Consider the following 57,671-nt stretch of genomic DNA (forward strand, 5'->3'; position numbering starts at 1 on the left):
CAGGGCTTGATCAAGTTCCGTGAGTGCCGGGGTTGTTGGTAATACCCAGGATGGCGAGTGCTCGTTCGGGTTCGTGCCGGATGGCGCGGGTGGTCTTGGCGATGTTGTCGGCTCCGAGGAGCTTCAGGGTGCCGATGGCGAGGTTGCGGAAGGTGGCCATGGCGCGGGGCGCGTTGCCGGCGTGGACGGTCGAGGCGTCCTCGGCGAAGGTGACATCTCGGATGTAGTGGGAGGAATTTTCGATTCCCCAGTGCCCGCGAATGGCGGCGGCGAGGTCGGCGGGGCTGGTCTGGTGGATATCCAGGCTGGAGACGGCGTAGACGCTCTCGCGGCTCTCGGGCTTGCCGGTGGGCTTGCGGCGGCGGTGGACGCGGATGGCAAGGCGGGCGTGCGGGAAGGCGATCCCGCCGAGGCTGTCGGCGATGGAACAGGTCTTGATCGACCGGGACTCGCGCCGTCCGTGGGCGGCGCGGGAGGCGGTGTGCTGGACGGTGATCGATGCCCAGGGCAGGGCGGCGAGCTGGGCGTACGCGGTGGGCTGGTTGGTCTTGATGACCGCGATGTAGTGGGCCTTCTTCGTCTCGACCAGCCAGGTGATGTTGGCCTTCACCGAGTGCAGGGCATCGAAGGTGACCACGGCGTCAGCGAGGTGGAGCGGTGCCAGCAGGGGCTTGAAATGCCGCGTCTCGTTGGTCTTCGCGCCGACCTCGACCTGTGCGAGTGTGGCGACGGGGTGGTGCGTGACCGCCGCGAGCAGGTGCCGCCGCGGCGCATCGAGGCGGGCCGAGCCCCTCAGCGCCTTGCCGTCCACGGCGATGACCCGCCGCCGTCGGACAGTCGGCGTATCCACGCACGCGGACTTGCGGTGCTGGTCAGCGAGGTAGGCGCCCACGGCCTGGTCCAAGGCGTCGCCGTCGACCGCCATGAGGACGCGTCCGATGGTGACCGGTTTCGGGCCGCGCCGCCAGCCGAGCAGGTGACGGCGGATCCCCAGGGTTGCCAGCAGGGTGTTCGTGGCCCGCTCGGCAAACTCGGCGATCTCCTCCAGGCTCTTCGCACCGGACACGGCCGCGCAGGCACACACCAGCAGGACCGACACCAGGGAGTACCAGCGGCCCCGGCGTGAACGCGGATCGGGCACCGACGCGAGGTAGGGGCACAGGTCAGCGATCCGGTCCGCATCCAGCGGACCCAGCTTCTCCAGCACGGCAGGGATAGGGGAAGATGCAACGGCAGGCACGGGACATCCTCATGATCATCTGGCTTAGTCACCACAATGATCACGAACCCCCGTGCCTGCACTGCTACCCGCCTCTACCAGCCCTGATCGTCAACCACCCGCGCATCCGGGGAACTTGACGGAGCCCTGNGAAGATGCAACGGCAGGCACGGGACATCCTCATGATCATCTGGCTTAGTCACCACAATGATCACGAACCCCCGTGCCTGCACTGCTACCCGCCTCTACCAGCCCTGATCGTCAACCACCCGCGCATCCGGGGAACTTGACGGAGCCCTGGCGGTGTGCGACGCTGGTAGCGCATGGTCAGCCCCGCTATCTGTTCGGCGAAGGTCACCTTCGGGCACGTCGCGTTTTCGCAGTACAGACGGCGCACGGACAAGTCGATACGCACAGGCTGGCCAGCGAGAGTGACGTCGGCGAGGCGCCGTACGTACCGGCTGTGGACCCACGCACTCAGCGCGCCGCACCCCGTACATCCTGCAGGAACACCGGATCTCGTATGGGCGTGAACCGTCACACCAGTATCAGAGACATCGATCGACTCCACCAGCACATCCGCCAACTGCGGTAACGATCGCCCATTTCAACAGCACACAACCAAAGGCTGCCCGCTACGTGGACCGGCCGACCGCGTCACCGAGATGATCTACGCCTACGAAAATCTCGCCAGAGCCACGTTGGTCTGTACGCCGACACGAGGGAGTTGAGGATCTCGTCGGCGGTCTTGGTCCAGGTGAATGGCCTGGGGTTCTCGTTCCATCCGTCGATCCAGGCCCTGATGTCTTGCTCCAGGGCCTTCACTGAGGTGTGCACCCCGCGGCGGATGAGTTTGTCCGTCAGCAGGCCGAACCACCGCTCGACCTGGTTCATCCACGAGGAGCCGGTGGGGGTGTGCTTCGGCCTTGACGTCAACTCCAGTGCTCCGGGTCCCATCGACAGGCGTCACTGGTTTCTCACCGCGTGAATTCATCACGTCTTGAAGAAAGCCCAGATCCCATCCTTTCTGCCTTTGTCAGGACGCAGGTCGGCTCCGGTCACCCTCTGGGAGGCCGGAGCCGGCGAAGCTGCGTCAACCGACTTGGAACACGGTCAGTACGGCAGCGTGGTCGGAGGTCCAGAGGTTGCTGCTGGGGTTGGTCTGCGAGGGACTGCCGGTCCAGAGCGTCTGGGACGACAGGACGGTCAGCGGGCCCTTGTAGTGGATGAAGTCGATCCGGTCCTGGGGCTCCGGCTCACCGATGTGGCTGTCGTAGCCGTAGCCGCCGGTGAACGTCTTGTAGAGCGGGGACCAGGTCATGCCGGGGTCGGTGGCGGGGTTCGGGTTGGCCTGGCGGTAGGAGTCGATGAGGCCCGCGTTTTCCACGGAGACCGAGGTCGGCCACGGGACGGCTCCGTAGCCGCAACGGCTTTTGGCGGATGTCCAGTCGAGGTGAGACGCGGAGTTGAAGTCGCCGACCAGCAACACCGGAGTGGATGCCGAGGCCGACAGGTCGCTGTTCATCGCGGAGATGATCGAGTTGATCTGACCGGTCCGGCCCGACTGCGCCTCGCGGTCCATCAGCTGCTGCACATTCATGCGGCCGAAGCAGGCGTCATAGGGGCCGTACGGGTGGTAGCCGAGGTGGGCGCTCCACAGCCGCAGAGACCGGGAACCCAGGTCGATGGTGGCGGCAACGGCCGAACCGGCAACCGTGGGCGTGGTCGCGGTGATCGGGTAGCGGCTGATGACCGCCTGGTCGGTGTTCTGGTAGAAGCTCCAGCCGAGCGCGGAAGCGATCTGCTGGGCGGCCGTTCCGCCGTTCTCCTGGATGCCGACGACGTCGATGTCCTGGTCGAGCAGGAACCTCAGTTCCTTGTCGAGTCCACCGACGACCTGAGTGCCGCCGTGCCAAAGGTTCCAGGTCAGCGCCCTGAGCTGGGGGACGAGAACACCGGACTGGACGCGGATCGTGACGGTCGCGTCGGCGCTGTTCCCAGCGGAGTTGGTGGCCCGCACGCCGACGGTCACGGTACCGGCGGCGGTGGGTGTGCCGGACAAGACACCCGACGGAGACACTGACGCCCATGCCGGGCCGGAGGTCTTGCTGAAGGTGAGCCCGGTCGTGCTGCCCCGAACAAGGCCGGCGACTGTCGCGCTGTATAGGGCCGAGACCTTGCCGTTGCGTAGGGGGAACGCGGTGGACAACCATGACGGCCCGGCGGCCGGGTCCACGATCCTGAACGGGACGGGCTGCGCCAGCCAGGTGTACCCGTCGTTGTAGAGGTAGTACAGGATGTAGTTGCCGGCGGCCAGGCCTGTCGTCGGGAGTGAGGCGGTACCGCTCGTACCGGGGGTGTAGATCCACTTGGCCGAGGACGCGACGTAGGTCTGGTTGACCGGCCCGTTTCCGGGATCGGAGTAGAGCCCGACCCAGTTCTTGGCGTTGCTCGATGTGGTCGTGTAGCTGAATGAGACGGGCGAGTCAGCTGCGACAGTGGCCGAGGCGATGCTGAGCGTGCCCGTCGGCGCGGCGGCCTGGGCGGGTCTGACGAACAACAGGGCGGCCGCGAGTGCCATCGCGAGTGCCAGAAGTCTGCGCATGGGCGGTCCTTCGTGAAGGTGAGGGGATTGGACCCACGGTGGCTACCATGGGCGGAATCGCAATGACGTCCCGCCGGCCTTCCGCCCCATCCACGCCAACTCATCTGGACAAGTTGGTGCGGGGCTGCAGCGCGGCGGACGGTGCCACCGGCAGCTAGTGGGGTTGCAGAACGTGGCGGCTCCACGGTTGCCATCGGCTGTGGTCCGGCGTCTCGCGGGGCCGAGGAGACACGGGTCCAGCGAACGTCTGTGGAGGACGAGGAGGCGGCACGACGACGGTAGGCCGGCGTAGGGCACAGTGGATGGCGTGGAGGTTGCGCGATGACGTCGTCTCGTGTCACTACGCGCATCGCGCGCCCTGGACAAGAGCGTCCTGGTCCGTCCGGGCGCTTCCGCTAAGCAGGTTCCTTGTGGTGGTCACCATGAGAAGGCGTGAACGCGAGATTGGGAGGGCAGCATGCGCGCTGAAACGGGCGCACGTACGGCCCTGTGGGCGGATCAGCCGAGGACTTGGACTTCGGCGAGGGAGAGAGGGCGGTCGGAGCCGACGAGCTGGACGCGGATGTATCGGGCGGTGCGACTGATGGGGAGGGGCAGGCTGTTGCAGACGGTGTTCGGGTGGTGGGTCAACCGGCGAGTACGGTCAGCAGCCGTTCCACTTCGGAGGCAACTGCCTCTCTGGCTGGCCCGAGGTACTTACGGGGGTCGGCGACGGTCGGGGCCTCTGCCAGCCGTTCCCGGATCGAGCGGGTGAAGAGCTGGTTCAGGTGGGTGGAGATGTTCACCTTCGTCATGCCGGCGGCGACGGCCTTCGAGAGGTCCTCGTCGCCGACGCCCGAGGAGCCGTGCAGGACGAGGGGTATGCCGAGGGAGTCCCGGAGGCGGGTGATGAGGGCCAGGTCGAGGACGGCGTCGCGGGTGAGCATGGCGTGCGAGCTGCCCACGGCGACGGCCAGCGCGTCGACGGCCGTCGCGGCGGCGAAGGCGCGGGCCTCGTCCGGGTCGGTGCGGAGGCCGGGGGCGTGGGCGCCGTCCTTGCCGCCGACCTCGCCGAGTTCGGCCTCGACCCAGACGTCGGCCCGGTGGCAGTGGTCGGTGATCATGCGGGTGGCGGCCACGTTGGCCCCGTACGGGAGCCGGGAGGCGTCGAACATCACCGAGGTGAAGCCGAGCGCGACGGCCTCGTGGACGAGTTCAGCCGTCTCGGCGTGGTCCAGGTGGACGGCGACCGGCACGGAGGCGGAGCCGGCGAGGGACAGCGACGCGGCCGCGATCGGGGCGAGCGCGCCGTGGTAGCGGGCGGTGTTCTCGCTGATCTGCAGGATGACGGGGAGCCCGGCCCGTTCGGCTCCGGCAACGATGGCCTCGGCGAGCTCGATCTGCACGACGTTGAAGGCGCCGACGCCTCGGTTGCCAGCGGACGCGGGACCGATGATGTCATCGGTGGGGGTGAGGGGCATGAAGATTCTCCACAAGCGGTGGGGGCGCCGTCCGCGGACAGCCAGGGCCCCAGCAGTGGCCTGAGCGGCGCGCTCGGCCGCCTGCCGGGTCGGGGGATGATGTGCGGCGCTTACGCAGAGGCGTCCTGGAGGATGACGGAGCGCGTCAGGTTCCGGGGGGTGTCCGGGCTCTGACCGCTCGCCAGGGCGAGGTGGACGGCCAGTCGCTGGGCGATCACCAGATCGGCGAGGGGGTCGAGCCCGTCGGCCATGCCTCCTGAGGCGGAGACGAAGTGACCACCGACCCGGGCGATGTCGTCAGTGAGTCCCTCCGGTGCGGCGCCGAAGAGCCAGGCGACGCGTCCGGGTCGGGTGATGCTGATGGGCCCGTGCCGGTACTCCATGGCCGGGTACGCCTCGGTCCACGCGCCGGCCGCCTCACGCATCTTCAGGGCGGCCTCCTGGGCGAGTCCGTAGGTCCAGCCGCTGCCGAGGAACGTGAATTGCTCGGCACCGGTCACCTCGGGGCCGAGGGGCACCTCGAGGGCCCGCCGGGCGTCTCGAACCGCCTGGGCGACCAGCCGGACGCCCAGTGGCAGGGCGTCCTCCGCCTCGAGGTGTGCGCGGAGCAGGACCAGCACCGTGGTGGCGAACCGCGTCTGGACCACCGACTCCTCGTCGGCGTAGTCGAGCACCACCACCGCGTCGGCGGCGGTCATCACGGGGGTGCTCGGGTCCGCCGTGATCGCGCTGGTGGGCACCGCGCCCCGCACCCGTCCGAGCAGGTCCAGGACCTCGGTGGTAGTGCCGGAGCGGCTGATGCCGAGGACCCGGTCGTACTGGCGGCCGTGCGGGAACTCGGAGGCGGCGAAGGCGTCGGTCTCGCCGTGACCTGCGGCCTCGCGCAGCTGGGCGTAGGCGTGCGCCATGAACCAGGACGTGCCGCAGCCCACCACGGCCACGCGCTCACCACGCCGGGGCAGTGCCGAGGCGAAGCGGCCGACCGACTCGACGGTGCGCTGCCAGACGGCCGGCTGGGAGGCGATCTCGATGGAGGTGCGGGAGGTTTCGCAGGTGGTCACGCGGGTTCCTTCTTCCGGGGCCGTCGAGGCGGGGAGAACGATGCTCGTTCATGGTGCGCTACATGCAGATAGATAGTCAAGAAATGATTGAACGATGCCATATTCGAGCAACAGTGAGCATGACGCTTGGGTGGTCGCGCGGGAAGGGAAGCACCTCGACGGGTGCTATCCGTCGGAACCGCTCGTACACCCCCGCGTCTACGTCCCCTGCCACCGGGCACGGCACCGCCGCTGCCGACAGGGCCACAGCCTCCCGCAAGGTGTCGGCCCAGGGGGCGCCGGCCGCCAGACCCGCTGCCAGCGCGGCCACACAGGCGTCACCCGCCCCCGTGGGGTTGCCGGAGAGCCGCTCGGGAGGCTTCGCGAGCCAGCCTCCATCTGGCGTGAGCGCGTACAGCCCTTCGGGACCCGCGGACGCGACGACCGTACAGGCTCCCCAGGCGCGTAGCGCCGCGGCCGCGACCTGGAGATCGTGTCGGCCCGTGGCCGCCGTGATCTCGTCCGCGTTGGGTTTGACGACGTCAGGACCCGCCTTCAGGGTGGCTGTCAGCGCCGGACCACTGGTGTCGACCACGGTGGCCGCCCCGGCCTTCGCCGCGTCGCGGATCAGCTGGGCGTAGGCGTTTCCGGGCAACCCCGGAGGCACGCTGCCACTCAACACGACCACGCGCGCCTCGGGGAGGAGGCTCGCGTAGTGCTGGCGGAAGGCTTCCCACTCTGCTTCGGTGACCTGCGGCCCCCGGCCGTTGAAGACCGTGGCGTCGCCGTCGTCGTGAGAGACGACCGCAAGGGTGCGCCGCGAGTCCCCGGCCACGTCCACGAACTCGTCCCGGATGCCTGTGGCATGGAGTCCTTCACGGATCAGGCGTCCGGTGGGCCCGCCGGCGAGGCCGGTGGCGACCGGCGTGTGCCCGAGGAAGGCGAGCACGCGGGCCACGTTGATCCCCTTGCCGCCCGCTCGTTCGTGCGCGGTCTCGACGCGGTGGGAAGAGCGGGGAGTGAGGCGGTCGACATGCCACGTGACGTCGAGGGCCGCATTGAGCGTGACGGTGAGGATCATGAGGTGAGGGCTCCCGTCGGCGTGCTGACGTGGGCGCGCCCGGCTTCCTGCCAGGCGATGAGTCCGGCGCCGAGGCATCCGGCCCTGTCCCCGAGCTCGGCCCGCAGGACCACGGGGCGCCTCTGGAAGGTCAGCCGCGCGGCGAGCGCGGCTTCCACCGGGTCGAACAGGAGCCGGCCCGCCTCGGCGAGGCCGCCTCCGATCACCAGCGACTGGGGTGCGAAGAGTGTGACGGCGGTCGCCAGCGCGCACGCCAGAGCGTCGACCGCCCGGTTCCAGATCGCCCTGGCCGCCGGGTCGCCCTGCTCAGTCAGGGCCGCGACGTCTGCCGCGCCCGAAACCGCCCGCCCGGTGCGAGCCGTATAGGCGGCTGCGACGGCGGAGGCAGAGGCCACCGTCTCGAGGCAGCCGGTGCCGCCGCACGCGCACGGATCCCCGTCGGCTTCGACGACGACGTGCCCGAGCTCACCGGCGTACCCTCCGCTGCGGACGGATCGACCGTCGCTGATGACGGAGGCCGAGATGCCGGTTCCGATGGCTACGAAGAGGGATTCGCGCGCTCCTCGGGCGGCGCCGAGTGCCCCTTCGGCCAGACCGCCCGCGCGTACGTCGTGGCCCAGGGTGACGGGCAGTCCGGTTCTGCCCTGCAGGAGTGCCGCCAGGGGCAGGTCCCGCCACCCGATGTTGGCCGACCACACGGCCTTCTGCAGGTCTTCGTCGACGATCCCGGGCACCACCACCCCGGCGTGGAGTATGTGCTTCCGGTATTCGGTCGCCGTTCGCCCTAGCTCCGCAAGGGCGTCCGCGACGGCGTCGACCACGGTGCCTGGTCCCTGCGCCCGCGGAGTCGGGCGGTGCACCGAGGCGAGAGGCTTCATTCCGGAGTCGAAGACGGCCCCCTTCATGCCAGTGCCGCCTACGTCGAGGCCGAGGACGCACCCCCGGTCGTCGGGCTTGTGGGAGTGTGCCGCCGGCGGCGGAGCAGGATGAGGGCTTCGAGTCATGCGATCAAACCGCCTCTATGTGTGATTGTGCTTATTTAGGGCATGTATCAAGCGTCTAAGCGCATGTGGGCTGAGCGCAGTATCCGACGGAAGAGTCTAAGAGTCCAGGAGTCGACGCGTGTAGACGCTGCTGGCGTGTGCAGATCGCACCACGCGCGGTCTGCGTGAAGGCTGCGAAGCTACGATCGTTTTCGCGCATCCCGTGAGGGAGCGAACGAGTCCGGGACCCAGAAGGATGTGGCACGTGTCCAAGCAGGAGCGATGGAGCAGGCTGCTGGAGCTGCTCGCGGCTGACGGCAAGCTCGACGTGGAGGAGGCCGCCGTCGCGGTCGCCGTGTCGCCCGCCACCATCCGGCGCGACCTCGACGAGCTGGCCGAGCAGAAGCTCCTGGTCCGGACGCGGGGCGGGGCGATGGCGCACGGCGTCTCGTACGAACTTCCGCTGCGCTACAAGTCCTCGCGGCGTACGTCCGAGAAGCAGCGGATCGCGACGGCGGTGGTCGAGCTCCTGACGGAGGGCGACGTCGTCGGGCTCAACGGCGGCACCACCACGACGGAGGTGGCCCGCGCGCTGGCGCTCCGTGCCGGCAGCGGCGTGGGCGAGCGGAACGAGGCCGCCCCCCAGTTCACCGTGGTGACGAACGCACTCAACATCGCCGGCGAGCTGACCGTGCGCCCTCAGTTCAAGATCGTCGTCACCGGCGGTGTGGCCCGGCCGCAGACGTACGAGCTGGTGGGTCCGCTCACCGAGGGGGTGCTGAACCAGGTGGTGCTCGACATCGCGGTCCTCGGTGTCGACGGCGTGGATCCGCAGCTCGGGGTGATGACCCGGCATGAGGACGAGGCCGGCATCAGCCGGCTCTTCGCCGAACGGGCCCGGAAGGTCGTCCTCGCGACGGACTCGACCAAGGTGGGCCAGCGGGCGTTCGCCCGCATCTGCGGTCTCGACCGCGTCGACGTGCTGGTCACCGACGCGGGCCTGGTCCCCGACATGGCCGCGCGCTTCGCCGAGGCGGGGATCGAGGTCATCACCGTCTGACACCACCCCCCTGCGACCCTTCCCGCAGGACCTCCACGCCGCGCCCCGCCTCCGTCACCTACGGAGGCGGGGCGCGGCGCGTTTCGTGGGCTTCCGGTCCCACCCCCATCGAAACCGTGTGGGATTAGGTAGTCTTGCGGATTGTTCTCGCCGCGTCCTTTTTGTTCCCTGGTTGGGCGGAGTTCCGCAGTGGCGCCGGATGGGCCCGCACGGCCAATCGCCGGCTCCGGGGGGGTTCGCATCTTTCAGGTAACGGCCCTTGGTGTCGGACTCCATGTGCTGTTTACTTTGCCCGCAACGGATGCTCGCAATTGATCGAAAGTCGTGCTGACTCTTCAACTCCTTGCGTGTCCATAGTTTGCTGCAGTTCGGAACCCCTGGCCTGTCGTTGCGACCGGCCGAGAGACACAAAGGCGGTACTGACGATGAAGAAGCGCGTGTTCGTGGCGGCCTGCACCCTCGGTGTACTCACCCTCACGGCCTGCGGAGGCGGCGACGGCGGCGCGTCGGACGGCGGGGACGTGACCCTGAAGCTCGTCGCCGCCGACTACGGCGACAAGGCGTCCAATAGCTCGACCGCGTACTGGAAGGACGTGGCGGAACGCTTCACCGCGGCCAACCCGACCATCAAGGTCGACGTCCAGGTCGTCAACTGGAACGACATCGACGCCCAGGCCAAGACGATGATCCAGAGCGGCAACGTGCCGGACGTCCTCCAGACCGGCGGCTACGCCGACAAGGTCGCCGACGACCTCCTCTACAAGGCCGACGAGGTCCTCTCGGAGAAGACCCGCGCCAACCTCATCGACAGCTTCGCCAAGGCCGGAGAGGTCGACGGCACCCAGTACGGCATCCCGTTCGTCTCCTCCGCGCGCGCCCTGTTCTACAACAAGGCGGTCTTCGCGAAGGCCGGCGTCACCGAGGCGCCCAAGACCTGGGCCGAACTGAGGGCCGCCGCGGAGAAGGTCAAGGCCAAGGTGCCCGGCGTCACCCCGTACGCTCTCCCGCTCGGCCCCGAGGAGGCCCAGGGCGAGTCCCTCATCTGGGAGCTCGGCAGCGGCGGCGGCTTCACCGACGCCCAGGGCGCGTACACCCTGAACAGCCCGGCCAACATAGAGGCGTTCAGCTGGCTCAAGACGAACCTGGTCGAGCCCGGTCTCACCTACGCCAACCCCGCGACCACCGACCGCAAGACCGCCTTCGCCGACTTCGCGGCCGGCAAGACCGCCATGCTCAACGGCCACCCCTCGCTCATCCAGATGTCGAAGGACGGCAAGGTCGACTACGGCGTCGCCCCCATCCCCGGCAAGGACGGGGCGCTCGCCTCCACGCTCGGCGTGGCCGACTGGATGATGGCCTTCAAGGACAACGGGCACAAGGAAGAGATCAGGAAGTTCCTCGACTTCGCGTACTCCAAGGAGAACACGCTGAAGTTCGACGAGATGTACAACCTCATGCCGGTGACCGAGGACACCCTCCAGGAGATGACCTCCAACGGCAAGCACAAGGACCTGGAGCCCTTCTTCGCCCTGCTGCCGAAGGCCGTCTTCTACCCGCTGGGCGACACCACCTGGGACGCCGTCTCCGCCGAGATCAAGAAGAGCGGCGGCACCGCGGTGAACGACCCCGCGAAGGTGCTGGGCGAGCTGCAGAAGAAGGCCGAGGCGGCGGTCGCCGACCAGTAGGCCCCGGCCCTCGCAGGCTCCGCACCTCACGGAAGGCACTCCTCGTGTCCCCCACAACGTCTCCCGCCCGCCCTGGCCGCAAGCGCGGCCGGGGCGGCCTGGCCCGCCTCGGACCACTGCCCTGGATCGGGCCCGCCGTCCTGCTCATCGCGCTCGTCGTCCTCTGGCCCGTCTACGAGATGGTCCGCACGTCGTTCCTGAAGATCAGCAGCAGCGGATTCGTCCGCGGCTCGGCTGGCTTCGACAAGTACCGGCAGCTCCTCGAGGAACCGGCGCTGCCCTCGGTCGTGGTGTCCACCGTGGTGTGGACGCTCGTCGTCGTCACCGCCACCATGGTGCTCTCGCTGGCGCTGGCACAGCTCTTCAACCAGCGGTTCCCCGGCCGCCGCCTCACCCGCTGGGCCCTGATCGCGCCCTGGGCCGCCTCGGTCGTGATGACAGCGATCGGCTTCAAGTGGATGCTCGACCGGACGGCCGGCGTCCTCAACACGCTCATGACCGACCTCGGGATCGTCGACGACCCGAAGGACTGGCTCGGCGGCCCCGCGACCGCCTGGCCGTGGATGATGTTCGTCGCCGTGTTCGTGTCGCTGCCCTTCACCACGTACACCCTGCTCGCCGGGCTCCAGACCGTCCCCGCCGAGGTCTACGAAGCCGCCAGGGTCGACGGAACCACCCCCTGGCAGATCTACGTGCGGATCACCCTCCCGCTGCTGCGCCCGGCGCTGCTCGTCGGCATGGTGATCAACCTGATCAACGTCTTCAACTCGTTCCCGATCATCTGGTCCATGACCCGCGGCGGCCCGGACAGCGACACCGCCACCACCACGGTCTTCATGTACCAGCTCAAGAACGCCGACATCGGCCAGTCCGCGGCGATGTCCGTCGTCAACTTCGCCCTCGTCCTGCTGATGGTCGCCCTCTTCCTCAAGGCCACCCGCTGGAACCAGGAGGAGAGCTGATGTCCCAGCAGACCCTCGACCACGCCGACCGCGCGGCACCCACCACCCCCGAGGCCGGCGAGGTGGGTCGGCGATCCCCCCGGGCCCCGCGCCGACCGCGCCCGCGCGTGCTGCTCGTCGCGGCCGTCGCCTGGATGCTCGCCGCCGTGTTCCTGCTGCCCTACGTGGAGATGGTCATCACCGCGCTCCGGCCGGCGGACGAACTCCGCGACGCCACCTACCTGCCGAGCGCCTTCGAGTGGGGGAACTTCGTCGACGTCTGGCGCGAGTCGCACCTCGGGGACAACCTGCGCGTCACGCTGCTCATCTCCGCCGGATCCACCCTGCTCGTCCTGCTGGTCGCGATTCCCGCCGCGTACTACACCGCGCGCATGAAGTTCCGCGGCCGGGGGCTCTTCCTGCTGCTGGTGCTCGTCACTCAGATGTTCCAGCCGACGTCCCTGCTGGTCGGTCTCTACCGCGAGTTTTACCAGCTCGACATGCTCAACTCCGTCTGGACCCTGATCCTCTGCAACGCGGCCTTCAACCTGGCCTTCGCGATCTGGATCCTCACCGCGTACTTCTACTCCATCCCCGAGGCGCTGGAGGAGGCGGCCATGATCGACGGCCTGGGCCGGGGCGGCGCCCTGCTGCGCATCACCCTTCCGCTGGCGATGCCCGGAGTCGTGACCGCGATGATCTTCACCTTCATCGCCGCGTGGAACGAGTTCGTGATGGGCCTGACGCTCTCGACCGTTCCCGAGGGCCAGCCCCTGACCGTCGGCATCAACAGCTTCATCGGCAACTACACCGTCCAGTGGAACTACCTGTTCGCCGGCTCGGTCATCGCCATCGTCCCCGTCGTGATCCTCTTCGCCCTCATCGAGCGCAAGGTCGTCTCCGGACTGACCGCGGGATCCGTCAAGTAACACCCCCGTTCGCGGCCCGCCCCCACCTGCCGCCCTCCCTGACCACGACCGGAGGGGGCGGGGCCGCCCCACTACATTCCCGCACGAGGAGACCACGTGCCGAGCCACCGCCGCGCCGTGACCGCGGCCGCCACGGCCCTGGCCCTGTCGGCCCCGCTTGCCGGCTGATCCGAGATCGGTACCAGCGGACCCACCACCCTGACCATGGTCGTCGCCGACTACGAGCTGAGCGGCCGATCCGACAGCACGGAGCGCTACCGGGCCGACCTGACCTCGGCGTTCAAAGCACCACATCCGGACATCGATGTGACGGTGGATGTCGTCTCATGGAACGACGTCGACCGCAAGGTCGCCGAGATGAGTCGGGACGGCAACCCGCCCGACATCGCGCAGCTCGGCTCCTACGTCCACTTCGCCGACTGCGGAGAGCTCTATGCGGCGGACGATCTGCTCTCGATCCCCGTCCAGGCCGGCTTCGTACAGACTCTGGCCAGGGTCTGCGAGTACCAACGGACCCAGTACGGCCTGCCGTTCGTTGCCTCGACGAGACTGCTGTTCCACAACAAGAAGCTCCTCGCAGAGGCCGGGGTGAAGCGACCTACGACCACCTGGGCGCAGCTGAAGGACGCGGCGGAGCAGGTCAAGAACCGTACCGATGCCCGCTACCCCGTGGCGCTCCCGCTCGGACCGGAGGAGGCCCAGGTCGAGGCGATGGCCTGGATGCTCGGTACGGATGGCGGTTACACCGCGTCCAACGGGAGCTACAGGATCGACTCCGAGCAGAACGTCGCCATGCTCACCTGGCTGAAGGAGAACCTGGTGCAGCCGGGGCTCACCGGCCCCGTCCCTCCCGGACGACTCGACCGCAAGGACGCTTACTCCACGTTCGTGAAGGGAGACGTGGCCATGGTCAATGGGCGTCCCTCCCTCTTGGGTGCCGCGCGGCAGGCCAGCGTCGACGTCGGCCTGGTGCCCGTGCCCGGCCGCGAAGACAGCGCGGTCAGTGCCCCCTGCATGGTGGACTGGGTCAGCGCCTTCAAGCACAACGGGAACCGGGGCGAGATCGGCCGCTTCCTCGACTTCGTCTACGCCGACGAGAACGTCCGGACTTTCGCCGCCCGCAACAATGAGCATTTCCGATCTACCCTCGGGCGAGTGAAGATCGCTTTTGCGTGATCACGAGGAGGGCATGGAGCACGGCGGTGATGCGGTTCGGGCTGATCCGCACCAGGTCCAGCACCCGCCACCGCTTGAGTTCGGCGAAGGCGTGTTCAACGGGGGCACGGAGCTTGGCGAGTGCGGAATTGGCCTGCTTCTCCCAGCCGTTGTGTCCCTTGCCCTTCGGGCGCTTGATGGGAGTGTGTCGTGTGTGGCATCAGGAGATTGATGACAGAAGAGTCTCGGGAGAAGCTTGACAGTTGTCTCGGGACATCATTGACGATGTCGCCGGCGATCCTCGATCATGAGCTGCTGTGGAAGTCGGGGACGAAGCCGGGCAGCATGGCCCTACGTGGCTGGTCGAGCAGCGGTATCGGGCGGTACTTGAGGTTGTCGACGGCTCGCCGGTCAGTGAGGTGGCCATCCGGTACGGCGTGTCACGCCAGGCGGTCTATACCTGGAAGTCGAAGTACGAGGCCGGAGGGTTGGAAGGGCTGCAGGAGAAGTCCCGGCGCCCGCGAACCAGTCCGACCCGGCTTCCCTCCGAAGTCGAAGCTCTGGTCTGCGAGATGCGTCGGACAAATCCTCGCTGGGGTGCTCGCCGGATCGCCTTCGAGATAGCCCGGCCCCCGGTTGAGGCCGCGCCGTCGCGGGCGACCGTCCACCGCGTCCTGGCGCGCAACGGGCTCATCCGGCACCAACAGCAGAAACACCGCCGCAAGTACAAGCGGTGGCAGCGCGAGACGCCGATGCATCTGTGGCAGATGGACCTGGTCGGCGGCATCTACCTGGCGGATGGCCGCGAGTGCAAGATGCTCACGGGCATCGACGACCACTCCCGGTTCGTCGTCGTCTCCACGGTCCTGGCGGTGCCTTCCGGACGGGCCGTGGCAGATGCATTCGTGCGCGCGATGCGCACCTACGGAGTACCGGCCGAGGTCCTGACCGACAACGGGAAGCAGTTCACCGGCCGGTTCACCAAGCCACGCCCGGCGGAGGTGCTCTTCGAGCGCGTGTGCAGAGAGAACGGCATCACGGCCAAGCTGATCAAGCCCTACTCGCCGACCACCACCGGCAAGATCGAACGATGGCATCAGACACTTCGGCGCGAACTGCTGGACGTCTCCGGCCCGTTCACCGACCTTCCTGCCGCCCAGGCCGCGGTCGACGCCTGGGTGCATACCTACAACACCGCCCGGCCCCACCAGGCACTGAACATGGCCACGCCCGCCAGCCTGTTCAGGCCGAACCCTCAGCCGGAGCCGACGGTCGTCGTCGCTCCCGAGGTGCCCGACAAGCAGCCTGAGGACGCCGCCGAGCCGCAGGGGTCGGTCGGCTTGCTGGTGCCGACCTCTGCCCAGGCCATGGAGTTCGAGGCCGTGATCGCCGCCAGCGGTCAGCTCGGCGTTCTCCCACGGATCCAGCGCGTGAAACTTGGCCAGGACTACGCCGGCCAGCGCGCACGCGTGTGGGCCGACGAACACACCATCCACGTCCTCGTCGACGGCAAGCTGGTCAAGAGCGTCGCCTCCCGTCTCGATGCCGGCAACCTGCACGAACTGTCGCTGCGCGGCGCCGTCCCGGCAGGCCCCCCTCCGGCCGCACCGGCCGCGGCACGGCAGGGGGAGCTGCAACCGGGCGCCGTCGTGGAGATCGACCGCAACGTCGACCAGAGCGGCATCGCCCAGCTCGGAGGCGTCGCCGTGACCATCGGATACGAGCTCGCGAACCAACGCGTCACCCTGCGCCTGGACGGACATCTCCTGCACGTCGTCCACGACGGCGTACTGGCCAGGACGCTCCCCGCGCCGATCGACGCCGACCAGCGCGCGAGTTTGCGCGGAGCCCGAGTCGTCACCGGAGAACTCCCTCCGCCCGCGGCCGGAGCGGTCCGCGTCGAGCGCAAGGTGCCCGCCGACGGCGTCATCATGGTCGCCCGCCAACGGCTCCGCGTCGGCCGAACCTACGCCGGCGAACTCGTCACCGTCCACGTCGAAGACACGTACTTCCGCATCACCCTCAACGGCGCCGACCTGTCGCTCCACCCGCGCAAGGACCAACGGCCGGTCACCCGCTTCAGAGCCAAGATCCACGCACCGAAACTCTGAGGCACCTTGTCCACCATCACCTGAGACCGTCAACAATGTCCCGAGGCCAACGTGTCAACAATGTCCTGAGACCTCACACGACACTGGAACTCCGGAGTCGAAGCGCGTACGGTCTCGGCGGCTCCCTCTGGAGGCTCCGCCGCTTGCTCTTCCGGGGTGGGACGGCGCATGCCGGACAGGTGGCGTACGGCAGGGTCGAGTCGGAAGCGGTCGCCGGACAGTTCGGCGAGGAAGCCTTTGCGCAGGAGGTCGGGCAGGACGGCTCGGCAGGCCGCGGGAAGGTCCGGCGGGATCTGACCTTGGAGCCGGGGCGTGCTGTGTGCGGCGAGGAACAGCCCGGCCAGCCGTGCGGCGGGCGGGAGCTTCTTGACCGGCTTGGCGGACAAGGTCTTGGTGGTCCATCCGGACACCCGCGAGCGGACGTTCTTCCCGAAGGGCAGGGGATGGCCGGTTTCCCGAGCGAGGTCGGGGACGGTGATGGGGACCGGGGTGGAGGGATCGCCGTCGAAAGGGGCGTCGTCGATCTGCCAGCCCAGGCCGCGAAGAGCATCGACGGCGCCACGTGCGTCGCCCAGCCGCAGGGCGGACAGGTCCGTGCCGGTGAGGTTGCCGACGCCACCGCGGGCGGCCCGGATGGTCACCACCACGGCGACGAGCTGCGCGTCGGGCCCGGGCAGTTCCAGTGAGGCCGCGTAGCTCAGCAGCGTGCGGGCGGCTTCGCCTTGTTGACTCGTCAGGAGAAATGGCAGCGGCTGAGGGCTCACGGCCGGGCCGGTGCTGGCGTTGCTGGAGCTGGATGCGGTTTTCGGCACAGCCTGTGCAACGCGCGCCGAAGACCGCCGGTCACTGCTCCTACCCCGTCCGGAGTGACAGTGCGCCACCCCTGTCACTCGAGCAGCGCAGCATCAAGACCGCAGCTGCCAAGAGCCGCCGTCGGCACGGCGCCCACGCGAAAGTTCTGCGGACCGACACCGCACCGAAGAGGTCTGCGCAGGTGATGCCGTATACGCGGCACGGCTTCCAGGGGCGAAGTAGCTGGTCAGTGGTCGAGAGACGCGATTCCGGCTGCCATGGCCTTCTGGGCGCCGGAGGCGAGGCTGCCGGGAGCGCCGATGCGTCCCAGGGAGTCCCACTGCTCAGGGGTGACCAGGACATCGATCTTGATGTCTTCCACGGGGCCGAAGGTGCCGTCGGCGCGCTTATCGAAGTACGTGCCGCGGCCTGCCCACAGGGACGTCAGCTGTTCGATCACGCGTGCGTGCCACGGATCGGGCAGGTGCCCGCCCTTTTCGGCGGCAGCCTGAGCGATCACTTTCGCGGCGTCGCCTGCCGGTAGGGCGCCGAGCTCGCGGACGAGCAGCGCCAGCCGCTGGGACAGGCCGTCGAGGGTGGAGGCGTAGTCGTCGACGTTCGTGTACAGCACGTCGTACACGTCGCGGTCCAGTTCGTCGCGCACGCAGTCGGCCGCCACGTCGTCGACCGGACGCTGCTGGAACGCGGCGGCACGCCTCAGGCGCCAGGCCGCCTGTCCGCTCAGGCGGACGGTTGCGACCAGCTCGCCGCTGTCGTCGGGGTCAGAAGATGCCGAGTCAGGGTGCGGTGCTGGGGTGTCCATGGAGGGACGGTAGTACCCGCCGGCCGCCCGGCGCCGCTGAAGCTCACGTCCTGGCCTCGCGAACTGGTCGCGCACCGCACCAGGCGTCTCGCCGAGTCCGCTCCCGCCCTCCGGAGGCGGTGTGGCTTGCTTGCGGTCTTGCCTCGCAATGTTCAAAGAAGCATAGATTAGCCCTAGTTGGTCGTCAGGGGGCGTGGTGGCAGGGCGGGATCTTCGAACGCTGTTCAGCTCCAACGACCGGAGTATCTCCGCGAACGAGGCATTCACGAACCGACAGGCGCAGTGGCAGGCAGTGACCACCGCCCTCGCCGAACACCTGCGCCGAGTGAACAGCACGGGCTTCGATGTGGAGGACCTGGAAAGCCCCCGCCGTAACATCCTCGTCTTCCACGGGGTGGGAGGCATCGGCAAGTCCACACTGCCCCGCAAGGTCGAGGCGTCGCTCGCCCACAGCGATCACCGCCCCGCGCAGTGGGACTCGCCCTCGCTTGACCAGGGGCAGGTGCTCCCGGTCCGTATCGACCTCGCACGGTCCGCGGGCATGGACTTCGAGCGCGTCATCCTCACCATCCGCCTCGCCCTCGCCGCGCTGGGACGGCCGATACCCGCCTTTGACCTCGCCCTGCGCCGCTACTGGGGGCACCGCCCGCCACCGGCCGCGCGGAACATCGCCCGCCGGACCAGCTTCCCCACTGACATGATCGAACGCCAGACCAGCTGCGTGCCGGGGGTTGGCACGCCGCGCATCAAGAACTCTGTACGTTCACGTGTACGCCGACACCAGGCTTCGATCCTAAATGGCGAAGGTGCTGAGATCAGCGAGAACTTCGCGGTCAAGGCCGATCTGATTTAGACCGAGCACGGGCAGATCATCGACATTGACACGCTTCAGCCTCCAGACTTCGAGGAGGACGAGCACACGCTGGTGAAGCAGAAGGCCGCTCGCGAGGCTCCGACAGAGGAAGCGTCGTTGATCCTCGATGACGAGCCGACGCAGGAGGGTCAGCCGCTGACGCAGGAGAAGCTCCAGGCGACGATGTCGGGGGCGACTCCTCCGGGCGGACGGAGACGACTGCGTCGGAGCCGACGCGGGTTCCAGCGGCGAACTCGCAGGCCGGGCCCAGCACGCACGGCGGGCCACGTCACAGCTATCCGTCGGCGCAGGCATCAGGCGAGCCGGGATCGCGATTCAACCCGGTGGTGCGTGAGCGTCAGCCGCAGACTCGGCAGCCGGCGGCTCTCGCTCCTGGGATGATCACCTCCGCGGACACGCCGAAGACGTCAGCCTCGTTTGGCGCGGACCTGGTCAGACGCATGGGCGCGTTGGTGGGCAAGGCCGGCACGGAGGGGAGCAACGAGGCCCCGCCAGCGAGCGCTTCAACCACCAGTTCGAGCAGCCCCCGACGCCGGAGGGCAGCGAGTCCGAATGCGGCGGGTGAGCGACCCGCGACCAGTGCACGGAACGAAAGGCCCCGGAGTGGACTCCGGGGCCTTTCGCATTACCCATTCAATGCCCTATAGAATGCGACTCATGATAGGATTTCGACTGATTTTCCAGTTGAACCCTCAGTCCAGTCGAGAGGTCTTGCGCGGCATGTTCCACGAGGCACAGCTCGATGAGCGCTACCCACTCCTGTCCAAGCTCTCGGAGCCACTGAAGAAGGCCGAGCGCGACATCGTCGGCCGCGAGCACGAGACGATGCAGCTACTGGCCTCGATGAGCCGCCCCGAGCTGTGCAATGCGCTTCTGCTGGCCGAAGCCGGAACGGGCAAGACCGCGTTGGTCCAGGCCACGATGCTCATGGATCCGGATCGTCTCTATCTCGAAGCGGACCCGGCACGCATGATCTCCGAGGCGGGCAACGCCGAGAACATGGCCGCGATGCTCAAGGGCTTCTTCGACGAGGCTGAGCGCTTCGTCAAGGACGAAGCGCACGAACTGGTCCTTTTCATCGACGAGTTCCACCAGATCATCCAGCTCTCCGACGCCGCCGTCGAGGCGATCAAGCCGGTCCTCGCCGCCTCGGGGACCCGTGGCATCAGGATCATCGCGGCGACGACCTACGAGGAGTTCCACCAGCACATTTCGTCGAACCAGCCGCTTGTCGAGCGCTTGCAGCGCATCAACCTCAACCCGCCGGGCCAGGAGACGACGATCACCATCCTCAAGGGGATGGCCGAGCGCTACGGGGTGGCCGACGAGTTCTACGACGACCACATCTTCCGGCAGATCTACGAGTACACCCAGCGCTACATGCCGGCCAGCGCCCAGCCACGCAAGTCCATCCTCGTGCTCGACTCCATGGTCGGCTGGCACCGGTTCACTCATCGGCCGATGGACCGGGACCTGCTCTCGGATGCACTCCAGGAGTCCCTCGGCGTCAATGTGGCCTTCAAGGTCGACGGCGCAAAGATCAAGCAGCAACTGGACACGAAGGTGTTCAGCCAGGACCTGGCGACACGTGCGGTGGCGAGACGGCTGCAGCTGTCGGTGGCGGACCTGAACGACAAGGGAAAGCCGATGGCGAGCCTGCTGTTTACGGGCTCCACGGGCGTCGGCAAGCTCTGCGTCGATTCGACGCGTGTTCCAGTCTATTCGTGGGACGGCAGGGTCGCGTGGAAGCGTCATGGGGATCTGGTTCCCGGGGACTTCGTGTTCGGTCGTCACGGTCGACCGATCGAGGTGCTCGGTCACTTCCCGCAGGGCATGCAGGACGTCTACCAGGTCACGCTGTGGGATGGCCGCACGCTCGACGTTGGCGGTCCGCACCTGTGGACGGTCTACACGGCTAAGCAGCGCTCCAACAAGCACGCCGGCAAGGACGTGGAGCCGGTGACGTTGACGACCTTGGAGATGCTCGAGCGTGGCGTGGTTCGCACGTACGCCGGGGACCCGCGCGAGCACCTCAAGTTCTTCATTCCCGCCAACGAGGCGGTCGAATGGCCCGAGCAAAACTTGGGGGTCGACCCTTACGTCCTCGGTGTGCTCATTGGCAATGGGTGCCTTACGGAGTCGCAGCTGACGCTGTCCTCGGCCGCGGACGACGCAGATCAGACCGTGTGGACGGTCGGCGAGTGGCTGGGGTCGGAGCCGAAGCAGGCAGGCAACGGCTACAGCTGGAACTTCCCGGCCGGATGGGCGCATCCCAATGGCCGGGGCGAGGCTCTGCACCAGACGAAGGACGTTCTGGCTTCCGTCCCGGAACTCGTGGGCACCTACTCCGCTGACCGCCGTATCCCGGAGGCGTACAAGCACGCCTCGGTCAAGCAGCGCTGGGCGTTGGTGCGGGGCCTGTTCGATACCGATGGGACTATCGACGGCACGTCTGGGCGCTTCAACGTGTCGTACTCGACCGTTTCGAAGGACCTGGCCGAGGATCTGCAGGACGTGCTCTTCTCGCTCGGCGTCTCGAACTCTCTGAAGACATGGCGGCGGACCAAGGAGGATCGTCGCGAGCTAGTCGAGTACAACGTCCACGTCAAGGTGGGCAACGCGAACAAGGTGCAGTTCTTCGAGCTCCCGCGAAAGCGTGAGATCGCTGCGCGGGCGGCGCGAGAGACGTCGGGGCGCGAGCGCGTGAAGAAGTTCGACATGGTGGGCGTCAAGTCGATCGAGAAGCTGCCGGAGCAGCAGAGCTCGTCGTGCATCTACGTCAACGACGAGGAGCACCTCTACCAGGCTGGTCAGTTCGTGGTCACGCACAACACGGAGCTCACGAAGCAGCTGGCACGGCTGCTGTTCGGTGACGACCAGCGGCACCTGATCCGGTTCGACATGACGGAGTACGCCGAGGACTCGTCGTTGGCGGCGTTCCGTTCCGAGCTCACCAAGCGCGTGTGGGACCTCTCCCACGCCGTGCTGCTTTTCGACGAGGTCGAGAAGGCCTCGGCGATGGTCACGCGCGTACTGCTGCAGGTGCTCGACGACGGCCGGCTCAACGACGACAACAACCGCGAGGTGAGCTTCCTCAACACCTACATCGTGCTGACGACGAACGCGGGCTCGGAGATTTACAAGGACATCGCGCAGTACGCGGCGGACGACACCGGTTCGGGCAAGCATCTGCTGGAGTACGAGAAGCTCATCCGCCGCTCGATCTCCTCGACGACGGGCGACAACCGGTTTCCGCCCGAGCTGCTGGGCCGTATCGACGCGATCGTGCCTTTCCAGCCGCTGTCGCTGCCGACGCAGCAAAAGATCGTGCGGAAGAAGCTGCGCCAGATGGTGCAGGAGGTGTTCGTCAAGCACAACGTGCGGGTCGACGTCGATGCGAGGGTCCTGCAGTACCTCATCGAGGACAAGGGCGACACCGACTCTGATGCCGGCGGTGCGCGTGCGGCTGTGGCGAAGCTGACCGACGAGGTCACCACCGCGGTGGCGACCTTCCTCAACGAGCACCCCTCGGAACGACGGATCCGCATCGACGTCGTCGGCGACCTGGTCAGCGACGACAAGAACCTGCTGAGTTCCGACGCCTACGTCGAGGTCAGCGCGGTGCGATGAACCGGTCGAGGACAGCGGGAACGAGTCGACTCGTACGCCAATAGCCATTTCATGCCCTATGATTGCCTATTCTAATAGTGCGGCGATAAGATACTCATAAACCAGGCGAACTGTGTTCTATTAGCGAAGGGATCGAGTATCAATGGGCATTCTGGGAGCGGCAGCGGTCAGCCAGAAGAAGGAACGGAAGAAGAAGCCCGACGAGCTTCTGTCCTCCGTCGTGAGAGAGACGGCGATCCCGGCGGCGGTCGAGTTGCTGCGGTCGAACACGCGGTTCGTCTTTCCCAGCGGTACGGCCTGGGTGATGCTCGTGCTTGCAGCCGACGAGATCGGCGGCTTGAGCAAGCGGCACGGCCGGGACGAGGCGAAGGGCTCGATCATCGAGCTCATCAGCTCCGACCAGATCCGCACGGTGGCCACGGCGGAGATGCTCGAAGAGGAGGTCTTCGGCATCATCCCCACCGACGAGACTCTCGCGCGCATGGAGGAGTACTCGCTGCTCACCGGTGCCACCTATGCCTGGGCCGTCGTGTGGCAGAAGCCCAGCGGCGACCTGCTCGTCGATCTGGTGAACGATGCGACCTTCGCGCAGGCGCGCTTTGTCGCTGCAGGTGCCACGAGCCTCGAAGAAGCCGTGGGCAAGAAGGCGTGGGAAGAGCACAGCGGCCTGGTCGCCGACGCTGGGACCACTGGCCCTGTCACCGCGGTCCTCGGAGAGGACGAGGGCGATGCGATCTTCGACGAGATCCCCGGTGTCGAGGGGGCTGACGAGGGCCTGGACGACGAGCCGCTCTTCAGCGACGTCGGCAACGACGACGGAGGGGCGGACGCACTCATGTTTGAGGAGGGCGCCGCAGGTATCGACGACGCGGGCATCGCTCCGGTCGAGCCGGAGCCGGACTACGACGGCGACGAGGTGGCCGGCTACGAGGGCTTCGACGAAACCGACGCCGGCTACGGTATCGAGGGCGACTACCAGGAAGCCGGCGACACTGTGCTGCTGGCCGATCAGGCCCAGGTACGCGACGTCATCGCCCGCCGGTTCCTCTCCGAGGAGTTGGACCTGGACGTCCGGCTCGATGAGTTCAACGCGACCTTCGCCATCGGCGCGCCGGTCGTGCAGATCGCTGTGCCCGAGGGCTCGACGGAGTGGCTCGGGGACCAGGTCGCCCAGCTCAACCGGCAGGCCAACGCAGACCTGATGCAGCTCCGTTCCGCGCATGAGGATGAGCTGCGTGCGCTCTACGTCAACCTCATGTCGGCACACACCGAGCAGGTCATCCGCGATGTGGCCACCGACCGCGCGGGCTCCCGGTACAAGCTGCTGAAGGACGCCGCCGAGGCCGAGCACCACCTGCGGCAGACGGAGAAGGATGAGAAGATCCGGGCCCGCCGGGCGGAGATCGCCAAGGACTACGAGGCGCAGGCCTCCAAGGTGGCCCAGCAGGCGGCGCTCTCGGCGGAATTGCAGTACAAGGAGCGCAACCGCTCGAAGATGGAGCGCGAGCAGATCGACTCCGTCGCCGAGATCGAGCGGGACATCGAGGACACCCACGCGCACAACCAGCAGGAGATCCTGCGGGTCCGGCGCTCGGACGCGACGCTGAAGATGCAGACCGGGCAGACACGGATCTTCGAGGTGCTGGCCGAACGGCAGTCGGAGTACCTGGCGGCCGAGGAAGAGCGCCTGAACCAGTGGAAGACCGAGATCCAGCGGATCGTCGACGACAACCGCAAGGCCGACATCGCCCAGTCCGAGGCGCTGGCCGAGCACCTGCGGACCACGGACGAGATCGGCGTCCTGCGCCGGGAGCAGCAGGACCTCCTGGAGTCGGTGCGCTCTGAGCACGCCGACCGGATCCGCCGGATGGAGGACGAGCTCGAACGCAACCGCAAGGACGCCATCACGCAGATGACGGCTCGGGACGCCGAGTGGCAGCACAACCTCGACCTGGAGAAGGAGAAGACCAACTCCCAGGTGGCGCGGGTCACCGACCTGCTCCAGCAGTTGTCGACGGTCGAGGATTCAGTGGCCAAGCGGTACGAGGCGCGCCTGACGGAGATGCAGGCCGACAGGGAGTCCTACGCCAACGAGCTGGCACGGGCCTCGGAGATCCAGAGCCGCTCGAACAAGATCCTCGTCGTCATGATCATCACGCTCTCGCTCCTGATGGCCGCGGCCGGCTTCATCGTCGGGGTGGTCTTGACCCGTTGAGCGATCCGGTCATGAACGGCGGGGTGATCCGACGGCGCATGGGGCGCGTTCCCCATGCGCCGTCGTCGTCTGCGCAGGCAGGCGCACTGGACACCAAGACAGCAAAGCTAGCGAGGCCCGAGAGTAAGGAATCACAATGGCCACGAACAGGCGGAAGGCGGCACGGCCGAAGGCGAGCAGCTGGGACAAGATCTCGGCGCGGACGCCCGGCGAGACGCTGACGAACCGAGACGTCTACGACAACCAGCAGCTGGACCGCAGCACGTTCCTGACCCTGAGGTCGACCAGGCCGGGCATCGTCGTCGCGGTGATCACCGGCGTGCTGGCGACGATCGTCGCCTGGGTCTTCTACTCGCTCATCGCCACGGCGGTGCTCTCGGTGGGCACGTCCGTGGGTTCGGGCGTGCCCGGCAACGGCACCGGCAAGCCGAGCGCGTACTACGTCCAGGACACCACGACGGGTACGGGCGGCTCGGTCGTGAAGTGCTACCGGCCCCTGACCAAGGACGGCAACCCGGACGTGAAGGCGAAGTGTTACCCCAGCGCTGAGGCTGTTCCGGTCCCCAGCTGGTACACCGCGGCGAAGGACGGCAAGCCCAGCGCCGAGAGGCCGGCTGAGCCCAAGAGGAGCGCGACGACGGTCGGCGAGCAGCTGTCCGACGTCTCGGGGTTCAAGCTTTTCATCACGCTCGGCTCGGGTCTGATGGTCGCCCTCATAATCGGCACGTGGTTCTCGCGGAAGGTCGCCGCGGCGAACCTGATGAACACCACGAGCGACATCAACCAGTACCAGAACGACCAGCACATCGCTCTGCCGGAAGAGATTCAACAGAACTACGACTGGTTCCCCGACGCCGGTGCTCACTCGAGCGTGCAGGTCAGCTCGATGCTCAGCCACATGATGCTCAAGAAGAAGGGCCTGGGCACCGTCGAAGTCGCCCAGCGCGCCAAGAACGACGTCACCGATGAGGAGGGGAACCTCGTCTATTACGCCGGCGAGGTCATGGACGACGACGAGGGCAATCCGCTGACGCAGACCCTCCCGATCATCGACGAAGACTTCGGTGACAAGCTGTTCGAGGCTTCCGGTCTCCCCGATGACAAGACGCTGCGGCAGAAGTACGACACGACGCGGATCCCGTACAACCCTGACGGCAAGAACCGGGACAAGCTCGGCTTCGGGTCGGACACGTACAAGACCGTCGCTGACCTGATCAAGGCGGACTGGACGTTCCCGGCGTACGAGGTCCAGCGCCCGGCCGGGGCGTACGTGGTCGATACCGCGCCGGTGAACACCATGGTGCTGGCCATCACCCGAGCCGGTAAGGGCCAGACGTACATCGAGCCGGTCATCGACATGTGGTCGCGGGAAAAGAAGCCCTCGAACATGGTCATCAACGACCCCAAGGGCGAGTTGCTGGTGAAGAACTACGTTCCCCTGGTCACACGCGGGTTCGAGCCGGTGCAGTTCAACCTGATCAACTCCATGAAGACCGACATCTACAACCCCCTGGGGCTGGCGGCCGACGCGGCGCGTGAGGGCAACTTCACCAAGTGCGCACTGTATGTGGAGAACATCGCCGGGATCTTCTTTCCGCTCGACGGCGGCGAGGACCCGGTCTGGCCCAATGCCGCCAACAACGCCTTCAAGCGCGCGGCCTACGGACTCATCGACTTCTACCTGGAGGAGGAGCGGGAGCTGCGCAGCGCCGCAGCCGTGCTGAATATGGACCCGGCGCTGCTGGAGCAGAAGCTCGATGACCTCTGGGGCAAGGTCACGCTCTACAACTGCTACCAGCTCTTCGTGCAGATGAGCTCGAAGAAGATCAAGAACCCTGAGGCCGAGCTGGAGAAGCGGGTCAAGGCCGGCGGGTTCGAGAACAACGAGGACGCCCTGGCCGAGGAGCAGGAGAAGGCGGCGGCCCAGGCCTTCATGTGGGAGGGCAAGGCCGATCAGGACATGCTCAGCCTGTACTTCAACGCGAGCGAGGAGCTGCCCCGCAACAACATGCGCACGCTGGTGGGCAACGCCCACAACGCGCTGCGCTCGATGGCCGGCGCGGAGAAGATGCTGGCCTCGGTGTACGGCATCGCGATCACCGCCATGTCGTTCTTCACCGACCCCACGATCTCGACGCTGACCTCGGGCAAGCCCTCGCAGAACACCGACCTGGCCGGCCTGAGCTTCCCGCGTCGCCTCGGCGTGCGCTTCGCGCCGAACTACGTCAAGCGCGACCACCTCGTCGGCCAGCAGGCCGTGTGGTCGGCCTACGCAGACCCGATGTTCACCGAGAACCTGGGCGAGGACTTCGAACACGAGGAGATCGTCGGCCGCGAAGGTTGGGCCCGGTACAACTTCAAGGGCAAGTTCCCTGACGACGAAGCCTGGCTCAAGCTGGAGCTGGTCAACCCGCAGACGAAGATGCTGGTACGCACCTTCTACTTCAGCTTCACAAAGAACTACCAGGTCTCGCTCAACGGCCGGCACTACGTGGTCGAGCCGGTGACGGGCAAGAAGATCGTGAAGAACGGCGTGATGCGTGAGCTGAAGCCGGTGCGTGAGGGCGGCACCCGGGACGGAAAGATCCTGTCCTTCCAGCCCGGGGACACCCTCTACCCGGACACGCGACTCGACTTCTCCGGCGGCGGCAACCCGGAGAAGGTCTCGTACCAGGCACGGGCGATCACGCAGACACTGTCGCGCTACTCGGAGTCCCCCAAGGCGCTGTTCCTGGTGACTCCGCCTCACCTGATGAAGTACGCGAAGCTGATCCTGATCCTGGTCAAGCAGCTGTTCGACGTGAGCGCCGACCAGGCGTACATGACGAAGTCGAACCAAAAGCCGCTCTACCGCACGCGGTTCATGCTCGACGAGCTCGGCAACCTGCAGTCGGAGGGCAAGGGCATCGACGGCTTCGAGACGATGCTCTCCATCGGCCTGGGCCAGGAACAGCAGTTCACCCTCATCCTGCAGACCCTGCAGCAGCTGCGCGACGTCTACGGCGAGAGCGTCGACAAGATCGTGCAGGGCAACACCTCGAACATCGTCTTCTTGAAGTCCACGGACGATTCGATGATCGAGACGCTGGAGAAGATGAGCGGCAAGACGCACCGGTCGTACAGGGACAGCAAGCAGATCAGCCAGGATCTCGACAAGGTCATCGGCGGCAAGACCGAGGGCCGGGTCTCCTACACGATGAGCACCAAGGAAGAGCCGCTGATCAGTTACAACGACATGGCCTTCCTCTCGCCGCGCAACTCGATCGTCTTCCGGGCCGGCGATGCGCCGATCTGGAACCGCAACCACACGATTCTGCCGATGTCGTTCCGGCTGCTGGGGAACACGATCAAGCACCCGGGGCACACGTACTCGCTGCAGACGATCCCGACGCTGTCCAGTGCCATGGACTTCGACGTGCGGATGAACCAGCCGGACTTCGTGAAGATGCTGGAGAAGCGCATGCGGCAGGCGGTCAAGGCCGCGGACGCGAAGGCGCAGTACAAGGAGATCTACGGCTACCAGGAGGTCGACATCGAGCGCCTGGACCCGGATGTCTACGCCGACGAGGTCATGGAGGTCATCACGACGATGACCACGGTCGACGAGGGCCGGGACCCCAACGCTCCGGTGGTCGTCGACCCCGACGAGTACGAGGGGATGAGCATGTTCGACGAGGACCAGTTCATCGAGAACGTCGAGGTCGGGGTTGCGGTCGCCGAGAGTCAGGCGGTCAGCGTCGAGCGGCAGCGTCTGCTCTACGCCGAGGGGACGATCAGCAAGGAGATGCTGGTCAACCCCGACGGCTCGGCGAAGGTCAAGAGCCTGGACATCGAGATCGGGGAGGCCTACAAGTCGGCGCAGACTGAGTTGGAGCGGGATCGCGAGCACTTCTCGGTCGGCGGCGACGGCGAGCTGCGCAGCGCCGACGGGTCTCAGACGTACATCAGCCAGATCCGCTCGGACGCGTACGCCAATGCGGCCCGCCGGATCAACGGCCATGTGAACGACGAGGACTCGCGGGTGTTCGCGGAGGAGGACGTCACCGAGGAGGACCTGAAGTCCCTGGCGACGGTGAAGGTCCACTCGGCCTTCTACCAGTACCTGGCCTCACTGCCGAGCTGGGAGGTGCTGGCCGACGGCCGGTTCGACCGGGCCATGGCCATCGAGATGAACTCGAAGTAGCCGGCGGCCGCTTGGGGGCCAGCCAAGGATCACGACCAGTGCCGAGGTCGTCTCTCGACTAAGGGGGACCGCCTCGGCACTGGCCTTTCCGGATAGCCTCTCACTTCCTTTCGATAGGCAGGGTAGGCTCTATGCACACTTATGCAACCCCGAGCTTCCACAGGAGGCTGATTGACCATGAAGAAGGCACACGGACTGCGCAGGTACTTCTACGAGTACGCCTACTACAAGGCAGTCGAGCAGGCCCGGGATCAGACCGGACAGGTCATTCCGATCTCCCAGGCCAAGGCGATCCGCGCCCGGGTCGACGAGATCCTCGGCCAGCGGGGCACCGCGCTGGCCGACCCGCGGCTGGGCGTCACGGACTGCCTCACCGCCATCGACCAGGCATTCGCGGAGAAAGTGTCCGACTACGAGCCGCAGTTCGGTGACCATTCCCCGCAGAACGAGCGCTACCAGCAGTCGCAGCGGGAGTTCACCCGTGCCACCGGCGTCGGCGCCCAGGCCGACCCGAAGTCGGCCCGGCTGCCGATCAGCCCCTACGACCCCGACTGGTCCGAACGCGCGACCGTGAAGCGCGCCGGGACCGCGCTGGTGTACCTGCCGGACGAGACGATCGGACGCGTGGCCGGCGGCGAGGTGGAGACCCTGGCCGATCCCCGGCGCGGGAACATGGTGCTCTGGCGCATCGACGACGAGGGCAAACCTTTCGAGGCCGGCCGAGCGATGACGAACGACGACGCCGCTGGGCTCACCGCGCTGATGGACAAGATGAGCCAGCAGGAATACGACCAGGTCCGCGAGTGGGTCATCGACGGCGGCCGGGATCCCCAGACGAACCGTGTCGACCGCAACCGCTTCATGTCGCAGCGCGCCGTGGCACGCTCGGCAGCACTGCTCGAAGAGCTGAAGGCCCAGGGCGTGTCCTACGAGGTGATGCGCGACCGCGAGCCGGGGCAGATCAAGGCGAAGATCGCCGGAACCGGCATGGAGATCCGTCTCACCGACACGCGCCAGGAGGAGTACGCCGGAGCCCGGATCTATGACAACGGCACCGTGCTGCGCTACTCGACGAACTACCGGGTCCCCGGCGGCATGGCGGTCTACTCCCCCTCGCCGGCGGAGGCCGTTCAGCTGCTGCGCTTCGCCCAGGGCCACCGCATCGAGCGCACGGATCTGCCGGGGCACGCCGCCGGCGAGATGGGCACGACGCACCAGGAGCGCGGCCGTGGCCGCACGCTGGTGGATGTGCCCGACAGCTACCACGTCGACCGGGAGTCGATGTTCGTGGTCGGCGACTACGTGGCGCCCGGCGAGTCCGGTCCCCGGCCCGGGGCGAAGGTGATGCTGCGCCGGGACGCGAAGAACCGCTCCCTGCCGGCCTTCTTCATCGACGCCGAGCCCGCTGAGGCCTACGCGAAGGCCGCCGTCGAGAGCGCGCGGGAGAATCTGCAGGCAGCTCTTGGCGTCGAAGACCTGATCGCTCGTGCTGAGGCCGAGCTGGAGCGAACCGGTGGACAGCTGGATGCGATCGAGCCGCCGGAGTACTCGGCTGACTCTGAGGTCGCTGCGATCCAGCGCTCCTACTGGGACGTGCTCACCGGCGCGCACAGCGATCTGCTGCGCCCGGGGGCGACCGAAGAGATGTACCAGGAACGGCTGGAGGGAATCGGTGAGTTGCAGGCCGACGGGGTGCCCGAGATGGGCAACCTCGTTTACGGCGGCACCGCCGTCGAGAAGGTCCGGCAGCACGCCGAGGACGTCCCTTTCGAACTCATCGGGACCTGGGAGGCGGAGCCCCACGACGTCGACGGCGAGTGGGTCGATCAGCGCTTCAACCCGGACCGGGTGGCGCGGTACATGACCAGCCCCACCGGGCAGTGGTCGAACCTCGACAACCTTGCCTCGGCGCTTCGTCGTTGCGGGATCTCCCCCGACGAGATGATGGGCTCGACCTTCCAGACGACCCGGTTCAAGGACCGGCTCGTCCGCTTCGACGCCGAGCGCTGCGTGCCGATCGCCGATCACGAATCTGCGTTCATGCGGCGCATCGGGGCCACCGTGCGCGAGAGCATCGAGCGCAACGCGGCGACGATCTCCGAGATCCTGGTCGACGAGCAGGGCGTCATCCGCTGGAGCGGCGAGAAGCTGCGCCGTGACGGCAAGGGGGCTGCGATCTCGGGTGAGATCGGCCAGGTCTTCGATGTCGGCGAGTACGGCGAGATCACCACCGCCTTCGCCAGCGGGGAGAACGCTCTGGTCGTGCCGGGCTACGAGGCCACGATCACGGCCCAGACTCCGGGCGAAGCTCCGACCTCGGTCGAGGAACGCACTCGCCTGCGCGGCTACGAGCAGCTCATGCACGAGCGCATCCAGTACCAGATCGCCGGCGACCTCATCGCCGGGCGCAGCGAGACCGGCGAGCCCTCCTCGCTCAACGCGGTCTACTCGCAGCTGTACGGCACGAAGCACCCGGTCGACTTCATCGAGCGCGCCACCACGTACCAGCTCGACGAGTCCACCGGCGAGATCAAGGGGCACCTGGACGAGTGGACGGCCGCGATCCTGCAGACCGAGGCGCGCCGTGTGCGCTACTCCAACGAGATCAAGGCCGGCTCGACGATCTACGCCGAGTACCGGGCCCAGCGCGACCGAACTGACCCGGCCGACGACAACCGCTTCGACGCCTGGCGGCTCACAGGCGGGCGGAACATGACGGTGCTCACCGGCAAGGACCGGAACAACGTCGCTGCGCCCAGCGGCTACTTCGACCCGGTGATGACCGGAGGCGCGACCAACCAGGGCATCGTGCGGTACCTGACCACTCAGGCCCAGGTCGACGCCGACGGCCGGATCGTGCCGGGCGACGAGAGCGTGGCCGGGCAGCGTGCGCCGCTCATGGCTCTCCCCGAGCTCGAGACCCTGCGGTACGACCCGTTCGACCGCCAGCAGATGACGGCCTCGACGATCATGCAGTCTGCTGAGGTCACCGCGCCGGCGAAGACGGCGCTGATGACCTTCGGCGGCTGGACGGCTGATGACCCGATCGTGGTGTCGAAGGAGTTCGCCGAGCGCCACCGCATCCGCGGGGCCGGCGGCCAGGAGCGCGATCTCGTCGTGGGCGACAAGATCTCGGATCTGCACGGCAACAAGGGCGTGATCTCGCTGATCGTCGACCGGGACATGCCGCTGCAGGACGCGCAGGAGCAGGATGTCGTCGAAGAGGTCAATTGGTTCCGGGCCAACCCGGGCTTGGACGTGGTGATGAGCCCGTTCAGCCTGATCTCCCGGCGCAACGCGGGCTCGGCGCGCGAGCTGATGAGCGGGAACGTCTCCGACCTGCGGTTCCCCAACGGAGAACTGCGGCCGGGTGCCCTGGGTGAGATGCGCTTCGTGGTCACTCACATGGCCGTCGACGAGAAGACGAAGATCTACGACGACGAGCAGGTGCGTGCTGGCAAGGGCCGTAAGGCCTCCTCTCAGCTGGCTTGGGCGCTGCAGTCTCAGGATTGCCCGGCGATCATGCGCGAGTTCTACGGCCACAACAGCGGGGCCGAGTCGAATCTGCGCGAGTACCTGCTGGTGACCGGCATGGACATGGAGGCTGACGGCACGCTGCGGGTGGTCGGCCAGGCCGAGGTCCTCGATGAGCGCCCCGAGCGTCGGTTCATTCCGATGCCCGAGCTGCTGCGCACTCAGCCGCGCAAGGAGGGCCAGCTCCCGGGACTGAACACCACGGCGATGCGCAAGTCCTTCGGCGGTCTCATCGGCGACCGTGGCGGCGACATGGAGATCCCGTTCCCACTCACGTATCCGACCGGTGAGCAGACCGAGACGGTGAGCGCGAGCTCGTGGAAGCTGCCGGTGATGTCCTCGCATCTGCGCAGTGGCCAGGAGTTCGAGGACGGGTCTTCCGTCACGCACGACTACACCCGCAGCTACCAGGACGTCTTCGTCGAGGCCTGCCGCTACCGCTACATGACTGAGCAGCTGGACGGCCAGGGTCTGTCCGCGGAGAAGCGCGCCGAGGTGCGTCGCGGCATGAGCGAATCGGTCTCGCGCGCTCAGCGCGCCTTCGAGGCGATCACGACCGACGTGCAGAACCGGGTACTCACGGGCAAGAACAACATCTTCAAGACCGGGCTGATGGCCTCGCGGCTCACCGACTCGGCGACGATGGTGTGGACCGCGGACCCGCGGCTGGACGTCGACCAGATTGCGCTCAGCTCGGTCAAAGCCGAGCAGCTGGGGCTGGCCGAGGGCGACCACGCGCTGGTATGGCGTGACCCGGTGCTCCGTGACGCCGGCGTGCGCTACATGCGGGTCGCGATCGACGACCGGCTCACCGGCGCCGCGATCAACCCCGTGATGGACGCCTGCTTCGACGGCGACTTCGACGGCGACGCCGTCGCCGTGGTGAAGCTGCACAGCGAGGCCGCCAAGACGGAAGCCCTGGCGAAGCTCTCGGTGCCGGCCAACCTGCTGGACACCGGCGTGGTCAAGAACGACGGCTCGCACCCGCTGGCCATGCAGGTCTCGCTGGACACCCAGGTCGCGCTCTCCAAGGACGCCGGACTGGCCGATGAGCTGGAGAGCTCGCGCAGCGAAGCGAACCGGCTCCGGCTGCGGGCGCTCACGGGCGCAGAGTCGTCTGAGGACATCAAGCTCGGCCAGCAGGTCGTGACGGAGGAGCTGAGCGCGCTGTACCGCCAGGCGCAGCGTGGAGAGTTCGGCGCGGCACTGACGTTTTCGGACCGCGCGGCGCACCTGCAGAGCGTGCGCGAGGTCTGCGTCGAGACCGGTGCCAAGGGCAGCGAGAAGAAGCTCACCGACTACGCCCGGAACCTGGGCGATGCGCAGGGCACGCCCGGCATCACGCAGGCCGACCAGGAAGCCTCGATGTTCGCCACGGCGATCAAGGCCCACGGCACCGGCCTGGGCGGCTCGTTCAGCCAGCGCGCCGTGCGCGCGCTGCGCGGCGAAGACCTCAAGGCCGTCCTGGAGGTCACCTACCCGGTGACCCAGTCGATCCTGCAGGCCAAGCACGACGCCGCCGAGGCCCGGCACAAGTACGCGATGCTCCAGGGCCCCGGCCGCGAGCTCTGGAGGGGCCGCAGCATCAAACACGTCGGCCCCGGTCAGTGGCGCACGGTATTCCTCGACGGTGAGCCGGTCCAGGCCACGGCCGAGGAGTGGGAGAAGCAGTTCATCGAGTTCTACGAGTCCAAGGAGGGCTTCGGCGTCACGGTCAACCCGGACTACATGGCCCGGGTGGCCAGTTCGCTGGAGGACCCGAAAACCGGGCTCATCCGCAACCTCGAAGAGAACCCGTCGCTGCGGGGCACCGTGATGGACCGGATGGCCTACGGCGGTGACTTCGAGGCGCTCGTGCAGGCGGCCAAGAACCGCGAGAGCGTCTACGACGGCGAGAAGAACGAGCAGTTCGCGTCCTCGGGGACCCGGAAGGCCCGGGCGGAGATGTCCCGGCAGCTCGATCAGCTGAGCTCCGCCGAGGCGCACAGCCTGGACAGCACTGCGATTGCCGTCGATGACTCGGTGGTCAAGCGCGACGTGATCTCTCACGACGCGCAGACCTCCCGCACCCGCGGCTCGCATCGCCGCTCTGCGCACGCCGTGGGCGTGGGTGCGTCGCGCCCGGTCTACACGCCGAGCATCGAGATCGATCAGCCGCAGGGCGACGACGACTACGGGGTGGGGTACTGAGGTGGCACAGCGCAAGGAACTGGGAACGGGACCCGCGGGCCGCCCGCGCGCGACCAAGGTGCTTCCGGTTGACGACGATCGGCAGCAGGCCGACGAACCGCAGAGCAGCGTATACGCCGACTGGGACTCGCGCTCGGACGAGCCGATCAACGCCGAGGTGATCGACGAGCCCGGACCGGAGGACGCAGACGGTTCGCGCGCTTGGCGCGAGCGGCTCCGGGACCGTGCCCGCGGGTTCTTCGGCGCGAAGACCCAGGAGCGGATGGCCGACCGCGAGCGCCTGCACGGGATCGACGTCGACCGGACCGAGGACGAGACCGAGGGCCTGGACCAGCGCGAGCAGCTGCTCAAGCTCCGGGCGGAGACACGGCTGTCCGGCGAGAAGTACATGGCCTCGCTGCGGGACTCGAAGCTGCTGGTGCCCGGCTTCAACGACGAGGAACGGACGCAGGAGCTCGGCGTCATGCACCACGTCTACATGCAGATGATGATGCAGTCGTGCCTCAAGCCGCTCTCGCGCGGAGTGAATGCCAACTCGATCATCCAGGCCGTCGGCATGGTGATGGCGATGCGGATGCTCGCCCCGGACTTCAAGAAGGAGATGGACAGCTACCTCCAGCCCCTCAAGGGCAAGATCCAGGAGCGCATCGACACCAGGACCCGCGGCATGGTCGCCTCTGCCGAGAACGGCATCGCGCACCGGCAGAGGATCTTCAAGGACGTGCCGAGCGACGCCCGGCGCGAGCGCCTCATCGGCAGCACCGATCCGCGTGACCACCTGACGAAGAAGTGGCGCAAGCGCTTCGACGCCATGCAGCACCGCGAGCGCGGCCACCGGGAGATGTTCACTCCGGACTCGGCAGCCATGACCGAGGTCGCGCTCATGGAGAACGCCTTCTGGAAGATGCGTGAGCTGGGCGCGGACGCCGGCCTGATCCGCGACAGCTACCGGGCGATGCGCAAGCGGCTGCACGAGCAGATGAACGCAGACGGCCTGGAGCGCCAGGAGGTCGTCCAGCGCGCGCGAATGATCATCGGCGAGCGGATGGAGTACGAGCCCGAGCTGCGCACGATGTTCAACGGCGTGGCCCACGGCCGGATCGTCAAGGCCCCTGCGCACGAGGAGCGGATCGCAGGATCCGACCGGGTCCGCACGGTCTGGAGCGGGGAGTTCGACGACCAGTTGGGCCAGCGTCTGCCTGAGGACGGGATGTTCACGCTGCGCCGGCCCATGGACGCGGACGCCCACCAGGCCCAGCTCGCCGAGACAATGAAGACCTCGATGCTCGACGCGCTGGGCCGCAGCGATCAGGAGGGCTACGGGGGCAACATGCTGGGCTACCTGGTCGGCTTCGCGGCACAGAAGCAGGGTCTGGACACCAGCGGGCTGCCCGACATGCTCCAGCACCGCCTGGACCAGTCCGAGGTGATGATCGCGAGCATGGACATCGACGGCCTGCCGCCCGAGGAGCAGCAGCGGGTCTACTCCAACGCCTACGTCGACGCGATGGAGGCAGTGAACGAGAAGTACCCGGATCTCGAGGCCGAGCTGAAGCGGAGCCTCGGGGAGAACTGGCAGCAGACGCTGCAGACGGCGGTCGACGACCCGGGTGCCTTCTTCGAGGAGCAGCGACTCAAGCCGCGGTCACGCCCTACGGGTCCGTCGTCCGAGCAGGAGGACAGCCCGCGGAACGACGGCCCAAACGCTGGGGCCGATGCCGAGGACTACCAGCCCGCCTGAAGGCGATCCGAGAACACGAACAAGAAGCACGGGGAAGGGCTATGAACCAGGAACAGAATGAGGGACAGCAGGTCAGGTTCGGATCGCGTTTCGCGCGGATGTTCGGCTACGTCACGCCGGAGGATCGGAGCCGATGGGAGCAGCAGCGGGCTCAGAACAAGCCGCACGTCAACGCGATCAAGCAGGGCGCGAAGTCGGCGCTGGGTTCGATGATGGAGTTCGGAGAGCGCAACATCGGTGCGAAGCTCGATGCAGCCCACCGCGTGGCGGCGCAGCAGCGGTTCGAGGAGTCCCACAACAAGGTCGTGAACCAGCGCCGCGATCCGAACACGCGGAACATCATCGAGTCGGTCGACTACGAACCCAAGGACGACCGGGAGGAGATCGATCCGGACCTGGAGCTCTAGCCGAATGGGCCACGACAGCGTTGCGAACGGCACTCGATAAGCCATCCCCTCCTTTTAGACTCGCGACTTTCTTCGATAGACTGGTTTCCAAGCGAAACCGCGACATGAAGGACGACAGGACAGGGTGTGGGTATGAGGACGATGACGAATCCGCGTGTCAGTAAGCGTGAGTTCATCTCTCGGGTCGCGACTCGCAGCGGGTCGCCAGTCCGGGTGGTGAGCAAGGTGTACGAGTCGTTGCTCGGCGAACTCACGGGCGCGGTCAGCTGCGGGGAGACGGTGGTGCTCACGGGCTTCGGCCGCTTTTACCGACAGGATCACAAGGGCCACAAGGTGCGCTTCGGCAAGAGCAATGTCGGCGACTACGTGGTGCTGAAGTTCTCCGCGTCGAGCAGCTTCAACCGCCGGCTCGGGGGTGACGAGGACGAGATCCCACCGGAGACCTGCGGGGTGATCGAGGATACCGACCAGTTCGAGAACGCCATTGAGGATCGTGCGCTACAGGCCGCATCGTAGGCAACGAGGAGCCGGCAGAAAGAGAGAACCCCCGTGATGCACAGGCATCACGGGGGTTCTCTTTATGGCGGGACGAGCCCAGTTGCGAGGCTCAGCCGTCGGCGATGGCAAAGATCAGCACGAGCACGATGACCGGGACGATGAGCACGCCGGCCCCGGCGAGGAGGTGCTCCCACCCCAGCGGTGAGTTAATCCAGCCCATGAAGTTGTTCCACAGGCCGGCGACGGTGCTCATGATCGAGGCGAAGAAGCCGGTGACCCATCCGACGATGACCGCCAGGCTGACGCCGCCGATCAGACTGAGGGCGATGATGGCACGAGCGCTCTTGAAGATGGTCCCGAACATGACGCCCCGTGCTACTTCCGGTCCTCGAAGAGCAGGTAGTACAGCCCGATGTGCGGGATGACGAGGGCCGCCAGCGCGATCCAGGCCCGCCCCGGGTCCTCAACCACCCAGCCGATGAAGTCCTCGACGGGGCCGACGTGGGCCAGTACGGGGGCGAACACGTCAGTGCGGAAGATGATGTGGAAGATGCCGTAGGCCATGCCGAGGGCGATTGCCAGTCCGATGCCGCGCCGTACGAAGAGGGCGGAACGAGGACCGATCCGCCGGCGGCGCCCCATGGCTGCACTGGACGGGGTCTCGACATCAGGACCAGTCACCTGAGCCACTGGCTCGCTGTCGTACATCGTCACCATCTCGCTCTTATCAAATCGCTATTGCTTCCATTCTACGAGAAGGCCTCAATGCTCAGCAGAGTCGCGGATTATAGGTCACCCGAACTGGAGGTCAGGCTCGCTCATGGATGGCGTGTCGAAGCTGCCGATCGAGCGCTGTCGGGGTCGTGAGGGACTCCCGATCGGCTCGCGCTGCGCGGCCAGTTCGGCGAGAGTGAAGCCCACGGGGCGACCGAGGCGCTGGCCGGCCAGGTAGTAGGCCTGCCCGTTCGCGCGTTCACCCAGGGCGATGATCTCGCGGGTGACGGGCTCGCCCGGGCGCTGCGGCGCGTGTTCCCGCCAGACCATCCGGTGCGAGGGCTTCGCATTCGGATCCGCGCCGACGTACGTGGTCTGGCAATCAGAGAGGTCGGGATAACTGGGCATGTACTCCAGCGGGTGTGTGCTCGGCGCGCCCTGCTTGATCCGGCCCAGCTGGTTGAGAGCCACACGCAGGAGCCGGTCCTCCGGTCCATGAGGGTGCATCACCGCGGCGTCGTGGAGCGTCTGGAGGTCCTGCTTGAGACCGGTCGTCGGCAGGAGGCGGATGGGAGGCTGACGCTCACTCATCACGCTTCTCCTGCTGGGCAGCACGATGCTCATCCGCCCACTGCTGACCGAGCGGGCCGAGGCTCTCGGCGAGCTCTTCGATGGTCACGCTCGCCTCGCCGGAGGCGTCGGACTCCTGGATACGGCGGGAGAGTTCGGCCTGGAAAGCAGCCTCAGCGTGGACGTGGGCCGCGTGGTCGTACTTCATGAGGCGCACGAACGCGGCGAAGGGGATGATCGCGGCCTCGGGCTTGTTGTCGTCGCCGAAGATCAGCGGCGTGATCTCGCCGCGGCGATAGAGGTTCAGCATCGTGCCGAGGTCCTCTCGCCTGAGCTGGTCGGTCGGGACGACATTGACGGAGAACTTCGGGAGCGCGGCGTCGGGAGCGCCGTTGCCGTGAGCGTTGCTGTTGTGAGTCATAGCTTCAGCCTAATCAGTCGGGAATAGCTTGTCATCGACTCTCATACGACGGTTCTAATCGAGTCGATAAGGGCGTCGAATGGTGGATCACTCCGTCTCTGAGAGGCGGGACGGGCAAGAGAAACAGGAGACCCGTGCTCCAGCCCCGCACGGTGCGGAGCCGGGGTACGGGCCCTGATGGATGGACGGTCGCGACGAGCGCCGCGGACAGAACCTCGTCATCCAGGTCGGCAGTCCCGGCCGGTAGGAGTCAGGGGCGGGCGGCCTGCTCGTCGCGGACGGCCATGGGCAGCATGGCGGCGGCCTGCGACCGGTATGCCTCCAGGGCCTTGGCGTACGTCCCGGCCGGGGTGATCCAGCCGTACCGGGCGGAGTGCAGGCGGCCGGCGCGGAACGTGTAGCCGGTCAGGCGGCCGTGCTCGGTGCGCTCGGCCTGGAACGCCTCTGCGTGCGGGTACGTACCGGCTACGCGGGCGCGGGCCTGGTCCTCGGTCATCTCGTCCGGCTGCGGGCGGTCGCACAGACCGCACAGGCGGGTGTTGGGGACGCCGTCCACGGCCTCGTCCACCTCCATGACCACGTACACGCGGCACTCCCGGCACGGCACGTCCACGCGGCGCACGCGACGGCGGTACTCCAGCCGGTCCTCGAGCGTGAAGCGGAGCGGTCCGGCGCTGATGCCATCCAGGACCAGCCACACATGGGCGTTGGTGCTCTTGTCCACCTGGAGGCCCTTGACCTCCATCGCCTGGCCGTCGACCACCACCAGGTCGCCGTCCTTGACATGGCAGGCCAGGCCCCGGGGGCGCGGCGGGTTGTAGAAGACGGCCGTGGTGTCGCGCATGGTCAGCTCCTCGCGGCTGCCACGGCCGGGGCGGCAGCTCCCCGGGCACCCCCACATGACGCCCTGCTGGCGGTCGTGCTCGGCGAGCTTGCCGGAGGACAGCAGGGGCGCGGTGTGGTCGTCATAGCCGCACAGGCCGCGCGGGCCGTCGTAGTCGGCCGGGCCGTGGAACGGCACCTCCAGGCGGCGGCGCACCTCGGCGGCAGCGGCCTGGGTCACCCGGCTGTCCGTACCCGCGTACGCCTGGGCGCGCAGGACCGCGCGGCGTCCCTGGGCCTTCCATTCCTGGTCGACCTGCTCGGCGACCTCCAGCACCTGGGTGACCGGCACACCCAGTTCGCCGGCGATCTCGGTGACCTCCACGGGCCACGCCTGGGCCACGGCGTCCCTGGCGGCGTCCAGGTCGTGGTGGAACCCGACCTTGCCGTCGCGGCGCTCGGCGTAGGGGGCCCAGGCCGCGTAACGGCCGCGGCGCATGCGGGCGCCCTCGTCGTGGACGGTGCCCAGGAAAGTGCCGCCGCGCACGACCGCCCAGCGGGCGGCGCCGTCCTCCTTGAGCTGGACGGTGTCCTGGTCCAGGGCGGCCAGCATGCGCTCCAGGACCTCGGTGGGCTCGGCGGTCACCACAGCGATGTGCTCGGCCATCGGCGCCTCGTCCAGGCCGGTGCGGCGGGCGAGGCAGGCGGACTGCTCGGCCTGCCACCGGTACTCGCTGCCGTCGCCCAGGCTGAGGACGTTGCGGGCGGACACCCAGTGATAGCGGGCGCGGGCGCCGCGGCCGGTGCGGAACGTCCAGGCGATGCGCTCGCCGTCCGGCAAGTCGACCGACTGGGAGCTGTGGGCGGTGATGTGGCTGGCCATGACGAGGGTGCGGGTGGCGACCTCGGTCACCAGCTCCTGACGGCGCGCCCGGTCGTTCTGGTCGGCGCGGTGAAGGACGTGGGGGGCGACCAGGTCGGCGCCACCGTCGTCCCAGCGCACGGCCTGGTAGGCGTAGGGGGCGGCGCCGTCCGCCATGCCGAACGTGGTGCCTGTGCGCTCGGTGTCCTTGGCGCGCATGACCACCCGGGTGCCGTCCGTGTAGTAGGTCAGCTCCGGGTCGAACGTGGTCGCGGCCGTGACGGTGTCGGCATCCAGGGGGCGCACGCGCCGCTCGATGTCGGCGACCTTGGCGGCCTGGTCGTCCTCCGCCGGGGCGGCCGGGGCCTGCTCGGCGGCGTCGGCGGCGGGGGCCTCGGTCAGGGCCGGCGGCTCGGTAGCCAGGACCTCCACGGCGCGCTTGCAGGGGCCGCACGCCTTGCGGTCGGCGGCATCCTGGGCGGTCAGCTCCCGGGACACTGGTCGACCGCAGCCGATGGTGTGGGAGTGGAACGCGTCCTTGCGGACGTAGTGCACGGCTTTGCCATTGCCGACCTGGGCTGGGGTGGTGGTGATCGCGGACATGGCGCGGTTCTCCTAGTGGGTACTGAAAGCAAAGGGGTGCAGGGCGCGCATGGTTCGTGTGGCGCGCGGGCCAGAAGCGCTGCGGCGAGGCGCCCTCGGGCGACCTCCTTAGGCCACGCGCGCCTCGCCGTTTCGGTGTTCGGGGTCAGTCGGTGAGGTCGACGGCGAGGTCCGCGCCTTCGTCGGGGCGCAGTAGCCCGGCGAGAGTGCCGAGCGCGGCGGACAGGACATCGTCGTCCAGGTCGACGGTCGCAGGCCCGCCCTCGTCCTCGTGCTTGTCCTCGTGCTTGTCCTCGTCCTCGTGCTTGTTCTCGTCTTCGTGCAGCTCCACGTCGTGGAGGCGGTAGTCGGCATGGCCCATGCCCAGCTTGGAGTCATAGGCCGCGAAGACGGCATGCGTGTAGCGGGGGCCGTCGGCCGGCGTGAGCAAGCGGACCCGGCGGGCGATCGTGTCGCGCAGGGCGGCTTCCTCGGCCTCGGCGACGGTCTCCCGCAGCTCGGTCAGCATCACCGGGCCCACGGCGTCCAGGAGTGCCCGCAGGGCGGTCTTGCGGGCCCGTGCGCGGGCGTAGTCGGTGGCGACCTGGGCGCAGCACTTCCCGCGCCAGCACACGCAGCGGTGGCAGTCGAGGCAGTTCTGTGCCCGGTCGCAGCCGCACCGGCAGTCGAAGGGGCGGCAGTGGGCACCGTGTTCCGTCTTCGGTGCGGCGGGGATGGCGGCCAGGGAGCGGGATATCTCGGTGAAGTCGCGGTTCTCGTCCACGAGATCGGCGGCCAGAACCTGACCGTCATTGCGGAGCTCCCCCGCAAGGTCATCGCAGGTCTGGCGGCGGACCACGAGGGCGTACGCCTCGACCTGCGCACCGATCAGCAGCGGGGGCAGAGGCCGGTCCGCAGGCGGCGCGGCGGCAGGCGGGGCAGCTTGCGGCCTGCCGGTGACGAGTGCCAGCGACGCCTCAATCAACTCGGGATCCGGGCGCGGGTCCTCCCGCCAGCGCAGGATCGAGCAGCCGGACACCGACCCTTCGTCGATCTCATGCAACGTCGGCTCCTGCGCCCATGCTCGGTCCTGCCAGCCGTCCGGTGGCGGCGTGGCCCCGCCGCGGTCGTTGTCAGGCCAGGTGACGCACACGGCGCGCTCGGCGATGTCGGCGGTGAACACCTTGGTCCGTTCGGTCATCGGTGTGCTCCGGGTGTGTGGTAAGTGAGTGCTGATGCTTGCTGCCCAGCCGGCGAGAGTGGCGAAGTCGTCCTCCGCCAGGGAATGAGGAGCGGGGCGCGGCATGGGTGCCGCGCCCTACCCGGCGGCGGGTGCGGTCTCACAGCAGCGTGTCCCGCTCGTCTTCCTCCCAGCGCGGCGGGCAGAGTTCGGTCAGGGCGTCAAGGGCCGCAGTCGTCTCGGGGCTGTCGCCGAGGTCGAAGGTGCACAGCTCGCTGCCGTCCTCGGCCACGAGACGGACGCCCGTGCCGTCCCAGAACGGCCCGCGCTTGCCGTCCACGGCCCAAACCCGTACCAGAAACGGCACCATGGGGTACACCGGGTGCAGGTAGGCCGGATGACGGCGGATCTTGTCGGCCAGGACTTCTTCCCACGCGGCCTCGGCGGCATCCCGCGTCTGCCGCCACCGCTGAACGAGATCCTCCGCCGTACGGCGGCGCGCCATGTGCCATAGAGCCAGGTGGACCTCTGTTCCCAGAAGGACAGGGCCCCGGGCGGCGAGCCACTCCCGGACGGTCATGGCGGGCGGTGCTTCGGCGAGCAGTTCGGCGAGGTAGCTCGTGCTTGACGGCGTGGTCGGAGGGAACTTGCGCACGACGGCGACCAGGAGCGGCACGAGGGTGTCGAACGGGCCAGCTGCGTGCTGTGTTCCGTGCAGGGAGGCGAGACGAACAGGGTCCTCCGGCAGAGTTCCGGCCTCGCCGCACCTGCGGCACGCCCACGTCCAGCCGACGACGGGAGCGTGGATGATCTGGCCGTCCTGGATGATCCAGTCGAAGCGGTCGGCCAGGCTGTGCTCGTCGGAGGCGACGAAATCGGCGTCGAACAGTCCGTCAGGCACGGTGAGTTCAGACATCGGTGGGCTCCCCTCGGCTGCTACTGGGCCCCGGCAACGCCGGGGCATCGAATGACGAGGTTTCGATGGAGGGCTCGGCACCCGTCAGCCGAACAACCTCCAGGACGTGGGCCTCGATGTCGGCGCGGGCCTGGGCGACGACCTGCTCGCCAGACTCCACAAGCGAGTCGACGGTGAACTGGGCGTTACTGCCCGCACCGGCGACGGCGTTCTCCAGTGCGCTGAGTGCTTCCTTGGTGGCCCTCACGCCCTTCTTCTCGTGGATCGCCTCGTGCAGTACCGCTGTGGCGGCCTTGACACGGGCGTACATCCGGTCGGTGACCTCGCGGACCTCCCGCAGGCTCTCGGCGGTGCAGGGCTGATGCGGGATCTCGGGCACGGCGGGATCGTGCTCGGTACGCCGGATGGTCACCGGCACGCCGCTGCCGAGACCCATGGAGGACACGAGCGAACCCCACTGGGCGAGGCTCATCTCAATCTCCACGAGCTCTCGGCCCGGGTGTACCCAGTCGTGGCTGAGGTCGCGCTTGCGCATGGCCTCGTGGACTGAGAGCGAGATGGTCTCGTTGTGGAGCAGGTCGGACTGGAACAGCGAACGACCTCCGCCACTCCTCCGCGTCACGACCGCGACGCCGAAGGCGGGGTGGATCTCATCGCCCTGCGCTGCGTCAATCACGGGGTCCTGGACAGGACGGCGGCTCATGACTGCACCACCTCGGTCGTCGGGTGGCTGCTCCGCCGTCGCGGACGGCCGAGCGCGCGGAAGCCGCGCACCAGGAAGCCGAAGACGCGGCTGCTGAGGCGCGTGGACTCCGGTAGGGCAGCCTGCTGGGCCTGGTACTCGTGGTAGAACCGCACGGCCAGGTCGATGCAGTAGCAGGTGAACAGGAAGTGGATGTCGTAGTCGCGCAGGTCCCACTCCCAGGTGTCCCCGCCGAAGGCCTCGGAGTTCTCGTGCAGCCACTCGCGCGCCTCGTGCTCGGACCCGGCGTACAGCCGGGCCTCGTCGAGGATCTCGGCAACGCGCTCGGCCGGCGATCGCTCGGCCATGGGCACATCGGCGAGTTCGGACCAGTCGAATTCGGCGTCGAGCTTCTCGAACTGTTCGTCCGAGAGGTCGTCGGTTGCCCAGAGTTCGGCTTCGCTGAATTCCTTCTTCCAGTACGCCTGGAGGTGATCCTGCATGGCGGCTTCGTCCAAGCCGCGCAGCTCGTACAGCTTGCGCAGGAGCATGAGCTGCTGTTCGCGGAAGTGCTGGGCTTCGTTGCCGAGCTCCTCGTGCTCGCCGAGGCTGTCCTTGACGTGCCGCAGGAACACAATCCTGGTCGTACTTCTTCACCTCGTGCGAACGGCCGCCGCAGAGCTTCTCGGCCCAGTAGTGCACGTCGATGCTCGGCGCGCCGTCGGAGTAGTAGTCGCGGTTCCACTTGGAGATGTCGAAGAAGCCGATCATGTCCAGTTCGCGGGTGAACATGTAGCCGTCGGCGATGTCGCCGGAGGTGGCCAGGTGCCCCGGCCAGGTGGTGATGTCCCAGGACCACGTGCGCGTGCCGGGTTTCTGGATCCTCAGATGGCGGTAGAGACCGTCATCGTGGAGCACCACGAGCTGGTGCTCGGCGGTTTCGCCCAGGAAGTCCGTGTAGGCGTGGGCGTAGGGGTTGGTCGTCTTGGCCATGATGAGTGTGCTGCGCTTTCTCTGACGTGCGGTGGGATGTTGTGGGGAGACGGCGAGCACGACGGCATGACGAAGCCGGGGCCTCCGTGGAACGGAGACCCCGGCTTGCCGTACGGGACTCAGCTGACCAGCACCCTCTGCTTCTCCTGGGCCGGGAGCGTGGCGAGGACGGCGTCGGCCGCTTCCTTCGCGGGGTGCCGAGCGGCATCTCGCGCTCGTACCCGTGGCCCCAGGAGAAGTCCTGGAACTCCGCGGTGTCGGTGAGCGTGGTCGCCTCGATGGGATACGAGCCGTCCGGGAGCCAGACGTTCACAGTGGCGCTGTGGAACTGGCAGCCGCCGCACCATGCCCGCCGGCGCAGCGGCTGGGTACTCGTCGTCGGGCCGCCGGATTTCGACGAGGTGGACCGGGTGTCCGGTGCTGTCTGCGGGCGCCCGGTGCGAGAGAGGGGTGTCAACGGTCGTCATCCAGGGGCTCCAGGACGTCGGCCGCCGTGATGTCGCCCCGGATCAGCAGGAGGGCGACAGCGTGGGCCCGGTCGTGCGTGCCGGTCTTCTTGTAGATGCGCCTCAGGTGGGTCTTGATCGTGTCCTCGGAGAGGCACAGGTCCACGCCGGTCTTCACGTTGGACATGCCACGCGCCACGCGGACGATGACCTGCTTCTCGCGGCCGGTGAGCGGGTGCGTCAGCGAGGGCGGGATCATCCCCAGGTCGCGCAGGTGGCCGCGCCTGCCCCGGTGGAACGCCGCCTCCAAGTGGGGCATGACGGCCCGCAGGTAGGTAGCGACGACGCTGCGCTGCGACAGCCAGGCCGCCCGCGTCTTCTCTGTGGCGTCGGCCAGGTCGTGGGTCAGTTCCTCGCGCCAGGTCGGGGAGCGCGTCTCGGTGGGTTGGGCTAAGGACATATCAGCGCTCCTTGCGCTTACGAAACTTCGAGAATTGCTGGCCGCGCGGAGCACCGGGTCGGCCAGGGCCTGGGCCGCCTCGGGGCGGCAGCTGGGACACTGACGCGTCGTCTGGTGGGTGACGGGCTGGCCGTCCCGGGTACGGGGTCGGCCGTCGGCACCAGCTCGGGTCCTGCTCGTCGGTGTCGATCCAGCCCGCTACGCACGGAGGCTCGTGCGTGCACCTGCACTCGGCCCACGGGCACGGTGCCCGGCCAGCCGAAGTGGTGCTCTGCGGGCGGCGAGGCCGCTGGATGCCGGGCCGTGGACGTAGTGGGGGCGTCGCTCGAACGTCGGCGGCCCTTCCAGCTCCTACCGCAAGGTGCCGAGCGTCACGGGCTTGCCCGCCTCGGCGAGGGCCTTGAGAGCACGGGTGATGCGCGGTTCGTCGTAGTCCGCCTGAATGGCGCGCGTGGCCATCGAGCAAACGCCGTGGAAGCTGTGCAGCGGTTACTTGTCGCAGAGGCCTTTGGCGACCTTCGTGGCGCGCTGGCTCACAGTCGGCATGCTGCCGCAATGGGCGGCAAAACCCGAAGAGTTCTCTTTGTGGTTGCCGTCTTTATCTTTGAGCGCCGGATCTTCAGGCGCTGGTGGCTCGCCCTGAAGCAGCTCCGGGTCATCTCACACGACTTGCTCGTGCCGGGAGATGCCCTTGCCGGTGCGCTCCCTGGTCCGCTTCAGGTAGCCGAACTCCTCCAACGGCGGCCTGGGTGGTCTCGTATCCGGCCTCTTCGAGGTGGTACTTGAGCTGGTTGACCAGGTGCTGCAGGTCGTGGGTCGTGCCGGTCACTGTCAGCCCTCGATCTCCTCTTCGTCGACCTCGTCGACCCCTTCGTTGATGTACGCCGAGAGGAACTCGCTCGACAGCGGGTCGAAGCCGTACCGCTCTGACCAGCGCTTGAGGTACTCGACGGGCTCAGCGTTGCCGGGTTCGTCACGCACCTTGCCGATGGCCTCGGCGATCCACTTGAGGGTGTCCGTGCCGGGCCACTCCGGCGAGGTGCCCAGGCCGAGCGCGATCGCGTCGACCACGTCGGTGTCAGTGAGGGGCGTGTGATCCCCGCTACCGTTCGCGCGGGAGAGCGGCTGCTCGTAGTCCGGGATGAAGCCCATGGCGAGGAGCACGCTCTCGGGCAGCTTGTAGGCGTCCCAGATCGCTTGGGTCGCGTTCGTGGGGTTGTCGCCGTTGGAGGGCCCGCCGGAGATGTAGATTCTGTAGTCGGCGACCGTGAGGAATGTCGTCTCCCGGGAGTCGAGGGCCTCTTCGAGGTTGTTGATGATGACGAGACCGGCACACCGGGCGTACTCGATGAGCACTTCGCCGTTCTCGTCGACGAGGTCGGACTCGCCGTCCAGATCCGGCAGCAGCTCCTCCAGTTCAGCCTCAGGCTCGTCGAAGGTGAAGAGCGAGACGTCTGTGATCTCTTCGAGCAGCTGACGGCCTCGGTCGAAGTTCGGCGGTTCGGTGCTTTCGGCCGGGAAGGCGATGGTGGCGGTGAGCATGCTCGCGCCCATGATGATCTGCTCCTTCAGGATGGGGAATTAGTGGGTCGGATCAGTCCTGGATCCAGCCGAGGAGGTCGTCGACGTCCTGGTCGCAGCTGGTTTTGATCGCCTGGCGCAGGGTCGCGCCGGGGTTCTCGAGGTAGTGCAGCGCGGCGCTGTCGATGAGGTTGGCCGCGTCACGTACCTGCTCGTTCCTGGGCGCGAGATCTCTCACGTCGTTGGAGGCTCGGCTCACGACGTCGCTGATGCGCTCCTGGAAGAAGGTCTTCGCGCTGGTGGAGCCGTCGATGCCTTCGCTGAGGGACCATCCGGCGGCCGCCCGCGCACCACCGCTCGCGGGGCGATCGGGTGGCAGCCCGCGGGCCACCGCTCGCGCGGGCCTTGGGCCTGTCGGTGACCGCCCGTGCCCTACCCCTCCTCCGGCGACCGCGGCGGGCTTACTGTCGTGCGCGGCGCACGTCGCTGGGACGAGGTACGCACGATCAGCTCGGTCGGTATCACCTGCTCGACCGTCTGCTCCGACTCCAGCCCTTCGATAGCGTCGATGAGGAGTTGGACCCCCGCCGTGCCGATACGGCGCGGCTTCAGGGAGAGCGTGGTGATGGGCGGCTCGGTGTTGGCGTACACGGTGGACTCGCTGCAGCAGACCAGCAGCAGGTCGTCCGGTACGCGCAGTCCGTAGCGCCGGGCGGCGGCGAGCAGGTCGGTGCCGTTCGGGTCGAACAGGCCGTAGACGGCGTCGGGGCGGTCGGGGCGGGCGAGCACCGGTCGGCGGCGACGGCGCCCGCGCACGGGTCGTGCGCCGGGTATGCCTCGTACACCGGATCCTGGCCGACCCGCTCGCACCAGCGCAGGTATGCGGTGGTCGACAAGTGCGTGTAGGTGTCGGTCGACGTCCCCGTCAACAGGCCGATGCGTCGGGCGCCGGCGTCGGCCAGGTGGTCGAGGATGCCGAGTACGGCGGCCTCGTGGTCGTTGTCGACCCAGGCCGTGACCGGCAGCGATCCGGCCGGGCGGCCGTCGGAGACCACCGGCAGTCCCAGCCGGACCAGTTCGCTGACGACCGGGTCCTGGTCGGACGGGTCGATCACCACGGTCCCGTCCAGCGCGACGTTCGACCACACGTCGTGGCGCGAGGTCGCCGGGAGGATGACCAGCGCGTAGCCGCGGGCGAGCGCGGCCGAGGTGGCGGCCCGCGCCATCTCGGCGAAGTACGCGAACTCGGTGAAGGTGAAAGGTTCATCACCGTACGTCGTCACCGTCAGGCCGATGAGACCGGACTTGCCGGTACGGAGGGTTCGGGCCGCGGCCGACGGGCGATAGCCCAGCCGGTCGGCGACCTCGCGGACATGGCGTCGGGTGGCGTCCGGGAGCCGGCCCTTGCCGTTGAGGGCGTCGGAGACGGTCGTGATGGAGACCCCGGCGGCGGCGGCAACATCTCTGATGCCCGCACGACCCGGCCGGCTGCCTCGACGTGAGGTTTCCGCGCGGCTCACCTGATGCTTCCCTGCGTGCGGGTCGTCCGAGGCCATGAGTTTGCTCCTGATGTGGTCCGGGTGGTCAGTACTTCTTGCGCCGGCGCGCGAGACGCCAGCGGTAGAGGGGGCTCGGTACGCGGTTGGACTTCCGCCGGTTGTGCCGGCGGCAGAGCAGCTCGCCGTTCCACAGCTCAGTCGCCCCGCCGCGGCTCCAGGGGCGTATGTGATCGGCCTCGGTTCCCGGTGCCGGGCACCGGAACCAGAGGGGCGGTTTGTGCTCGCACCGGCCGTTGGCCTGGCGGATGAGCTGCTGCTTCTGGGGCCAGCTGAAGAGCCGGGTGGGATCACGCCAGCGCCGCTTACGGCCAACGCCGGCGGCGAGGCACAGGATGCCGAGCGCGGCAACGGCCAGGCAGGCGAGCAGCACAGTCGGGGCAGGCAGCATGGCGCTCAGTGCAGGTTGTTGCTGAAGGAGATCAGCTCACGCCTGGTCGCCCAGAACAGGTCCCCGGAGTCGATGAGCGTGACGAGACGGGCCTTGCCGAGGCAAAGGTTGGCCCTTCGGGGCTCACGATGCTCTGCGCCGGGGTCGGGCTCGGAGACGATGCGGTACGTGGGCATGGTCGAAGGCTGCTTTCTGTACAGGAACGCGTGAGCCGGACAGCGAACCGCCGAGGAGACCGGAGTGGCTCCTCGGCGGTTCGGATGGGGGGCGTCCTCAGAAGTCGATGGAGTACTTCGGGGGACGGCGCAGGATCACCGCGGCGGCACGCAGGTCCTTCTCGTCGTCGGGTGACCTGTCGTCCTCGTCACGGAGGTCGGTGAGCGTGAAGGCACCATCCGGGAGCTGGTACCCGTCCTCGGACGGGACGGCGTCGCGCATGCGGAACTGCAGCCCGGTGCTGGTGTCCCAGTCGTTGATGGTCTGCAGGCTGTCGCTGTTGAACAGATCGACACGGCCATCGAAGACGTCGGTGTCGCCGTTCTTCCAGGTGATGTGGGCCTCGATCCGCGAGCCGGCGTGCTCACTCCGCTTGATGTTCAGGTCCCCGATCACCTCAGCGAACGACTCGCCCAGGCGCAACTCGAAGGCGATCGCCCGCAAGTGGTCGAAGTTGATGTCATACTTCCGGGAGAAGTCGACGATCTCGGCCACCTGCTTCTCGGCTACTCCGGGCACCTGGTCATGCAGGTAAGGTGGCCACCGTCTCGGGCTCGGGGTAGGAAAAGCGCATGTGGTAGTGGAAGCGGCCGGGGCGGTTGAGCATGTAGTCGTTGACGCGGTGCAGCTCGTTGACCGACAGGACGTAGAGGCGCTTCGTCGTGCTCAGCCCATCGAACAGACTCAGGAACTGGTTCTGCGACTCGTCGTCCTCGTTGGAGAAGATCTTCTCGAACTCGTCGAAGACAACGACGACTTCGCCAAGCTCGTCGAGGAAAGCGGCCAGCCCCGGCGTATCGTGCTGCACGAGCACGGTGGGTAGGTGGTGTTCCTCGCGCATCCGCTCGGCGAGCAGGCGGAGCATGAGGCTCTTACCCATGCCCTTGTCGCCAGAGAGGATGACGCCGAGCGAACGGTCCATAGCGGAGTAGCCGGTGACGATCCGCTGTACACGGGAGGCGTGGCTGCCGTAGACGGTCTCTGTGGCGGATGCCAGCGGCTCCGTCTGGCGCAGGCTGTAGCCGGCCACCTGGGAGAAGGAGATCGTGTAGGTGGCCACGGGCAGATCAGCGAAGGTCTGCACGGAGTCCCCGTAGAGGCGGAACTCCCCGCCGGAGGCGACGATCGTGGATGCGGGCATGAAGACTTCTCGCTTTCGCGGGAGTATGTGGGTGAAGATGGCGGCGGGGCAGCGGCACTCAGCGGATCGGAAGCCCGCTGTGCAGCTCGGCGATGCGGCCCTGGTGGGCGCCGAGTGCGACGTCGACGAAGGTCTGGGAGCGGCGGAACAGGCCGCCTCGCGCGAGGGTGTGCATTCCGCTGGAGAAGAAGCGGCGCCGACCAGGACCTTGCCGTCGTCTAGGTGTGCCGACAGGCTGAGGATCTGGTTGTCGCTCAACCGCTGGACGGTGCCGTCGGTGAAGTAGTTCTTCATCAAGTAGGAGCGGTCGACCAGGAGGTAGACGGCGGCGCGGTCGCCGAGGCGGTCGCTCTTGCGGAGGCTGGTCTCGGCGTCCTTGTACATGGGACACCGACAGAATTCATCAGCCTTCGGTGATGGCCACCTTGCCGGTCGCTGATCCCCTCACCGAAGAAGACCTCTTCCCGTTACGACAGCGCTCGTTGGAGCTCTGACCGGAAGAAGTCGTGCCTAGTTTCCGTGTACGGCGGACAAAGCAGCGAGTACCGCTTCGCGAGGGGCAGTGGCTGTCAAAATGCCGTTCTGCACGTCTACCGTCCACCCGGCTGTCGCGAGGGACGCTGTGCAGGCGGCCTGCAGTTCGGTCCTCTGAGCACCCAGCCGCCTGGCTCGTTCTACCAACACACGTTCTCGGGCTTCGGTGCTGGGCGCGGCGCTGGCGATCTCCTCAGCGGTGAGGAGGGCAGGTTCAAGGATCAGGACGAGGAGCCGCGGGTTGTCCGGAGTCACCTTCGGATCCAGGCCCAGCGCGAAGCCCAGCGATGCTACGGCGTGTATGGAGTCATATGTGGCAGGGGTGCACCCGTCGGAAACCAGAACCAGAGCGGCCTCGTGATTCAGGGCCTCGTTGAAGGCGTAGCGGTCGTGATGCACGGTCACGTCCTTCCGGAAGCGGGGGCTCGTCCATTGTTTCCTGCCCTTTGTTGGTCTGGTGCTGTTTCGTCGGTGGGCGACGCCACTTTCATCGGTGCCCCTACATGTCGGTGAGCTCGGGCGCAGTGCCGACGACCTTCTCCAGGCTGATGTCCGAGGTCTTGTTCAGTACGTGGCCACAGGTTTGCTCCTTGTCTGGGACGTGGGCAGACGGGGCCTGTGCAGAGGTGTGCTGCGCGCCGCTGGTGTGACATGGCGGCGCGGATCTTCTTGCGCTGGGCCCGTTGTGGGCGTGCGGGGCGGCGCGTGGTTCAGTGGCTCCGAAGCTTGTCGAGGAAGCTGTCGATGTCGACGGATTCAGACTCCCGGCCTGCGGGGACGACCCCGAAGGTCTTGGCGAGCCATGCCTTGACGGAAGCTGCCGGTGCTTCAAGGCGAGCGTATCCGCCGGGGGATTCCAGTTCGATGCCGAGGCAGCGGCTTCGGTGAGGGCCGATCGGAGTGATCTTCACGTCGCCAATGCCAGCGGGTGCGATGAGGCCCTGGTCGAGCAGGTCCCGGGCGAACGTCCACCGGACCACCTCGTCGGGCGTGACGTCAAAGGAGAACTGCACCGCGTACGGGTCGGAGTCCGTGTAGTACAGCCGCACGGGGACGAAGACACGCATGTCCGGGCCGGCCACGAGCGTCATGCGGATCTTCAGTTCCAGGCCGGGAAGGTCCATGGGTGGATTCCTGTTCTTCGGCGGGAAGAGGTGGTGGAGGCGGGTGGCGGGAAGCAGGGCCCGGCGCTGCTCAAACACCGCCGTTGCGCCTAGCGAGATCGCCGTGCGGGAGGGCGGCGTGGCGGGTGCGGCTTGCTGCGCCTGGCGTTCTGCCAGGGCGTTGATGGCGAAGAGGACCTCGCCGTGGATGGCCATCGGTCGAGGTAGTGCCAGGCTTCGGCGCGCCTCTCGGCGAGCGGTTCGTCGTACGCCTTCGTGCCGGGCGCCCTGGGTCATTCAGGTGTGTGAAATGCGGAAGACCGCAGGGGCGGGTGTCTCGTTCGTCGAGAACACCCGCCCCTGCGGCATGGGGTGGCGGCGGTTGGTCAGACGGCCGCAGTGACCGCAGAGCGATCGTCGGCGCTGCCGGGAGCAGCGCTGTCGTTGTCGTCCAGGAGGTCCGGATCGATGCCGAGGGCGCGAGCGGCGTTCTTCTTGTCGCGCTCGGTCAGAGCCGTCACGATCTGCTCGTAACTGCTCTGGATCGGCGGGTTCTTCACGGTGCCGTAGCCGAGTACGTACTGGCTCTTCATGGCACGGGTGAAGGCGACGTAGAACATCCGCTTGACGTCCTGGGTCATCTTCGTGTCCTCCCTGTAGAGGACGACAGCGTTGTCGAATTCGAGACCCTTGGCACCGTGGATCGTCGAAACGACCAGGTCGGCCTTGGACTCGAGGTTCTTCCGCTTGCGCTGCTGGTTCTTCTGCTTGTTGATGTTCAGCTTCTGCTGGTTCCGCTGGATCTCGAAGGAGAGCAGGTTGTCGCGCAGCCGATCGAAGAACGCCTTGTGCGTGAGCGTGCCCTGGTGGCAGAGCGTGACCCAGCCGTTGATGGTCGCGCTGTTCTCGATCCACCACTCGGAGATCGTGCGCAGGATCGCCTTCTCAACGCTGGCGTTGGCAGCGTTCTTTGTCAGCTTGTCCATGTTGTCCTTGATCCCCTGGGAGACCACGAACGCGGCGTTGGCCGGCGGTGCCTGCAGGACGTCGTTCCAGAAGAACTTGATGTACTTCGAGAAGATGTCCGTGGCGTAGACGCGATCGCTGACCAGAGAGGCGATGTGGCGGTCCGGGTAGCGCTTTTCGAGCACATCCTGGATCAAGGACACCTCGCGGCGCGAGTAGGCCAGGAAGGCCACCTGCTCGCCCCGGTCCAGGCACTTGTCCACGTAGTCGGGGATGACCGTGTTGCGCACGATCGCCTGCAGGTCCTGGGTGACGAACCCGGTGAGTCTGGCCACCTCGTGGTACTCCAGGGTGACCTTCTCCTGGAACGAGTCCGCCGTAGGCACTGCGAGCGAGTTCGCCTGCAGCTGGATGTTGGCGAACTGGTTGGTCTCCAGCCCGCCGAGCACGACGTTCGCGAAGTCCAGGATCTCCTGGTTGCTCCGGTAGTTCGTCGTGAGCTTGAAGGTCGCGAAGACCCCCGAGCCCTCCAGCGTGTTGAGCGCGCGCGGGTTCGCTGAGCGGAACTCGTACAGCGTCTGTGAGGCATCGCCGACGATGAACAGGGACTGAGCGTGCTTGGTGATGTACTTCAGCACGTAGATGAACTCAAACACGCTGTTGTCCTGCACCTCGTCGATGATGAGGTACTTCGACTGCACGTGGGCCGGCTCGGCCATGTCGTCGATCTTCTGGTAGCAGATGATGATCTGCAGCTCCAGCGACGTCTGCTCGATGCGGTCGAGCAGGGCGATCACCTCGTCGAAGTGACTCTCGACGAAGGTGTTCAGGGCCGTGAAGGCAGCGGTCCTGTTCTGGTCGACCTCCAGCAGGCGGTGGCGGAACGTCGCCGCGAACTGGCTGTTCGGGTAGAAGATGTCGATCGAGTTGATGATGGTGTCGATCGCCGAGACCTTGTGCCTCGGGTGGTTCATCGAGTAGATGTCGATGATCATCTTGGCGATCGTCATCGAGCCGACGTCCGGGTTCTTCTCCGTAATGTTGTCGGCTGCGGCGTTGGTGAACGAGAGCACCGTGATGTCCGAGGCGGGGACGCCGCAGGCTTCGAGGTACTTGATCCGTTCGAGGATCACGGTCGACTTGCCGGTGCCGGCTCCCGCCTGCGTCATCACCAGCGGCTCGTGCGTGGTGAGCGCGTCGAGTTGCTGCTTGGACAGGTGGGGCGGCAGATTCGGAGGCGTGGCCGGCTGCGCAGGCACGATCAGCTGAGGCTTCATCTGCTCCAGGTGGTCGAGCGTGTGGTTCATCAGCAGGCTGAGGTTCTGCTTCGACAGCTTCGTGGCGATCTGGCCGGAGAAGGTCGCATCCAGCTGCTTGTGGATCTGGCGGTAGGCCTCCAGCGGGACGTTGTAGTTCTCCAGGTAGCGCAGCTGGACGGCGAGCATGTTCAGCTGCTGCTCCGTCGGGCCCGCGGGCATGTCCTGGATGTAGCGGCAGACCTCGTCGGCGATCGCCTCGGAGTCCCAGATCTGGGCCAGGCGCGTGATGCGCTCGTAGATCGAGTACTGGCGCATCCACTCGTCGAACTCATCGCCGAGGTTGGAGGCCGTCAGGCCGGCGGGTGTGAGCACGTCCTGGACGTAGTCACGGGCGTTCTCCAGCGGGCTGGTGTCCCACTGCAGGAAGACGGCGGCGGCGTGGTTGCCGTAGCCGGCCGAGCGCGGGACGGCGGTCGCGTACTCCGGCTCTGGCAGCCCCTTCTTGAAGAAGTACAGCTCCATCCGGTACTGGATGACGAGGTCGCGCGTGGACTTGTCGCCGGACTTGTCCTCGTAGAACACGAGGGCCTGCGGGGTCATGTCGAAGACGACGTCCCAGTCGTCGAATCGGCTGGACGCGGTGTCGACAGCGAAGCGGTCGTCGGCGTGCGGGCTCGGCAGGGTGAAGGACCCGCCGGCGTTCAGGGCGCGGCGCGTGATCGGCGCGAGCGGGATCGACGTCGTGGTGATGTCGTGCTGCGTCGAGCTCTGCTTGACCTCGATGTCGGTGGCCATGGCGTAGGCGGTGTTGGTGGCAGTGTTGATCGGCAGCAGGGACTCGTTGAGCAGGCCGATCTTCTTGCCGTTGCCGGTGAGCTTCGAGGAGAAGAACTTCGGGTCGACGGCCTTCTGAGCAACGGCATCGGCCGAGAGGTCGAGGTCATCAAGCAGGACAGGCATGTCGTTGCCTTTCTCCAATGGGTCGAGAGGCGGATTGAGAGAAAGAATGAATAGCGTCGCACAGCAACTATGACAAGAGGTGAATAGTCAGTCGAATGCTCGAAAGCGAGCGAAGAGCGCGGCGACAGGGCTGGGGCATGGGCGCAGGTACGAACACGGGCGGGGCTCTCGTCAGCCGACGAGCCCCGCCCGTGTTCCTCTCAACCCACCCGTCAGGGGCCGTTAGGCCCCTGAGTCCGGGGTACGTGGCGAAGCCACGCCCCGGACACCGCGCGCTACCCAGGCGCGCGGTCGTTCATCAGCGGCAGCTCACCTCACCTCGAGGTCGACTCCGAGCGCCGGCCGCTTCCATCGACGGCAGCATCGCCGGCATCGAGATCCCAGGGACAGGCCGTGACGAGGGATCCTGCGGGATCGACCTCGACCAGGCCGAGCATGAGGCCCAGTTCGCGGAGTTCATCGGCGCTCCGGACATGGGTGGCGAGGTTCGCTCGGGCCGCGGCAGAGAGCTCCATGGCTCGCTTTCGGTGCTCTTGGAGCAGAGGTTCGGGGAGCATGGTGGACATGGCTGTCCCCCTTTCTGAGCAATGAGGGCGTGGGGGTGAGGTACGCCGAGCGCTCCTGTTCCGGAGGTTCCGGAACAGGAGCGCTCGGTGCGATGTGGACGGCTGCTCAGTCATCCGAGGGGGATGCCGAGGCTGTGCCGCCGGTCTGGGCAGCGAGCAGGTAGTCCTCGATCCAGGTGCGAACAGCCTTGCGCGCCGGCCGCGCACCCTGGGAGTCCACGTAGGTGGTCTCTTCGATGGCGCGCAGCTCGTCGTCGGGCATCGACGCGGGCAGCGCCTGGGCCAGCCGCGGCTTGGCCTCGACGATCCGTTCACGCTGCCGCTCGTAGTCGGCGGCCATGATCTGCCGGTAGATCTGCCGGTCGATGGGATTGAACCCCACGACCAGTGAGAACCGGCCCAGCAGCTCGGCGTCGAAGAACTGCTCCAGTGCCTTGTTGAGGCTCTGGTTCGAGATGGTCTTCGGGTTGTTGCCGAAGCCGATCATCTTGCCGTCGAGCGAATCACGGGCGGCGTTGGTCGTGCAGATGACCAGGGCCTTGGAGAAGTCCAGCATCTTGCCGTGGGCATTGCGGATGTAGCCCTCATCGAACGCCGAGAGGAACAGGCGCTGCACGGCCTTGTCAGCCTTCTCAAACTCGTCGAGCAGGATCACCCGGTGGGGATTGGACTCCAGCGTGTCGAACGGGAGCTCCTGGTTGGAGTCCGATCCGACATAGCCGGGAGGTGCGCCGATGATCTTCGACGTCGACCACTCGCTGTGGAATTCGGTCATGTTGAGGATGATCGGCTCGGTGCCGGTCGTCTCCTCAGCGATGATCTTGACCGCCTCGGTCTTACCCACACCCGAGGCCCCGGCGAACAGCCACGTCGTGGGCGTCTTCGTCGGGAACAGGTCGAGCTCTTCGCGGGCCAGACGGTCCGTGAGCTTGGCGAGCACGTCGTCCTGGCCCTGCAGGCGGCTGGTGAGCGTGGCGCTCAGCGCGGCGACGTCGAGGTCCTTGCGCTGGGCGTTCCCGGTCATCAGGCGCTTGGCCACATCGAGCACACGGGTGCTCGTCAGCGGCACCTGCGGGATGGACCGCAAGGCCTGCGCGAGTACCGTGTCGCCGGCGAGCTCGGCCTGGACGATGAGCTTCTTCTGCTCCAGGACCCGGTCAGCCATCGCCCGGTCGAGCAGCGTGATGGCGTTGTCCGGACGGTGCTGGCCAGCCCGGGAGTTCGCTTCGGCGATCTGCACCACCGAGGTCAGGACGTCGTCGGAGACCCCGATCTGGTGACGGTAGTGCGCCATCAGGCCGGGCCGGACCGTGGTCATCACGGCCAGCGTCTGCTCCACGCTCAGCTCGTCGACGATGAGCCGGGTGAAACGGCGGGCGAAGGCCGGGTCCTCATCGAAGGCACGAGACTCCGTGCTGGTGGTCGCACCGATGACGGACATGTCGCCGCGGGCCAGGGCCGGCTTGAGGATCTGCGAGATCTTGCGGCCGACGGCGTCGCCATGGCTGCCGGACCCTCCGGTGATCTGGTGGATCTCGTCCATGAACAGGATGGCCTTGTTCCTGGGGTCCGAGGCGAACTCGACGATCGCCTTGACCTTCTCCTCCAGCGAGCCGACTATGCCGGTCCCGGCGATGATGTTGGTGATGGGCAG

General features: G+C 67.3%; 46 protein-coding genes and 2 pseudogenes (1 of these 48 running past the window's edge). 14 read left to right on the forward strand and 34 right to left on the reverse strand.

Annotated features, from left to right (window positions below):
- Positions 1-10: 10 nt before the first annotated feature.
- The 9 genes and pseudogenes from QCN29_RS22840 to QCN29_RS22880 all read right to left on the reverse strand — a co-directional run bounded on the left by QCN29_RS22840 (position 11) and on the right by QCN29_RS22880 (position 8,409).
- The gene (locus tag QCN29_RS22840) at positions 11-1,240 is read right to left on the reverse strand and encodes an ISAs1 family transposase (RefSeq protein WP_279930451.1); all 1,230 of its coding nucleotides are present in this window, start codon (positions 1,238-1,240) and stop codon (positions 11-13) included.
- A gap of 214 nt (positions 1,241-1,454) precedes the next feature.
- Positions 1,455-1,796 (reverse strand): transposase family protein, encoded by a 342-nt coding sequence (locus tag QCN29_RS22845; protein ID WP_318036735.1) that lies wholly within the window; start codon positions 1,794-1,796, stop codon positions 1,455-1,457.
- A gap of 80 nt (positions 1,797-1,876) precedes the next feature.
- Positions 1,877-2,155, reverse strand: a pseudogene (locus QCN29_RS22850) (hypothetical protein); the annotation flags it as partial.
- A gap of 157 nt (positions 2,156-2,312) precedes the next feature.
- Positions 2,313-3,824 carry an endonuclease/exonuclease/phosphatase family protein gene (locus QCN29_RS22855; protein ID WP_279930452.1) on the reverse strand — a complete coding sequence of 504 codons (1,512 nt, stop codon included), beginning with the start codon at positions 3,822-3,824 and terminating at the stop codon, positions 2,313-2,315.
- Between the two features lie 498 nt (positions 3,825-4,322).
- Positions 4,323-4,454 (reverse strand): hypothetical protein, encoded by a 132-nt coding sequence (locus tag QCN29_RS22860; RefSeq protein WP_279930453.1) that lies wholly within the window; start codon positions 4,452-4,454, stop codon positions 4,323-4,325.
- Positions 4,451-5,284, reverse strand: coding sequence for a class II fructose-bisphosphate aldolase (locus QCN29_RS22865; RefSeq protein WP_279930455.1), 834 nt, complete (start codon positions 5,282-5,284; stop codon positions 4,451-4,453). Before QCN29_RS22865 ends, QCN29_RS22860 begins: the two co-directional genes overlap by 4 nt.
- 110 nt (positions 5,285-5,394) lie before the next feature.
- Positions 5,395-6,345, reverse strand: coding sequence for an SIS domain-containing protein (locus tag QCN29_RS22870; protein ID WP_279930456.1), 951 nt, complete (start codon positions 6,343-6,345; stop codon positions 5,395-5,397).
- Between the two features lie 76 nt (positions 6,346-6,421).
- Positions 6,422-7,405: a 1-phosphofructokinase family hexose kinase gene (locus QCN29_RS22875; RefSeq protein ID WP_279930457.1), complete on the reverse strand. Its 984-nt coding sequence runs from the start codon at positions 7,403-7,405 to the stop codon at positions 6,422-6,424.
- Positions 7,402-8,409 carry an ROK family protein gene (locus tag QCN29_RS22880; protein WP_279930459.1) on the reverse strand — a complete coding sequence of 336 codons (1,008 nt, stop codon included), beginning with the start codon at positions 8,407-8,409 and terminating at the stop codon, positions 7,402-7,404. Before QCN29_RS22880 ends, QCN29_RS22875 begins: the two co-directional genes overlap by 4 nt.
- Positions 8,410-8,653: 244 nt before the next feature.
- Between QCN29_RS22880 and QCN29_RS22885 the strand changes: the two genes are divergently transcribed.
- From QCN29_RS22885 to QCN29_RS22905, 5 genes are all read left to right on the forward strand, one after another.
- The gene (locus QCN29_RS22885) at positions 8,654-9,448 is read left to right on the forward strand and encodes a DeoR/GlpR family DNA-binding transcription regulator (RefSeq protein ID WP_279930461.1); all 795 of its coding nucleotides are present in this window, start codon (positions 8,654-8,656) and stop codon (positions 9,446-9,448) included.
- A 425-nt stretch (positions 9,449-9,873) separates the two neighbouring features.
- Positions 9,874-11,133: an extracellular solute-binding protein gene (locus tag QCN29_RS22890; RefSeq protein WP_279930462.1), complete on the forward strand. Its 1,260-nt coding sequence runs from the start codon at positions 9,874-9,876 to the stop codon at positions 11,131-11,133.
- A 44-nt stretch (positions 11,134-11,177) separates the two neighbouring features.
- Positions 11,178-12,095, forward strand: coding sequence for a carbohydrate ABC transporter permease (locus QCN29_RS22895; protein ID WP_279930464.1), 918 nt, complete (start codon positions 11,178-11,180; stop codon positions 12,093-12,095).
- Positions 12,095-13,003 carry a carbohydrate ABC transporter permease gene (locus QCN29_RS22900; protein WP_279930465.1) on the forward strand — a complete coding sequence of 303 codons (909 nt, stop codon included), beginning with the start codon at positions 12,095-12,097 and terminating at the stop codon, positions 13,001-13,003. The genes QCN29_RS22895 and QCN29_RS22900 overlap by 1 nt, the downstream gene beginning before the upstream one ends.
- Positions 13,004-13,207: 204 nt before the next feature.
- Complete coding sequence (locus tag QCN29_RS22905) at positions 13,208-14,179, forward strand: ABC transporter substrate-binding protein (protein WP_279930467.1); 972 nt, start codon at positions 13,208-13,210, stop codon at positions 14,177-14,179.
- Here the strand turns inward: QCN29_RS22905 and QCN29_RS37165 are convergent.
- Complete coding sequence (locus tag QCN29_RS37165) at positions 14,145-14,357, reverse strand: transposase family protein (protein WP_398859760.1); 213 nt, start codon at positions 14,355-14,357, stop codon at positions 14,145-14,147. The two genes, QCN29_RS22905 and QCN29_RS37165, sit on opposite strands and share 35 nt — an antisense overlap.
- Before the next feature lie 118 nt (positions 14,358-14,475).
- On the opposite strand from QCN29_RS37165, the gene QCN29_RS22910 reads away from it, so the two are divergent.
- Positions 14,476-16,269, forward strand: a complete 1,794-nt coding sequence (locus tag QCN29_RS22910; protein WP_279930468.1) for an IS481 family transposase — start codon at positions 14,476-14,478, stop codon at positions 16,267-16,269.
- Positions 16,270-16,298: 29 nt separating this feature from the next.
- Here the strand turns inward: QCN29_RS22910 and QCN29_RS22915 are convergent, their stop codons facing one another.
- Complete coding sequence (locus QCN29_RS22915) at positions 16,299-17,033, reverse strand: hypothetical protein (RefSeq protein ID WP_279930469.1); 735 nt, start codon at positions 17,031-17,033, stop codon at positions 16,299-16,301.
- A 275-nt stretch (positions 17,034-17,308) separates the two neighbouring features.
- Positions 17,309-17,884 carry a hypothetical protein gene (locus QCN29_RS22920; protein WP_279930471.1) on the reverse strand — a complete coding sequence of 192 codons (576 nt, stop codon included), beginning with the start codon at positions 17,882-17,884 and terminating at the stop codon, positions 17,309-17,311.
- Between the two features lie 292 nt (positions 17,885-18,176).
- Between QCN29_RS22920 and QCN29_RS36900 the strand changes: the two genes are divergently transcribed.
- From QCN29_RS36900 to QCN29_RS22960, 8 genes are all read left to right on the forward strand, one after another.
- The gene (locus tag QCN29_RS36900) at positions 18,177-18,737 is read left to right on the forward strand and encodes a hypothetical protein (protein ID WP_318036734.1); all 561 of its coding nucleotides are present in this window, start codon (positions 18,177-18,179) and stop codon (positions 18,735-18,737) included.
- Positions 18,738-19,415: 678 nt separating this feature from the next.
- Entirely contained in the window at positions 19,416-22,388 is a 2,973-nt protein-coding gene (locus QCN29_RS22930) for an AAA family ATPase (protein WP_279930473.1), read from the forward strand.
- A gap of 142 nt (positions 22,389-22,530) precedes the next feature.
- Positions 22,531-24,603, forward strand: coding sequence for a coiled-coil domain-containing protein (locus QCN29_RS22935; RefSeq protein WP_279930474.1), 2,073 nt, complete (start codon positions 22,531-22,533; stop codon positions 24,601-24,603).
- 136 nt (positions 24,604-24,739) lie between these two features.
- Entirely contained in the window at positions 24,740-28,786 is a 4,047-nt protein-coding gene (locus QCN29_RS22940; protein WP_279930475.1) for a type IV secretory system conjugative DNA transfer family protein, read from the forward strand.
- Positions 28,787-28,963: 177 nt separating this feature from the next.
- Positions 28,964-34,510: a hypothetical protein gene (locus QCN29_RS22945; RefSeq protein ID WP_279930476.1), complete on the forward strand. Its 5,547-nt coding sequence runs from the start codon at positions 28,964-28,966 to the stop codon at positions 34,508-34,510.
- Position 34,511: 1 nt separating this feature from the next.
- Positions 34,512-36,251, forward strand: a complete 1,740-nt coding sequence (locus tag QCN29_RS22950) for a hypothetical protein (protein ID WP_279930478.1) — start codon at positions 34,512-34,514, stop codon at positions 36,249-36,251.
- A 41-nt stretch (positions 36,252-36,292) separates the two neighbouring features.
- Positions 36,293-36,658: a hypothetical protein gene (locus QCN29_RS22955; protein ID WP_279930480.1), complete on the forward strand. Its 366-nt coding sequence runs from the start codon at positions 36,293-36,295 to the stop codon at positions 36,656-36,658.
- A gap of 141 nt (positions 36,659-36,799) precedes the next feature.
- On the forward strand, positions 36,800-37,174 hold the full coding sequence (locus QCN29_RS22960) for an HU family DNA-binding protein (protein WP_279930541.1): 375 nt from the start codon (positions 36,800-36,802) through the stop codon (positions 37,172-37,174).
- Positions 37,175-37,265: 91 nt separating this feature from the next.
- Here QCN29_RS22960 and QCN29_RS22965 read toward each other — a convergent pair whose 3' ends face one another.
- The 22 genes and pseudogenes from QCN29_RS22965 to QCN29_RS23070 form a co-directional block, all read right to left on the reverse strand.
- Entirely contained in the window at positions 37,266-37,520 is a 255-nt protein-coding gene (locus QCN29_RS22965; RefSeq protein ID WP_279930481.1) for a hypothetical protein, read from the reverse strand.
- Between the two features lie 11 nt (positions 37,521-37,531).
- Positions 37,532-37,798: a hypothetical protein gene (locus tag QCN29_RS22970; RefSeq protein WP_279930482.1), complete on the reverse strand. Its 267-nt coding sequence runs from the start codon at positions 37,796-37,798 to the stop codon at positions 37,532-37,534.
- A gap of 150 nt (positions 37,799-37,948) precedes the next feature.
- Positions 37,949-38,461: a hypothetical protein gene (locus tag QCN29_RS22975; RefSeq protein ID WP_279930484.1), complete on the reverse strand. Its 513-nt coding sequence runs from the start codon at positions 38,459-38,461 to the stop codon at positions 37,949-37,951.
- A complete protein-coding gene (locus QCN29_RS22980) occupies positions 38,454-38,861 on the reverse strand; it encodes a hypothetical protein (protein WP_279930485.1) in 408 nt (135 codons plus the stop codon). The genes QCN29_RS22975 and QCN29_RS22980 overlap by 8 nt, the downstream gene beginning before the upstream one ends.
- Before the next feature lie 250 nt (positions 38,862-39,111).
- On the reverse strand, positions 39,112-41,148 hold the full coding sequence (locus QCN29_RS22985; protein WP_279930486.1) for a hypothetical protein: 2,037 nt from the start codon (positions 41,146-41,148) through the stop codon (positions 39,112-39,114).
- A 145-nt stretch (positions 41,149-41,293) separates the two neighbouring features.
- The gene (locus QCN29_RS22990; RefSeq protein WP_279930488.1) at positions 41,294-42,328 is read right to left on the reverse strand and encodes a hypothetical protein; all 1,035 of its coding nucleotides are present in this window, start codon (positions 42,326-42,328) and stop codon (positions 41,294-41,296) included.
- Positions 42,329-42,467: 139 nt separating this feature from the next.
- Complete coding sequence (locus QCN29_RS22995; RefSeq protein WP_279930489.1) at positions 42,468-43,223, reverse strand: hypothetical protein; 756 nt, start codon at positions 43,221-43,223, stop codon at positions 42,468-42,470.
- Positions 43,216-43,926, reverse strand: a complete 711-nt coding sequence (locus QCN29_RS23000; protein WP_279930490.1) for a hypothetical protein — start codon at positions 43,924-43,926, stop codon at positions 43,216-43,218. The genes QCN29_RS22995 and QCN29_RS23000 overlap by 8 nt, the downstream gene beginning before the upstream one ends.
- Positions 43,923-44,540 carry a hypothetical protein gene (locus tag QCN29_RS23005; protein ID WP_279930491.1) on the reverse strand — a complete coding sequence of 206 codons (618 nt, stop codon included), beginning with the start codon at positions 44,538-44,540 and terminating at the stop codon, positions 43,923-43,925. The genes QCN29_RS23000 and QCN29_RS23005 overlap by 4 nt, the downstream gene beginning before the upstream one ends.
- Positions 44,541-45,351: 811 nt before the next feature.
- Positions 45,352-45,804 (reverse strand): helix-turn-helix domain-containing protein, encoded by a 453-nt coding sequence (locus tag QCN29_RS23010; RefSeq protein ID WP_279930492.1) that lies wholly within the window; start codon positions 45,802-45,804, stop codon positions 45,352-45,354.
- 831 nt (positions 45,805-46,635) lie between these two features.
- Positions 46,636-47,358, reverse strand: a complete 723-nt coding sequence (locus QCN29_RS23015; protein ID WP_279930494.1) for a hypothetical protein — start codon at positions 47,356-47,358, stop codon at positions 46,636-46,638.
- 40 nt (positions 47,359-47,398) lie between these two features.
- Complete coding sequence (locus QCN29_RS23020) at positions 47,399-47,716, reverse strand: hypothetical protein (RefSeq protein ID WP_279930496.1); 318 nt, start codon at positions 47,714-47,716, stop codon at positions 47,399-47,401.
- A gap of 41 nt (positions 47,717-47,757) precedes the next feature.
- Positions 47,758-48,881 (reverse strand): annotated as a pseudogene (locus QCN29_RS23025) (LacI family DNA-binding transcriptional regulator).
- A 28-nt stretch (positions 48,882-48,909) separates the two neighbouring features.
- On the reverse strand, positions 48,910-49,272 hold the full coding sequence (locus tag QCN29_RS23030; RefSeq protein WP_279930498.1) for an HNH endonuclease: 363 nt from the start codon (positions 49,270-49,272) through the stop codon (positions 48,910-48,912).
- Between the two features lie 5 nt (positions 49,273-49,277).
- Entirely contained in the window at positions 49,278-49,448 is a 171-nt protein-coding gene (locus QCN29_RS23035) for a hypothetical protein (RefSeq protein WP_279930499.1), read from the reverse strand.
- A gap of 97 nt (positions 49,449-49,545) precedes the next feature.
- Positions 49,546-50,007, reverse strand: a complete 462-nt coding sequence (locus QCN29_RS23040; protein WP_279930500.1) for a hypothetical protein — start codon at positions 50,005-50,007, stop codon at positions 49,546-49,548.
- Positions 50,008-50,011: 4 nt separating this feature from the next.
- Entirely contained in the window at positions 50,012-51,013 is a 1,002-nt protein-coding gene (locus tag QCN29_RS23045; protein ID WP_279930501.1) for an AAA family ATPase, read from the reverse strand.
- Positions 51,014-51,139: 126 nt separating this feature from the next.
- Positions 51,140-51,562 (reverse strand): hypothetical protein, encoded by a 423-nt coding sequence (locus tag QCN29_RS23050; protein ID WP_279930502.1) that lies wholly within the window; start codon positions 51,560-51,562, stop codon positions 51,140-51,142.
- 311 nt (positions 51,563-51,873) lie between these two features.
- A complete protein-coding gene (locus QCN29_RS23055) occupies positions 51,874-52,482 on the reverse strand; it encodes an SsgA family sporulation/cell division regulator (protein WP_279930504.1) in 609 nt (202 codons plus the stop codon).
- Positions 52,483-52,652: 170 nt separating this feature from the next.
- Entirely contained in the window at positions 52,653-55,451 is a 2,799-nt protein-coding gene (locus tag QCN29_RS23060; RefSeq protein WP_279930505.1) for an ATP-dependent helicase, read from the reverse strand.
- A 314-nt stretch (positions 55,452-55,765) separates the two neighbouring features.
- Positions 55,766-56,017, reverse strand: a complete 252-nt coding sequence (locus tag QCN29_RS23065) for a hypothetical protein (RefSeq protein WP_279930506.1) — start codon at positions 56,015-56,017, stop codon at positions 55,766-55,768.
- Positions 56,018-56,123: 106 nt separating this feature from the next.
- On the reverse strand, positions 56,124-57,671 hold the 3' portion of the coding sequence (locus QCN29_RS23070; protein WP_279930507.1) for an AAA family ATPase. It continues 360 nt past the right edge of the window; only the last 1,548 of its 1,908 coding nucleotides appear in the window; the start codon falls outside the window, past its right edge; its stop codon occupies positions 56,124-56,126.

Source organism: Streptomyces chengmaiensis, from assembly GCF_029846775.1.
GTDB lineage: Bacteria > Actinomycetota > Actinomycetes > Streptomycetales > Streptomycetaceae > Streptomyces > Streptomyces chengmaiensis.

Excerpts from the sequence above, each read along its gene's own strand:
- QCN29_RS22855 (WP_279930452.1), bottom strand. The coding sequence starts at position 3,824 with ATGCGCAGACTTCTGGCACTCGCGATGGCACTCGCGGCCGCCCTGTTG.
- QCN29_RS22890 (WP_279930462.1), top strand. The coding sequence starts at position 9,874 with ATGAAGAAGCGCGTGTTCGTGGCGGCCTGCACCCTCGGTGTACTCACC.
- QCN29_RS22875 (WP_279930457.1), bottom strand. The coding sequence starts at position 7,405 with ATGATCCTCACCGTCACGCTCAATGCGGCCCTCGACGTCACGTGGCAT.
- QCN29_RS23015 (WP_279930494.1), bottom strand. The coding sequence starts at position 47,358 with ATGGGCGCGAGCATGCTCACCGCCACCATCGCCTTCCCGGCCGAAAGC.
- QCN29_RS23045 (WP_279930501.1), bottom strand. The coding sequence starts at position 51,013 with ATGTACAAGGACGCCGAGACCAGCCTCCGCAAGAGCGACCGCCTCGGC.
- QCN29_RS22930 (WP_279930473.1), top strand. The coding sequence starts at position 19,416 with ATGATAGGATTTCGACTGATTTTCCAGTTGAACCCTCAGTCCAGTCGA.
- QCN29_RS22985 (WP_279930486.1), bottom strand. The coding sequence starts at position 41,148 with ATGTCCGCGATCACCACCACCCCAGCCCAGGTCGGCAATGGCAAAGCC.
- QCN29_RS23030 (WP_279930498.1), bottom strand. The coding sequence starts at position 49,272 with ATGCTGCCTGCCCCGACTGTGCTGCTCGCCTGCCTGGCCGTTGCCGCG.
- QCN29_RS22960 (WP_279930541.1), top strand. The coding sequence starts at position 36,800 with ATGACGAATCCGCGTGTCAGTAAGCGTGAGTTCATCTCTCGGGTCGCG.
- QCN29_RS23010 (WP_279930492.1), bottom strand. The coding sequence starts at position 45,804 with ATGTCCTTAGCCCAACCCACCGAGACGCGCTCCCCGACCTGGCGCGAG.
- QCN29_RS22990 (WP_279930488.1), bottom strand. The coding sequence starts at position 42,328 with ATGACCGAACGGACCAAGGTGTTCACCGCCGACATCGCCGAGCGCGCC.
- QCN29_RS22970 (WP_279930482.1), bottom strand. The coding sequence starts at position 37,798 with ATGGGGCGCCGCCGGCGGATCGGTCCTCGTTCCGCCCTCTTCGTACGG.
- QCN29_RS22935 (WP_279930474.1), top strand. The coding sequence starts at position 22,531 with ATGGGCATTCTGGGAGCGGCAGCGGTCAGCCAGAAGAAGGAACGGAAG.
- QCN29_RS22965 (WP_279930481.1), bottom strand. The coding sequence starts at position 37,520 with ATGTTCGGGACCATCTTCAAGAGCGCTCGTGCCATCATCGCCCTCAGT.
- QCN29_RS23060 (WP_279930505.1), bottom strand. The coding sequence starts at position 55,451 with ATGCCTGTCCTGCTTGATGACCTCGACCTCTCGGCCGATGCCGTTGCT.
- QCN29_RS22905 (WP_279930467.1), top strand. The coding sequence starts at position 13,208 with ATGGTCGTCGCCGACTACGAGCTGAGCGGCCGATCCGACAGCACGGAG.
- QCN29_RS22880 (WP_279930459.1), bottom strand. The coding sequence starts at position 8,409 with ATGACTCGAAGCCCTCATCCTGCTCCGCCGCCGGCGGCACACTCCCAC.
- QCN29_RS22980 (WP_279930485.1), bottom strand. The coding sequence starts at position 38,861 with ATGACTCACAACAGCAACGCTCACGGCAACGGCGCTCCCGACGCCGCG.
- QCN29_RS22900 (WP_279930465.1), top strand. The coding sequence starts at position 12,095 with ATGTCCCAGCAGACCCTCGACCACGCCGACCGCGCGGCACCCACCACC.
- QCN29_RS22865 (WP_279930455.1), bottom strand. The coding sequence starts at position 5,284 with ATGCCCCTCACCCCCACCGATGACATCATCGGTCCCGCGTCCGCTGGC.
- QCN29_RS22955 (WP_279930480.1), top strand. The coding sequence starts at position 36,293 with ATGAACCAGGAACAGAATGAGGGACAGCAGGTCAGGTTCGGATCGCGT.
- QCN29_RS23055 (WP_279930504.1), bottom strand. The coding sequence starts at position 52,482 with ATGGCCATCCACGGCGAGGTCCTCTTCGCCATCAACGCCCTGGCAGAA.
- QCN29_RS22975 (WP_279930484.1), bottom strand. The coding sequence starts at position 38,461 with ATGAGTGAGCGTCAGCCTCCCATCCGCCTCCTGCCGACGACCGGTCTC.
- QCN29_RS22995 (WP_279930489.1), bottom strand. The coding sequence starts at position 43,223 with ATGTCTGAACTCACCGTGCCTGACGGACTGTTCGACGCCGATTTCGTC.
- QCN29_RS22945 (WP_279930476.1), top strand. The coding sequence starts at position 28,964 with ATGAAGAAGGCACACGGACTGCGCAGGTACTTCTACGAGTACGCCTAC.
- QCN29_RS22940 (WP_279930475.1), top strand. The coding sequence starts at position 24,740 with ATGGCCACGAACAGGCGGAAGGCGGCACGGCCGAAGGCGAGCAGCTGG.
- QCN29_RS23035 (WP_279930499.1), bottom strand. The coding sequence starts at position 49,448 with ATGCCCACGTACCGCATCGTCTCCGAGCCCGACCCCGGCGCAGAGCAT.
- QCN29_RS23065 (WP_279930506.1), bottom strand. The coding sequence starts at position 56,017 with ATGTCCACCATGCTCCCCGAACCTCTGCTCCAAGAGCACCGAAAGCGA.
- QCN29_RS23000 (WP_279930490.1), bottom strand. The coding sequence starts at position 43,926 with ATGAGCCGCCGTCCTGTCCAGGACCCCGTGATTGACGCAGCGCAGGGC.
- QCN29_RS22920 (WP_279930471.1), bottom strand. The coding sequence starts at position 17,884 with ATGGACACCCCAGCACCGCACCCTGACTCGGCATCTTCTGACCCCGAC.